This window comes from Amycolatopsis mongoliensis (assembly GCF_030285665.1).
In the GTDB taxonomy this organism is placed as follows: Bacteria; Actinomycetota; Actinomycetes; order Mycobacteriales; family Pseudonocardiaceae; genus Amycolatopsis; species Amycolatopsis mongoliensis.
In genome coordinates, this window is the sequence record NZ_CP127295.1 from 57,672 (window position 1) to 113,460 (window position 55,789).

Annotated in this window: 52 protein-coding genes and 1 pseudogene (1 of these 53 running past the window's edge); 29 read left to right on the top strand and 24 right to left on the bottom strand. The window is 72.3% G+C overall.

Annotated elements, in window-relative coordinates; translation table 11 throughout:
- The 5 genes from QRX60_RS00250 to QRX60_RS00270 form a co-directional block, all read left to right on the top strand.
- A protein-coding gene (locus QRX60_RS00250; protein WP_285998768.1) for a fatty acid desaturase family protein crosses the window boundary here: on the top strand, window positions 1-1,079 show its 3' portion. It extends 31 nt beyond the left edge of the window; the window shows 1,079 of its 1,110 coding nt (coding positions 32-1,110); its start codon lies beyond the left edge, outside the window; it ends in the stop codon at window positions 1,077-1,079.
- 7 nt (window positions 1,080-1,086) lie between these two features.
- Entirely contained in the window at window positions 1,087-1,287 is a 201-nt protein-coding gene (locus tag QRX60_RS00255; protein WP_285998769.1) for a hypothetical protein, read from the top strand.
- Window positions 1,288-1,391: 104 nt separating this feature from the next.
- Window positions 1,392-2,732 (top strand): sensor histidine kinase, encoded by a 1,341-nt coding sequence (locus tag QRX60_RS00260; protein WP_285998770.1) that lies wholly within the window; start codon window positions 1,392-1,394, stop codon window positions 2,730-2,732.
- Between the two features lie 38 nt (window positions 2,733-2,770).
- Window positions 2,771-3,415 carry a LuxR C-terminal-related transcriptional regulator gene (locus QRX60_RS00265; protein ID WP_285998771.1) on the top strand — a complete coding sequence of 215 codons (645 nt, stop codon included), beginning with the start codon at window positions 2,771-2,773 and terminating at the stop codon, window positions 3,413-3,415.
- A gap of 24 nt (window positions 3,416-3,439) precedes the next feature.
- Window positions 3,440-3,850, top strand: coding sequence for a secondary thiamine-phosphate synthase enzyme YjbQ (locus tag QRX60_RS00270; protein ID WP_285998772.1), 411 nt, complete (start codon window positions 3,440-3,442; stop codon window positions 3,848-3,850).
- Here QRX60_RS00270 and QRX60_RS00275 read toward each other — a convergent pair.
- Complete coding sequence (locus QRX60_RS00275) at window positions 3,788-4,804, bottom strand: YhgE/Pip domain-containing protein (protein ID WP_285998773.1); 1,017 nt, start codon at window positions 4,802-4,804, stop codon at window positions 3,788-3,790. The two genes, QRX60_RS00270 and QRX60_RS00275, sit on opposite strands and share 63 nt — an antisense overlap.
- A 105-nt stretch (window positions 4,805-4,909) precedes the next feature.
- On the opposite strand from QRX60_RS00275, the gene QRX60_RS00280 reads away from it, so the two are divergent.
- Complete coding sequence (locus QRX60_RS00280) at window positions 4,910-5,605, top strand: HAD family hydrolase (RefSeq protein ID WP_285998774.1); 696 nt, start codon at window positions 4,910-4,912, stop codon at window positions 5,603-5,605.
- A gap of 121 nt (window positions 5,606-5,726) precedes the next feature.
- Entirely contained in the window at window positions 5,727-7,841 is a 2,115-nt protein-coding gene (locus QRX60_RS00285) for a bifunctional lysylphosphatidylglycerol flippase/synthetase MprF (RefSeq protein WP_408630196.1), read from the top strand.
- A 1-nt stretch (window position 7,842) separates the two neighbouring features.
- On the opposite strand, the gene QRX60_RS00290 is transcribed toward QRX60_RS00285, so the two are convergent.
- On the bottom strand, window positions 7,843-8,772 hold the full coding sequence (locus tag QRX60_RS00290; protein ID WP_285998775.1) for a hypothetical protein: 930 nt from the start codon (window positions 8,770-8,772) through the stop codon (window positions 7,843-7,845).
- A complete protein-coding gene (locus QRX60_RS00295) occupies window positions 8,772-10,520 on the bottom strand; it encodes a proline--tRNA ligase (protein WP_285998776.1) in 1,749 nt (582 codons plus the stop codon). The genes QRX60_RS00290 and QRX60_RS00295 overlap by 1 nt, the downstream gene beginning before the upstream one ends.
- A 123-nt stretch (window positions 10,521-10,643) precedes the next feature.
- Between QRX60_RS00295 and QRX60_RS00300 the strand changes: the two genes are divergently transcribed.
- Together QRX60_RS00300 and QRX60_RS00305 are read left to right on the top strand one after the other, a co-directional pair.
- Window positions 10,644-10,985: a VOC family protein gene (locus QRX60_RS00300; RefSeq protein ID WP_285998777.1), complete on the top strand. Its 342-nt coding sequence runs from the start codon at window positions 10,644-10,646 to the stop codon at window positions 10,983-10,985.
- 102 nt (window positions 10,986-11,087) lie between these two features.
- Window positions 11,088-11,990, top strand: a complete 903-nt coding sequence (locus QRX60_RS00305; protein WP_285998778.1) for a 2-hydroxyacid dehydrogenase — start codon at window positions 11,088-11,090, stop codon at window positions 11,988-11,990.
- On the opposite strand, the gene QRX60_RS00310 is transcribed toward QRX60_RS00305, so the two are convergent.
- Window positions 11,971-12,936, bottom strand: coding sequence for a GNAT family N-acetyltransferase (locus QRX60_RS00310; protein ID WP_285998779.1), 966 nt, complete (start codon window positions 12,934-12,936; stop codon window positions 11,971-11,973). The genes QRX60_RS00305 and QRX60_RS00310 overlap by 20 nt on opposite strands.
- A gap of 55 nt (window positions 12,937-12,991) precedes the next feature.
- Here QRX60_RS00310 and yaaA point away from each other — a divergent pair, with 55 nt between their 5' ends.
- Complete coding sequence (yaaA, locus tag QRX60_RS00315) at window positions 12,992-13,738, top strand: peroxide stress protein YaaA (RefSeq protein WP_285998780.1); 747 nt, start codon at window positions 12,992-12,994, stop codon at window positions 13,736-13,738.
- Here the strand turns inward: yaaA and QRX60_RS00320 are convergent.
- Window positions 13,725-14,360, bottom strand: coding sequence for a GNAT family N-acetyltransferase (locus QRX60_RS00320; RefSeq protein WP_285998781.1), 636 nt, complete (start codon window positions 14,358-14,360; stop codon window positions 13,725-13,727). The two genes, yaaA and QRX60_RS00320, sit on opposite strands and share 14 nt — an antisense overlap.
- A 47-nt stretch (window positions 14,361-14,407) precedes the next feature.
- Window positions 14,408-15,478 (bottom strand): NAD(P)/FAD-dependent oxidoreductase, encoded by a 1,071-nt coding sequence (locus QRX60_RS00325; RefSeq protein ID WP_285998782.1) that lies wholly within the window; start codon window positions 15,476-15,478, stop codon window positions 14,408-14,410.
- Between the two features lie 84 nt (window positions 15,479-15,562).
- On the opposite strand from QRX60_RS00325, the gene QRX60_RS00330 reads away from it, so the two are divergent.
- The gene (locus QRX60_RS00330; protein ID WP_285998783.1) at window positions 15,563-16,117 is read left to right on the top strand and encodes a suppressor of fused domain protein; all 555 of its coding nucleotides are present in this window, start codon (window positions 15,563-15,565) and stop codon (window positions 16,115-16,117) included.
- Here the strand turns inward: QRX60_RS00330 and QRX60_RS00335 are convergent.
- Window positions 16,087-16,953, bottom strand: coding sequence for a LysR family transcriptional regulator (locus QRX60_RS00335; RefSeq protein ID WP_285998784.1), 867 nt, complete (start codon window positions 16,951-16,953; stop codon window positions 16,087-16,089). The two genes, QRX60_RS00330 and QRX60_RS00335, sit on opposite strands and share 31 nt — an antisense overlap.
- Window positions 16,954-17,035: 82 nt before the next feature.
- Between QRX60_RS00335 and QRX60_RS00340 the strand changes: the two genes are divergently transcribed.
- Entirely contained in the window at window positions 17,036-17,923 is an 888-nt protein-coding gene (locus tag QRX60_RS00340; protein WP_285998785.1) for an MBL fold metallo-hydrolase, read from the top strand.
- 94 nt (window positions 17,924-18,017) lie between these two features.
- On the opposite strand, the gene QRX60_RS00345 is transcribed toward QRX60_RS00340, so the two are convergent.
- Window positions 18,018-19,556 (bottom strand): phytoene desaturase family protein, encoded by a 1,539-nt coding sequence (locus tag QRX60_RS00345; protein ID WP_285998786.1) that lies wholly within the window; start codon window positions 19,554-19,556, stop codon window positions 18,018-18,020.
- Window positions 19,557-19,829: 273 nt separating this feature from the next.
- Between QRX60_RS00345 and QRX60_RS00350 the strand changes: the two genes are divergently transcribed.
- From QRX60_RS00350 to QRX60_RS00360, 3 genes are all read left to right on the top strand, one after another.
- Window positions 19,830-20,816, top strand: a complete 987-nt coding sequence (locus QRX60_RS00350) for a serine protein kinase RIO (RefSeq protein ID WP_285998787.1) — start codon at window positions 19,830-19,832, stop codon at window positions 20,814-20,816.
- A 326-nt stretch (window positions 20,817-21,142) separates the two neighbouring features.
- A complete protein-coding gene (locus QRX60_RS00355; protein ID WP_285998788.1) occupies window positions 21,143-22,735 on the top strand; it encodes a DEAD/DEAH box helicase in 1,593 nt (530 codons plus the stop codon).
- A 96-nt stretch (window positions 22,736-22,831) separates the two neighbouring features.
- Window positions 22,832-24,007, top strand: a complete 1,176-nt coding sequence (locus QRX60_RS00360) for an 8-amino-7-oxononanoate synthase (protein WP_285998789.1) — start codon at window positions 22,832-22,834, stop codon at window positions 24,005-24,007.
- A 130-nt stretch (window positions 24,008-24,137) separates the two neighbouring features.
- Here QRX60_RS00360 and QRX60_RS00365 read toward each other — a convergent pair whose 3' ends face one another.
- Window positions 24,138-24,572 (bottom strand): GNAT family N-acetyltransferase, encoded by a 435-nt coding sequence (locus QRX60_RS00365; RefSeq protein ID WP_285998790.1) that lies wholly within the window; start codon window positions 24,570-24,572, stop codon window positions 24,138-24,140.
- An 18-nt stretch (window positions 24,573-24,590) separates the two neighbouring features.
- Entirely contained in the window at window positions 24,591-25,406 is an 816-nt protein-coding gene (locus tag QRX60_RS00370; RefSeq protein ID WP_285998791.1) for a S1 family peptidase, read from the bottom strand.
- Window positions 25,407-25,587: 181 nt separating this feature from the next.
- Between QRX60_RS00370 and QRX60_RS00375 the strand changes: the two genes are divergently transcribed.
- Window positions 25,588-26,460, top strand: a complete 873-nt coding sequence (locus QRX60_RS00375) for a M15 family metallopeptidase (protein ID WP_285998792.1) — start codon at window positions 25,588-25,590, stop codon at window positions 26,458-26,460.
- 97 nt (window positions 26,461-26,557) lie between these two features.
- A pseudogene (locus tag QRX60_RS00380) lies at window positions 26,558-27,953 on the top strand (mycothione reductase).
- Between the two features lie 61 nt (window positions 27,954-28,014).
- On the opposite strand, the gene QRX60_RS00385 reads toward QRX60_RS00380, so the two are convergent.
- From QRX60_RS00385 to QRX60_RS00395, 3 genes are all read right to left on the bottom strand, one after another.
- On the bottom strand, window positions 28,015-29,820 hold the full coding sequence (locus tag QRX60_RS00385; RefSeq protein ID WP_285998793.1) for a proprotein convertase P-domain-containing protein: 1,806 nt from the start codon (window positions 29,818-29,820) through the stop codon (window positions 28,015-28,017).
- Between the two features lie 85 nt (window positions 29,821-29,905).
- Window positions 29,906-30,802 (bottom strand): XRE family transcriptional regulator, encoded by an 897-nt coding sequence (locus QRX60_RS00390; RefSeq protein WP_285998794.1) that lies wholly within the window; start codon window positions 30,800-30,802, stop codon window positions 29,906-29,908.
- A 52-nt stretch (window positions 30,803-30,854) separates the two neighbouring features.
- Window positions 30,855-32,072 (bottom strand): CynX/NimT family MFS transporter, encoded by a 1,218-nt coding sequence (locus QRX60_RS00395; protein WP_285998795.1) that lies wholly within the window; start codon window positions 32,070-32,072, stop codon window positions 30,855-30,857.
- A 49-nt stretch (window positions 32,073-32,121) separates the two neighbouring features.
- On the opposite strand from QRX60_RS00395, the gene QRX60_RS00400 reads away from it, so the two are divergent.
- From QRX60_RS00400 to QRX60_RS00420, 5 genes are all read left to right on the top strand, one after another.
- Entirely contained in the window at window positions 32,122-32,805 is a 684-nt protein-coding gene (locus tag QRX60_RS00400) for a FadR/GntR family transcriptional regulator (RefSeq protein WP_286003462.1), read from the top strand.
- 306 nt (window positions 32,806-33,111) lie between these two features.
- Window positions 33,112-33,603 carry a toxin-antitoxin system HicB family antitoxin gene (locus QRX60_RS00405; RefSeq protein WP_285998796.1) on the top strand — a complete coding sequence of 164 codons (492 nt, stop codon included), beginning with the start codon at window positions 33,112-33,114 and terminating at the stop codon, window positions 33,601-33,603.
- A 70-nt stretch (window positions 33,604-33,673) separates the two neighbouring features.
- Window positions 33,674-34,516 carry a DUF4097 family beta strand repeat-containing protein gene (locus tag QRX60_RS00410; protein WP_285998797.1) on the top strand — a complete coding sequence of 281 codons (843 nt, stop codon included), beginning with the start codon at window positions 33,674-33,676 and terminating at the stop codon, window positions 34,514-34,516.
- 27 nt (window positions 34,517-34,543) lie between these two features.
- A complete protein-coding gene (locus QRX60_RS00415) occupies window positions 34,544-35,500 on the top strand; it encodes an ATP-binding cassette domain-containing protein (protein WP_285998798.1) in 957 nt (318 codons plus the stop codon).
- On the top strand, window positions 35,500-36,303 hold the full coding sequence (locus QRX60_RS00420) for an ABC transporter permease (RefSeq protein WP_285998799.1): 804 nt from the start codon (window positions 35,500-35,502) through the stop codon (window positions 36,301-36,303). Before QRX60_RS00415 ends, QRX60_RS00420 begins: the two co-directional genes overlap by 1 nt.
- Window positions 36,304-36,356: 53 nt before the next feature.
- Here the strand turns inward: QRX60_RS00420 and map are convergent, their stop codons facing one another.
- The 3 genes from map to QRX60_RS00435 all read right to left on the bottom strand — a co-directional run bounded on the left by map (window position 36,357) and on the right by QRX60_RS00435 (window position 39,951).
- Window positions 36,357-37,214 (bottom strand): type I methionyl aminopeptidase, encoded by an 858-nt coding sequence (map, locus tag QRX60_RS00425; RefSeq protein WP_285998800.1) that lies wholly within the window; start codon window positions 37,212-37,214, stop codon window positions 36,357-36,359.
- A 23-nt stretch (window positions 37,215-37,237) separates the two neighbouring features.
- Window positions 37,238-39,034, bottom strand: a complete 1,797-nt coding sequence (locus tag QRX60_RS00430) for a penicillin-binding transpeptidase domain-containing protein (protein WP_285998801.1) — start codon at window positions 39,032-39,034, stop codon at window positions 37,238-37,240.
- Window positions 39,035-39,096: 62 nt separating this feature from the next.
- The gene (locus QRX60_RS00435; RefSeq protein WP_285998802.1) at window positions 39,097-39,951 is read right to left on the bottom strand and encodes a GNAT family N-acetyltransferase; all 855 of its coding nucleotides are present in this window, start codon (window positions 39,949-39,951) and stop codon (window positions 39,097-39,099) included.
- Between the two features lie 99 nt (window positions 39,952-40,050).
- Here QRX60_RS00435 and QRX60_RS00440 point away from each other — a divergent pair, with 99 nt between their 5' ends.
- Window positions 40,051-40,257, top strand: a complete 207-nt coding sequence (locus QRX60_RS00440) for a DUF4177 domain-containing protein (protein WP_285998803.1) — start codon at window positions 40,051-40,053, stop codon at window positions 40,255-40,257.
- Window positions 40,258-40,272: 15 nt separating this feature from the next.
- Here QRX60_RS00440 and QRX60_RS00445 read toward each other — a convergent pair whose 3' ends face one another.
- Together QRX60_RS00445 and QRX60_RS00450 are read right to left on the bottom strand one after the other, a co-directional pair.
- Window positions 40,273-40,665: a VOC family protein gene (locus tag QRX60_RS00445; RefSeq protein ID WP_285998804.1), complete on the bottom strand. Its 393-nt coding sequence runs from the start codon at window positions 40,663-40,665 to the stop codon at window positions 40,273-40,275.
- Window positions 40,655-41,467 (bottom strand): helix-turn-helix domain-containing protein, encoded by an 813-nt coding sequence (locus QRX60_RS00450; protein ID WP_285998805.1) that lies wholly within the window; start codon window positions 41,465-41,467, stop codon window positions 40,655-40,657. The genes QRX60_RS00445 and QRX60_RS00450 overlap by 11 nt, the downstream gene beginning before the upstream one ends.
- A gap of 82 nt (window positions 41,468-41,549) precedes the next feature.
- Between QRX60_RS00450 and QRX60_RS00455 the strand changes: the two genes are divergently transcribed.
- A complete protein-coding gene (locus tag QRX60_RS00455) occupies window positions 41,550-41,804 on the top strand; it encodes a hypothetical protein (protein WP_247062465.1) in 255 nt (84 codons plus the stop codon).
- Between the two features lie 76 nt (window positions 41,805-41,880).
- On the opposite strand, the gene ispG is transcribed toward QRX60_RS00455, so the two are convergent.
- The 3 genes from ispG to dxr all read right to left on the bottom strand — a co-directional run bounded on the left by ispG (window position 41,881) and on the right by dxr (window position 45,571).
- Window positions 41,881-43,032, bottom strand: a complete 1,152-nt coding sequence (ispG, locus tag QRX60_RS00460) for a flavodoxin-dependent (E)-4-hydroxy-3-methylbut-2-enyl-diphosphate synthase (RefSeq protein ID WP_285998806.1) — start codon at window positions 43,030-43,032, stop codon at window positions 41,881-41,883.
- 118 nt (window positions 43,033-43,150) lie between these two features.
- Window positions 43,151-44,365, bottom strand: a complete 1,215-nt coding sequence (locus tag QRX60_RS00465; RefSeq protein ID WP_285998807.1) for a M50 family metallopeptidase — start codon at window positions 44,363-44,365, stop codon at window positions 43,151-43,153.
- Window positions 44,366-44,368: 3 nt separating this feature from the next.
- Entirely contained in the window at window positions 44,369-45,571 is a 1,203-nt protein-coding gene (gene dxr, locus QRX60_RS00470; RefSeq protein WP_285998808.1) for a 1-deoxy-D-xylulose-5-phosphate reductoisomerase, read from the bottom strand.
- A gap of 94 nt (window positions 45,572-45,665) precedes the next feature.
- On the opposite strand from dxr, the gene QRX60_RS00475 reads away from it, so the two are divergent.
- The 3 genes from QRX60_RS00475 to QRX60_RS00485 all read left to right on the top strand — a co-directional run bounded on the left by QRX60_RS00475 (window position 45,666) and on the right by QRX60_RS00485 (window position 47,855).
- A complete protein-coding gene (locus QRX60_RS00475) occupies window positions 45,666-45,920 on the top strand; it encodes a DUF2631 domain-containing protein (protein WP_155545384.1) in 255 nt (84 codons plus the stop codon).
- 26 nt (window positions 45,921-45,946) lie between these two features.
- Window positions 45,947-46,606 (top strand): peptidylprolyl isomerase, encoded by a 660-nt coding sequence (locus tag QRX60_RS00480; RefSeq protein ID WP_285998809.1) that lies wholly within the window; start codon window positions 45,947-45,949, stop codon window positions 46,604-46,606.
- A gap of 163 nt (window positions 46,607-46,769) precedes the next feature.
- Complete coding sequence (locus QRX60_RS00485) at window positions 46,770-47,855, top strand: acyltransferase family protein (protein ID WP_285998810.1); 1,086 nt, start codon at window positions 46,770-46,772, stop codon at window positions 47,853-47,855.
- A gap of 56 nt (window positions 47,856-47,911) precedes the next feature.
- Here QRX60_RS00485 and QRX60_RS00490 read toward each other — a convergent pair whose 3' ends face one another.
- The gene (locus QRX60_RS00490; RefSeq protein WP_285998811.1) at window positions 47,912-49,681 is read right to left on the bottom strand and encodes an MFS transporter; all 1,770 of its coding nucleotides are present in this window, start codon (window positions 49,679-49,681) and stop codon (window positions 47,912-47,914) included.
- A 394-nt stretch (window positions 49,682-50,075) separates the two neighbouring features.
- On the bottom strand, window positions 50,076-51,521 hold the full coding sequence (gene pdxR, locus QRX60_RS00495) for a MocR-like pyridoxine biosynthesis transcription factor PdxR (RefSeq protein ID WP_285998812.1): 1,446 nt from the start codon (window positions 51,519-51,521) through the stop codon (window positions 50,076-50,078).
- 28 nt (window positions 51,522-51,549) lie between these two features.
- On the opposite strand from pdxR, the gene QRX60_RS00500 reads away from it, so the two are divergent.
- Together QRX60_RS00500 and QRX60_RS00505 are read left to right on the top strand one after the other, a co-directional pair.
- Window positions 51,550-52,347 (top strand): methyltransferase, encoded by a 798-nt coding sequence (locus QRX60_RS00500; protein ID WP_285998813.1) that lies wholly within the window; start codon window positions 51,550-51,552, stop codon window positions 52,345-52,347.
- Complete coding sequence (locus QRX60_RS00505) at window positions 52,344-52,580, top strand: hypothetical protein (RefSeq protein ID WP_285998814.1); 237 nt, start codon at window positions 52,344-52,346, stop codon at window positions 52,578-52,580. The genes QRX60_RS00500 and QRX60_RS00505 overlap by 4 nt, the downstream gene beginning before the upstream one ends.
- Here QRX60_RS00505 and QRX60_RS00510 read toward each other — a convergent pair.
- A complete protein-coding gene (locus QRX60_RS00510; RefSeq protein WP_285998815.1) occupies window positions 52,505-55,744 on the bottom strand; it encodes a tetratricopeptide repeat protein in 3,240 nt (1,079 codons plus the stop codon). The genes QRX60_RS00505 and QRX60_RS00510 overlap by 76 nt on opposite strands.
- Between the last annotated feature and the right edge of the window lie 45 nt (window positions 55,745-55,789).

Consider the following 55,789-nt stretch of genomic DNA (forward strand, 5'->3'; position numbering starts at 1 on the left):
AGCAGGTCGAAGAATTCGGGCGCGAGCTCGACGAGCTGCGGCAGCGGACCGTCGACGACCTCGGCCAGGAAGACGTCGACTACATCCACAACGTCATCAAGACGCAGCGCGGCCTGGAGGTCGCCGGGCGGGCGCTGCTGTTCGCCGGGTTCTTCCCGCCCGCGTGGCTCGCCGGCGTCGGCGCGCTGTCGCTGGCCAAGGTCCTCGACAACATGGAGATCGGCCACAACGTCATGCACGGCCAGTACGACTGGACGCGCGACCCGGCGCTGAGCTCGCAGCGCTTCGAGTGGGACAACGTGGCGCCCGCCGAGAACTGGCGGCACTCGCACAACTACATCCACCACACGTACACGAACATCCTCGACAAGGACCGCGACATCGGTTACGGCGTCCTGCGGATGGACCCCGCCCAGAAGTGGCACCCGTACTACCTGGGCAACCCGGCGTACGCGGCGCTGCTGGCGGTGTTCTTCCAGTGGGGCGTGATGCTGCACGACCTGGAGTTCGACCGGATCGTCAAGGGCGAGCGCAAGTGGTCGGACACCACCGAGGTCGTCCGGAAGATGGTCAAGAAGGCGTCCCGGCAGGTCGGCAAGGACTACGTGCTGTTCCCGCTGCTGACCGGCCCGCTCGCGCCGCTGACCTTCGCCGGCAACGCGACCGCGAACCTGGTCCGCAACCTGTGGTCGTTCTCGATCATCTTCTGCGGGCACTTCCCCGCCGAGGTCGAGAGCTTCACCGAGGAGGAGACCGAGAACGAGTCGCGCGGGCAGTGGTACCTGCGCCAGATCCTCGGCTCGGCGAACATCACCGGCGGCCCGCTGTTCCACATCATGAGCGGGAACCTGTCGCACCAGATCGAACACCACCTGTTCCCGGACATCCCGGCGCGCCGCTACCCGCAGATCGCCGGCGAGGTGCGCGCGATCTGCGAGAAGTACGGCCTGCCGTACCACACGGGCCCGCTGCACAAGCAGCTCTGGTCGGTGGCGAAGAAGCTCGTGAAGCTGGCTCTCCCGCGAACTTCGCCGGCGCCGACTACGGTGGGAGCCGACCGGCAGCTCCGAGCAGCGTGAGGGTGACATGGTGGGTCAGTTCGAACGGGACAAGGACACCCTGCAGGTGATCACCGAATCGGCCGCGACGCACGTCGGCAACATCGCGAGCATCATCACCGGTGCGATCCGCGACATCGCCCGCGAGACGGGCGACTGGCTGACCGACGTCATCGAGATGCGCGAAGCCGCGCAGAAGGCCCGGGAAGACGACCCGGACGCCCCCTGACCCAGGGCTCGTGAAGGCCACCTCGAGTTCCTCGAGGTGGCCTTCACCGCTTTCCCGGCGCCGGAGCCGGGCGCTTCCCCCGGGCCGGGTAGGGGGAAAACCGGATGGGCAGGACCCGTCATCGCGCCCAGACTGACACCGTGACCAGCCTCGACGTCCCTCGCCCCCACCTGCTGCGCCGGGTGTTCGGGCCGCTGGCCGCGCGCGACTTCTGGGCCGAATACGCCTGGCTGTGGCTCTCCGGCCCGCTGACCCTGTTCTCGCTGCTCAGTTTCCTCGTCGTGCTCGCGGTCGGCCTCGGGCTGACGCCCGTGCTGCTCGGGTTCCTCGTCCTCGCCGGCGCTGTCTTCTACGCCCGTGGCCTCGGCGCCCTGCACCGCGGCCTCGCCAAGGTCCTGCTCGGCGTCAGTGTGCCCGTCCCGCGCCGGCCCGAGCTCAAGCCCGGGCTGTGGGCCTGGGTGCGGGCGCGCGTCGGCGATCCGGCGGGCTGGCGCGCGGCCGGCTATCTGTTGCTGCGCCTCCCCCTGACCTTCGCCGCGCTGGTCGCGATGGTCAGCGCGACGCTCTACGCCCTGGCCGCGACCCCCTTCGCCTTCTTCTGGTTCCCGCTGGGCGAGCAGCACCTGCCGGTCTACGACATCTACGCCGACAACTGGGCGGGCGCGCTCGCCTGGTCGGCGTCCGGGCTGCTGGTGCTCGTGGCGCTCCCGTGGGTGACGCACGCCTTCGTCGCGCTCGACCGGCTGCTGGTCGTCGGCCTGCTCGGCACGCGGGAGCTCTCCGAACGCGTCCGCGACCTCGAAGCCAGCCGCGCCACCGCGGTCGAGGACGCCGCCCTGCGGCTCAGGCGCATCGAACGCGACCTGCACGACGGTGCGCAGGCCCAGCTCGTCGCCCTCGCCATGAAGCTCGGCTTGGCCAAGGACGAGCTCGAAGACCTCGACCTCCCCCAGGTCAAGGAGCTGGTGACCGCCGCACACACCAACGCGAAGCAGGCGCTGACCGAGCTGCGCGACCTCGCCCGCGGCATCCACCCCGCCGCCCTCGACGCGGGGCTCGACGTCGCGCTGGCCACCCTGGTCGCGACGTCCGGGATGGACGCGCGGGTCGCCGTCGACCTGCCGCGCCGCCCGCCGCCGTCGCTGGAGACGATCGTCTACTTCAGCGCTGCCGAGCTGCTCACCAACGCCGCGAAACACGGCGGGCCGACGATCTACGTCGCAGTCACCGAAGAGCGGGACGTCCTGTGGCTGCGGGTGCGCGACCGCGGCCGCGGGGGCGCCCGGCTCGTCCCCGGCGGCGGGCTGGCCGGGGTCGCCGAACGGCTGCGGACCGTCGACGGCGAGCTGACCGTCGCGAGCCCGCCGGGCGGTCCGACCGAAGTGACCGCGCGGGTACCCCTGCCTTCCGGGGGTCCGGGTGGCGGAGCCCCCGGCCCGGGGTGAAGCCCCGGATGTCACAGCTGCCCCGCTAGGGTCGCGACATGCGGATCGTCATCGCGGAGGACTCGACCATCCTGCGCCAGGGCCTCGTCGAGCTGCTGACCTTCCGCGGCCACGAGGTCGTCGCCGCGGTGAAGGACGCCGACGCGCTGCGGGCCGCCGTCGAGGGCAACTCCCCCGAAGTGTCCATTGTGGACATCCGGATGCCGCCGACGCACACGGACGAGGGCCTGCGGGCGGCGATCTCGCTGCGCCGCGAATCGCCGGGCCGCGCGATCCTGCTGTTCTCCCAGTACGTCGAGACGAAGTACGCGGCGCAGCTGCTGGCCGATCGCGCGGGCGGCGTCGGCTACCTGCTCAAGGACCGCGTCGCCGAGGTGTCGGACTTCCTCGACGCCCTGCGCCGCGTCGCGGACGGCGAGACGGTGCTCGACCCCGAGGTCGTCAGCCAGCTGTTCTCTGCGACGCGCCAGACCGACGCGCTCAGCGGGCTCACCCCGCGGGAGCGCGAGGTCCTGGGCCTGATGGCGGAAGGCCGGTCGAACTCCGCGATCGCGGCGAAGCTGTTCCTCTCGGCCGGGTCGGTCGAAAAGTACGTGACGTCGATCTTCGGCAAGCTCGGCCTGTCACCGTCCGAAGGGGACAACCGCCGGGTGCTGGCGGTGCTGCGCCACCTCGGCTCCTGACGGCCGGCGCCTAGGCTGGGATGCATGTACTCCACCGAGATCGAGGTCCGCACCGGCTCCCAAGCCGTCGTCCACGACCTCACCCACGAGGCAGAGTCGTTCCTGCGCGACGCGGACGCCACCGACGGGCTGCTGCACGTCTGGGTCCCGCACGCCACCGCCGGGCTGGCGGTCCTCGAGACCGGTGCCGGCAGCGACGAGGACCTGCTGACCGCGCTCGACGAGCTGCTCCCCCGCGACGGCCGCTGGCGGCACCGGCACGGGAGCCCGGGTCACGGCCGTGACCACGTGCTCCCGGCCCTGGTGCCGCCGTACGCGACGATCCCGGTGCTCGGCGGCGTCCTCGCGCTGGGGACCTGGCAGTCGATCTGCCTAGTGGACACCAACCTCGACAACCCGGTCCGCAAGGTGCGGTTCAGCCTCCTGGCGGGCTGACCGGCCGGGCCAGAGCACGAGGAGAAGCCCGGCGGCCAGCAGCGCGCCGAGTACCCAGGCGCCGGTCGTGACGTCGGGTGCGCCCGGCACGCCCTGGAGCAGGCTTCGCAGGCCCTCGGTCGAGAAGCGGAACGGCGTCCACGACCACAGCAGCGTGCGGTAGGCCGGGTTCAGCAGCTCCGGCACCTGGCCGGCGACCGCGGGCGCGACCAGGTAGAGCGGGCCGAGGACGGCCATCGCGCGCAGTCCGAGCAGGCGCAGCAGCCCCGCCTGCAGGGCCGCGAAGGCCGTCGCGGCGAGGAAGACGAACCCCAGGACGCCGGCGTCGAGCGGCAGCGTGGAGTCCCACAACGCGAAGAACCCGGCCACGGCCGCCGTCACCAGCGCACCGGCGCCGACGACCTGCAGGAACCGCGCGCCGGCGCCGACCGTGCGGCCGGTGCGCCTGGCCAGTTGCGTCAGCGCGAGACCCGCGACGAGCGCGCCGATCCAGGCCAGCGCGGACGCGGCCAGCGGCGCGGTCCGGCCGGCGACGCCTGCCGGGTGCAGCACCTCCTGCTTCGGGACGCCACCGAGCGCCGCCGCCCCGGCGGTGAGCGCCTGCTGCGCGACCTGGGTGCCGGCCGGGTTGACCGCCCCCGATGTCACCACGGTCGCGGCCGGTCCCGGCGCGAGTTCGAGCACGCCGTAGACCTTCTTGTCCTCCAGCAGCTGCCGCGCGTCGGCCGGGTTGGTGACGGTCCAAGCGAGCTGACCGCCGCCGTGCGCGGCGACGCGCTGCGCGATGCCCTGCAGCGGGCCCGGCGGGGCGGCGACCGCGACCGGGACGCCGTCCGGCGCGGCCGTGGCCTGTGCGCCGAAGGTGAGGAACCCGAGCACCACCGCCACCAGCGCGCCGGCCACGGCGGCGACCAGGGCGAGCGCCCCGGCGGGGCGCCGGACAGGACTGGTCATGACAGCCTCCAGCTATTCTTCGCGTGTTGAATTACTGGTCAAGGTACGACCGTGTCCACGGAAAGTCAACGCGTGTTGAATAGTGCCGCCGGTAACCTCGAACTCGTGACGAAGAAGCGGCTGGTGCTCTGGGACATCGACCACACGCTGGTGGACTTCGCCGGGCTGGGCGCGTCCTGGTACGCGGCCGCGTTCACCGCCGCGACCGGGGCGCCGTTGCGCGTGCACCCGGTCTTCGGCGGCCGCACCGAGCTGGCGACCACGACCGAACTGCTCGTCGAGAACGGCTTCGAACCCGTCCAGGACACGATCCGAGCGCTGTTCAAGGCCCTGGTCGCGGAGTCGGAACGCGCGGCGCACCGCTTCGCGGCGGAGGCCCGGGTGCTGCCGGGCGCGGCCGAGGCGCTCACCGCGTTCGCCGGGCGGGACGACGTCGTCCAGTCGCTCGTCACCGGGAACCTACCGGAGATCTCGCGGCACAAACTCGCCGCGTTCGACCTGCTCGAGCACCTCGACCTGGAGATCGGCGGCTACGGCACGCTGTCGGTGCACCGCCCGGACCTGGTCCCGCACGCGGTGGGACTGGCGGCGGCGAAGCACGGCACCCCGTTCGACGCCGACGCGGTCGTCGTCATCGGCGACACCCCGAACGACGTCAAAGCCGCCCTGGCCCACGGGGCGCTCTCGATCGCGGTGGCGACCGGGCTCTACAGCGCCGACGAACTGCGGGCCGCCGGCGCGCACGTCGTGCTGCCGGACCTCGCCGACACCGATGCCGTGAAAACCGCCGTGTTCAGCTGAAAGCCGTCTTCGTCGTCCTCGGGAGGGTGTCAACCCTCATTCGAAGGGAGGACCCCTTAGGGGTAAATCTCCTTCCTTCGCCTGATGTGGCCGGAGACGGCCGTTCGCCACACTTCCGGGCATGGCTGAAACAGCGTCGGCGGCCGGGCCCGCCGGAGGGGGACGCATCCGCGGCACGGTCGCGGTGCTCAGACAGCGCCTGCCGTTCACCAGCAGCGTGGTGCTCGCGATGCTCGTGCTGGCCGTCGCGTCGGGGGCGCTCTGGAACGCCGCCGAGGACCGCGCGGCCTACCCGTTCGTCGCCTACGGGCTGCCGTCGCTGGAGGCGGGCCGGTGGTGGACCATGCTCACCGGGCCGTTCTTCGCCGTCATCCCCTGGTTCTACCTCCCGATGGTCGGCAGCTTCGCGCTCTTCGCCGGCTTCGCCGAGTGGCAGCTGGGAACGCGGCGCGCGATGGCCGTGACCATCGGCGGCCAGTTCGTCTCGGTGCTCGTCGCGACGCAGTTCCTCGCGCTCTGCGGCAACTCCGGCTGGCTCTGGGCCGAGCGCATGGCGGGCAGCCTCGACGTCGGGTTCTCCGGCGGCGCGCTCGCCGCGGTCGCCGTCGCCAGCGCGACGCTGCGGCCGCCGTGGGCGCTGCGGCTGCGGGCCGGGCTCTGCGTGTACGCCGGGGTCGCGATCGTCTACGTCGGCACGCTGGCCGACCTCGTCCACTTCTTCGCGCTGCTGCTGGCGATCCCGCTCGGCAACCGGCTCGTCGGGTCGCGGCGGGGGCCGTCGGCGGGGCCGAACCTGCGGGAGTGGCGGCTGCTGACCGTCGCCGGCCTGCTGCTGCTCACCATCGCCGAGATCGTGATGTTCCTGGTGCCCGGCGAAGGCCCGTTCGGCTCCACCGAAGGGGTTTCGCTGTCGGCGCCGGAGCTGGCGGTCCTCGTGCTGCTCGTCGTGCCGATGCTCAACGGGCTGCGCAAGGGCGGCCGCGTCGCGTGGCGGTGGGCCGTCGCGCTGTCGGTCTTCGTCACCCTGCAGGGGCTCGCCGCGGCCACGGTCTACGGCCTGGCCGACCTCTTCGGGGCGGACTACGACACCACCGGCCTGCCGCTGTTCTTCGTGGACAATCTCTTGTGGACGGTCGAGCTGGGCGTGCTGATCGCCGCGCGGCACGCCTTCCGCGTCCCTTCCCGGCGACGGCTCCGGCGCCACGCGCAGGGTCCCGGGGCGGCGCTGGCCCGCACGCTGCTCGGGCGGCACGGCGGCAGCACGCTGTCGTGGATGACGACCTGGCCGCGCAACACGTACTTCGTCCGCGAGGACGGCCGGTCCTACCTCGCCTACCGCCGGCACGCGGGCGTCGCCGTCGCGCTGGGCGACCCGATCGCGCCGGACGGCACGGCGGCGGCCACGGTCACCGAGTTCACCGCGATGTGCGAGAACACCGGCCTGGTGCCGTGCGTGTTCTCGGCGACCGAGGCGACGGTCGCGGCGACGCGCGAGCAGGGCTGGCAGCACGTCCAGGTCGCCGAGGACAACGTGCTCGACCTGGAGGGGCTGGAGTTCCGCGGCAAGGCGTGGCAGGACGTCCGGTCGGCGCTGAACAAGGCCGCCAAGCAGGACATCGACTTCCGGCTGGTCCGCTTGGCCGACCAGCCGGAGCCCATCCTCGCCCAGGTCCGGGCGCTGTCGGAGGAGTGGATGTCGGGCAAGGGCATGCCGGAGATGGGGTTCACCCTCGGCGGCCTCGACGAGGCGATGGACCCGGCGACGCGGGTCGGCCTGGCGGTGGACGCCGAGGGCACGGTCCACGGCGTGACGTCGTGGCTGCCGGTCCACACGGGCGCGGGCAAGGTGGGCGGCTGGACGCTGGACGTCATGCGCCGCAGCCCCCACGGCTTCCGCCCGGTGATGGAGTTCCTGATCGCGTCGGCGTGCGTGCAGTTCCGCGCCGAGGGCGCGCGGTTCGTCTCGCTGTCGGGCGCGCCCCTGGCCCGGTCCGGCGACGACAGCCCGGCGCGCACGGTCGACCGGGCACTGGAGACGCTGGGCCGCGTGATGGAGCCGTACTACGGATTCCGTTCCCTGCACGCGTTCAAGGCGAAGTTCCAGCCCCGGCGCGTGCCGCTGTACCTGGCCTACCGCGACGAGGCGGACCTGCCGCGGATCGGGCTGGCGCTGAGCCGGGCGTACCTGCCGGACGTCCGGCTGCGGGAGCTGGCGAAGCTGGCGCGCAAGCGCTGAGTCACCGGCGCGTGGTGGGCGGCGGGGTGGTCGTGGTCCGCTCCGCCGCCGGCACGAACCGGTAGCTCTTGAGGATCCCCACCAGGTCTTCGCGGATCGTCGGCCCGGAGCGGTCGCTGTCGGCGTAGGCCACCACCACGCCCGAGGCGCCCCCGGAGCCGAAGCCCATCGCCGCGACCAGAGCGTGCTTCGCCCAGCACGGACCGGTCTCGGTCGGGACGACCTCCGCGACCACGATCCGCGCCGCGATCTTCGTGCCGTCGGCCTTCGTGACCTGCGCGTCCGTGCCCGCGTCCGGGGTCACCTGCGCGAGCGGGCCGTTGTCCGGGCTGAACGCGCTCACTCCGAGGTCGGTCACGGCCTTGCGCGCGGCCTCCCCGGCGTCGGCCACCGGCACGGTGGTGACCCCCGCGCCGCCGAGGTCGGCGTGCTCGCAGAAGTCCTCGCCCAGGAACGCGCTCGTGACCAGCCGGATCCCCGGCGCCGCGGCGGTCTTTTCCCAGCCGTGCAGCGTGCCGGGTTCGGGCTTCCAGGACGGCGGCACGTCATAGGCGTACGAACCGTCCCGGGCCGCGACGGACTGCCAGCCGCTCACGACGGCGGGGACGCTCACCCGCGGCGACGGCGTCTCGACCACGGGCGTCCGCGGCGCGGGTGTCGACGCGGGCCGGTGCGCCTTGCCGACGCCCAGCGCGTTCAGCACGCCCGCGATCAGCGCGATGAGCACGAGCCCGACCCACGGCGCCCGCCGCCACTTCAGCGGCTTCGGCGCCGGGCGGATCCGCTTCGGCTGCGCTCTCGGTGGTTCGGGCGAAGGTGAGGGCACAGGCGTCGGCGCGTCCGCGGGTTCGTAGCCGCCGAACCCGCGAAGCGCCGCGTTGTCCTCGTACCCCGGCGTCGTGTCGTCCGAGCGCCGGGAGAACAGCCCCATCAGGACCGGACGAGCTTGACCAGGTGCTCGACGACGGCGTCGACCGCGATCTCTTCGCGCTCGCCCGTCCGCCGGTCCTTGACCTCGACGACGCCGTTGGCCAGGCCACGCCCGACCACCAGGATGGTCGGCACGCCGACCAGCTCGGCGTCGGCGAACTTGACGCCCGGCGTCGCCTTGCGGTCGTCGAGGATGACCTCGATGCCCGCCGCGTCCAGCTCGGCGGCGATCTTCTCGGCGCCGGCCGCGACGGCCTCGTCCTTGCCCGCGATGACGATGTGCACGTCGAACGGCGACACCTCGCGCGGCCAGATGATGCCGAGGTCGTCGTGGTTCTGCTCGGCGAGCACGCCGACCAGCCGCGAGACGCCGACGCCGTAGGAGCCCATCGTGATCCGGATCGGCTTGGAGTCGGGGCCGAGCGCGTCGAGCTCGAACGCGTCCGCGTACTTGCGGCCCAGCTGGAAGATGTGCCCGATCTCGATGCCGCGCGCGGCGACCAGGGTGCCCTGGCCGTCCGGCGACGCGTCGCCCTCGCGGACCTCGGCGGCCTCGATGGTGCCGTCCGGGGTGAAGTCGCGGCCGGCCAGCAGGTCGACGACGTGGTGGTCGACCTTGTCGGCCCCGGTGACCCAGGCGGTGCCGGGCACGATCCGCGGGTCGGCGAGGTAGCGCACGCCGTTGTCCTGCAGCGCCTTCGGGCCGATGTAGCCCTTGACCAGGAACGGGTTCTTCGCGAAGTCGGCCTCGTCGAGCAGCGCGACCTCGGCGGGCTCCAGCGACGCTTCGAGGCGCTTCATGTCCACTTCGCGGTCACCGGGCAGCGCGACGCAGACCAGCTCCCACTCCTTCGCGCCGGGCTGACGCGTCTTGAGCATGACGTTCTTCAGCGTGTCCGCGGCGGTGAACTCGCGGCCGAGCCCGGCCGCGTTGAGGAAGTTCACCAGCGTCTCGATGGTCGGCGTGTTCGGCGTGTGGTGCACCTGCGCCTCGGGACGGCCTTCGATCGGCTGCGCGGGCGGCGCGGGCGTGACGACGGCTTCGACGTTCGCCGCGTAGCCCGACTCGGTGCTGCGGACGTAGGTGTCCTCACCCGTCTCGGCGACCGCGAGGAACTCCTCCGACGCCGAGCCGCCCATCGCGCCCGAGGTCGCCTTCACCACGACGTACTCGAGGCCGAGGCGGTCGAACAGCTTGGTGTAGGCGGCGCGGTGCGCCTGGTAGGAGCGCTCGAGGCCCTCGTCGTCGAGGTCGAAGGAGTACGAGTCCTTCATGACGAACTCGCGGCCGCGCAGGATGCCGGCGCGGGGACGCGCTTCGTCGCGGTACTTCGTCTGGATCTGGTACAGCGTGACCGGGTAGTCGCGGTAGGAGCTGAACTCGCCCTTGACGGTGAGGGTGAAGAGCTCTTCGTGCGTCGGGCCGAGGAGGTAGTCGGCGCCCTTGCGGTCCTTCAGGCGGAACAGGCTGTCGCCGTACTCGGTCCAGCGGCCGGTCGCCTCGTAGGGCTCCTTCGGCAGCAGCGCGGGGAACTGGATCTCCTGCGCGCCGATCGCGTTCATCTCGTCGCGCACGACGGCCTCGATGCGGCGCAGCACGCGCAGGCCCAGGGGCAGCCACGAGTACCCGCCCGGGGCGACCCGGCGGACGTAGCCGGCGCGCACCAGGAGCCGGTGGCTCGGCACCTCGGCGTCCGCCGGGTCCTCACGCAACGTGCGAAGGAACAACGACGAAGTCCTGGTGATCACTGCGGGTCTCCCTGCTCCGGGCGGGTGTGAAAGTCCCGCTCAGGGTAGTCAATCCCCCGGCCGTGACTCCAACGGGTTACTCGGCGGCCCGTTTTCGTCGGTGCCGGCCGCTAGCTTGGGGGCATGGCGATCCGCATGGGCATGATCACGATCGACTGCGCGGACCCGCGCGGTCTGGCGGAGTTCTGGACGGCCGCGCTGGGCACGACGGTCGACCGGGACTACGAAGGCGAGTTCCTCGTCCTGGCGCCGACGGAGGGCGGGCTCCCGCTGGGGCTGCAGCGGGTGCCGGAGCCGCGCGCCGGCAAGAACCGGGTGCACGTCGACTTCGGCGGGGACGACCGCGCGGCGGAGGTGAAACGACTGGTGGAGCTGGGCGCGAAGGAGGTGGCCGAGCACGAGGTGCCGGGCCTGGCCTGGACGGTGCTGACCGATCCGGAGGGCAACGTGTTCTGCGTGGGCTGACGCGAGGCAGTGCGTTTCCCACCGTGATGGCCCGGTCGCGCCGCGGATCCGGCCGGCGCCCGCGTTCTGCCGTGCTGTGCCCGCGGCGGGTAGAAAGACGGCATGAACGCTCGCGTGCTGCTGCCGTGGACCGACATCGAGGTACCGGAGGGACTCGGCGCCGCCTACTACGACGGGGTCGAGCCTCCCCCGGCCGGGCTGGACGACGTCGAGTTCTACGTGCTGCCCTACGACCGCGGGCCGGAGCCGCCGAAGCTCATCGGGGAGCTGCCGTCGCTGCGGGTGGTGCAGTCGCTGTCCGCCGGCGTCGAAACCCTCGTGCCGCTGCTGTCGGAAGGGGTGCTGCTGGCGAACGGGCGGGGGCTCCACGACCTGAGCGTCGCCGAGCACGCCCTCGCGCTGATCCACGCGGCGCAGCGCGACCTGCCGCGGTGGTTCGCGCAGCAGGCCCGCGGTGCATGGGTGCGCGAGCACACGCGGTCCCTCGCCGACAGCCGCGTCCTGCTGGTCGGCCACGGCTCGATCGGGCAGGCCATCGAACGCCAGCTCGTCGCCGCCGAGGCCGTCGTGACGCGAGTGGCGAGCCGCGCGCGGCCGGACGAGGACGTCCACGGCGTCGCCGAGCTGCCGAGCCTGCTTCCCGAGGCCGACATCGTGGTGCTGGTCCTCCCGGACACCCCCGCGACGCGCGGCCTGCTCGACGCGAAGGCCCTGGCCGCCCTCCCCGACGACGCCCTGGTGGTGAACGTCGGCCGCGGCACGGCGATCGACACGGACGCCCTCCTGGCGGAGACGCGCACCGGGCGCCTGCGCGCAGGCCTCGACGTCGTGGACCCGGAACCGCTGCCCGCAGACCATCCACTGTGGACGGTTCCGGGCGTGGTCATCACCCCGCACATCGCCGGCGGGTCGGCGTCGTTCTACCCCCGCGCGAAGAAGCTGGCGGCGGAGCAGCTGAAGCGGTACGCGCGGGGCGAGGAACTGCTCAACCTCGTGACGGGGTGAGCACGTAGACGTGCCATTCGTCGTCGACGCGATAACCGCACCGCTCGTAGACCCCCAGGGCGCGGTGCGCGTTGTCGACGTCGACGTTCAGCGCCGACCGGTCGAACCCCGCGGCCTTCGCCGCCGAAAGCGTGTGCCCCAGCAGCCCTGACGCGACACCGCGGCCACGCAGCGCCGCCCGCGTTCCCACCCAGGTGGCGTAGTGCTCGCGAATACCCGTCGCCTCGGCTTCGGACGCGTAGAAGTGGCTCAGCACGAACGCGAGGACCTTGTCGCCGTCGAGGACGAGGAACGACAGGTCCGGGCGGAAGTCCTTCGAGCCGGTGACCAGGTGGCGCCAGGCGTCGGGCTCGTAGACCGTGCTGCCCCAGTGGTCGGCGAAGGTGTCGTTGCGGGCGTCGAGCGCGGCGAGGTCGTACTTGAAGTCGAACGGGACCGCGGTGAAGCCCTCCGGCAGCGGCGGCTGCGGCGGCAGGTCCGCGAGGCCGACACGCATGTTCACCATCGTGCGCGCGTGCGTGTACCCGGCGCCGGCGAGGACGCCGGCGATCCAGCGCTCGTTCTGGTGCACGCCGTGGTGCAGCTCGATCGGCGCGCCCGGGAAGGTGCGCTCGTGGACCTCGCGGCTCGTCCGCGAAAACCACTCGACCAGGTGAGCGCCGACGGCGTCGGTCCGGTGCTCCGGGTGCACGACCGACTGGAGCCGGATCATGTGGACCGGGTTCGCGGCGTCGCGCCGGCGGATCAGGCCGTAGCCGACGAGCCGGTCGCCCGCCCAGGCGCCGACGGTCGCCCCGGCCAGGTCGATGTTGGGGCCCTCCAGCTCTTCGCGGAGATCTTCGTCGGTGAAGTGGTCACCCGTCCGGTCGACCTCTTCGGCCGCCGCGTAGAGCCGGGTCAGCGCGGGGACGTCGTCGAGGGTCAACGGGCGCCAGGTGAGGTCCATGGCGGGAGGCTAGGCCGGACGGCGGCGTCCGCGCACCCCGATTTACGCTCGGCGCGTGCTGGTGCTCCTTCCTCCCTCCGAGACCAAGGCCGACGGCGGCCGCGGCGGCCCTCTCGACCTCGGCGCGCTGTCGTTCCCCGAGCTGAACCCGGCGCGCGCGAAGCTCGCCGACGCGCTCGTCGAGCTGGCCCGTGACGTCCCGGCCAGCGTCTCGGCCCTGGGCCTCACCGAACGCCAAGCGGGGGAGGTCGCTCGCAATGCGGAGCTGCTGACGTCGCCGACGATGCCGGCGCTGCGCCGCTACACCGGCGTCCTGTACGACGCGCTGGACGTGAAGAGCTTCACGAAGGCGGGCCTGGAGAAGGCGCACCGGCGGCTGGCGGTGACGTCGTCGCTGTTCGGCGTGGTGTCGGCGACCGACCCGATTCCCGCGTACCGGCTGTCGGGCGGGAACTCGCTGCCGTCGCTCGGGACGGTCCGCGGGCACTGGAAGCCGGTGCTCGAACCGGTGCTGCAGCAGGTGGAGGGCCTGGTGGTGGACCTGCGCTCGGGCACGTACTCGGCGTTCGCGAAGCTGCGCCCGGACGCGGTGACGGTCCGCGTGGTGACGGAGAACGCCCGCGGCGAGCGCGTGACGGTCAGCCACTTCAACAAGGCGTACAAGGGCCGGCTGGCCCGCGAACTGGCCGTCACCCGGGCCGAACCGTCCACTGTGGACCAGCTGGTGAAGGTGATCACGAAGGCGGGCCTGGTGGTCGAACGCACCGGCGAGCACGCGCTGGAGCTGGTCACGGAGGGCTGACGGGCCGTTCGAAGAGGGCGCCGGAGGTGCGGTCTCCGGCGATCCGGACCAGCCGGAAGCCGTGGTTCCGGTAGTAGTCGTGCAGGCGGGTGTTGGTGGTCCAGGCGTCGAGCCGGACGGATCGCTTCCCGCGGCGGGCGGCTTCCGCGGCGGCCTGGTCGAGGAGCCAGGTCCCGATGCCCCGGCCGGCCAGGGCACGATCGACCGCGAGGTGGCTGAGGTAGAGCGCCGAGGCGGGGTCGTCGGCCGGACGCCAGAGCCCCTCGCCCGGGGCATCGCGCAGGGTCATGGTGGCGACCGGCGTCGGGATGTCGCGGGGACCTGACGCGGCCGGCCCGGACGCAGGCGAGCCGGCCGCCCCTGGCGCCGCGATTCCGCTCGGCGCAACCGGCGGCGCGCCGGCCTCAGCCGATCCTGCCCGGCCGGCCTGGCTCGGCACGCCAAGCTCGCCCGGCAAAGCCGGCGCGGTCGGGGCGGCCCGCATCTCCGCCACGCGGAGCGCACCGGTCCGCAAGTCCGGGCGCAGCTCGTCCGCGCGCCAGCGGGCTCCCTGCCACTGGTCGAGGCCCCGGCCGCCGAGCCAGGTGATCGCGCCGTCCAGGATCGCCAGCAGTTCCCGCACGTCCCCCTCCGTCGCCGGGCGGAGGCGATAGGTGCGGCGACAGGTGCTCAGAAGCGGTCCGGGGCGAACGGGGTCAGGTCGAAGCCCGGGTCCTCCCCCAGCGCGATCGACGCGACCAGCTTCCCCGCGAACGGCGCGTTCGTCAGCCCGCCCGCGCCGAAGCCCGTCGACACCGCCAGGCCCGGCCGGAGCAGACCCAGCACCGGCAGGCCGTCCGGCGTGCCCGGGCGGAAGCCGACCCGGGTCTCCGCCAGCGTCGCGTCCGCCAGGCCCGGTGCCACCGTCAGCGCGTTGGCCAGCACCTCGTGCTGGCCGGCCGCCGTCACGCGGTAGTCGAAGCCGGACTCCGCCTCGCGCGTCGCGCCCGCCACCACCCGGCCGCCGCCGAAGGCCAGGAGGTAGTGGCTCGTGCGCGGGAGGACCACCGGCCACGCCGACGTGTCCGTGTCCGGCAGGTCGAAGTGGCTGATCTGGCCGCGGTGCGGCGTCACCGGCAGGTCGATCCCCAGCGGCGCCAGCAGTTCCCGGCTCCACGCGCCGGCCGCGACCACGACGCTGTCCGCTTCCAGCGGGCCCGACGCGCTCGCGACCGTGCCGTCGGCCCGGAACGCGACCTCGCCTTCGACGAACTTCGCGCCCCGGCGCTCGGCGGCCGCCAACAGCGCCCGGCGCAGCTGGTGGCCATCGACGCGGCCGGCGCCGGACAGGTGCACCGCGCCCAGTTCGGGCGCCAGCGCGGGGAACAGTTCGCGCGCCTGCGCCGGGTCGAGCCGCCGGATCCCGCCGATCTCGGGCGCGTCCGCCGCCCGCGCGGTCAGCCGCTCGTGGGCCTCGGCCAGCTCGGTCTCGTCGGCCGACACGATCATGCCGCCGACGACCTCGAACGACGAATCCTCGAGCTCGGCCGTGAACTCGCGGTAGTACCGGCCGGCGGTCGACGCGAGCGGGTACAGCGCGTCTTCCCAGCGCGACGTCCACGGGCTGACGATCCCGGCGCCGGCTTCGGTGGCCGTCCCCGGCCGGGCCGCGTCCGCCACGACCACCTCCGCGCCCCGGCCCGCCAGGTGCCAGGCCGTTGCCGCGCCGCCGATTCCGCTTCCGATCACGAGCACTCGCATGTCCCCCACCCTGCCCGACGGTGCCGCGCCCGGGCCACCGGGATTGCCCCGCACGCCCGCCCGGCCGGCCGTATGCTGCGCGCCATGCCGAGCCGTGCCGAGCGGTATGTCGCCCATCTCGACACCCTGACCGGGAGCACCGAGCCCCGGCTGCAGCCGATCCCGTCGACCCACCCCGGGCTCGACGACGTCATCTCGTTCGTCTACGTCGACGAACCCGAACCGAGATACCTGACCGGCGCGACGTACGGCCTCTCGCTCGCCGATCACACCGAATGGCACGGCGTGAAACCGGAACTGTGGATCAGCGTCCGGTCCGACGACCCGGTCTGGGCGCTGGCCATCGGCTACCTCGCCGAGCAGCTGCGGGGCACCTGCCCGTTCGTCTACGGCGACACCATCGACTTCGGCGAGCCGATCGCCCCCGAGTCCGACATGACCGCTTTCGCCGTGTCGGCGCCCGCGGGCCTCGACGCGTACCAGTACACGCTGATCGACATCGGCGGCGCGCCGATCAGCGTCGCCGGCTGCTTCCCGGTGCACGACACCGAGCGGAAGTACATCCGCGAGCACGGCATCGACGCGTTCTGGCAGCTGGACTGGGACCTCTACGACGTCCGGCGCCCACCGGTCGTCTGATACGCGGCGGTCGCGAGCCGCACGAACGACCGGACCAGCGGGCCGGCGTCCTTCCAGGCGACGACCACCGGGTTCGGCGCCAGGTCGGTGAGCGGCACCACGGTCAGCTCGCCCGGCGGCCGGTGGCCGAGCGGCATCAGCCCGACGGTCCCGTTCCAGAGCACGGCCTGCAGGCATTCCTGGACGGCGCGCACCACCGGCCCCTCGCGCGGTTCGCCGCCGTGCCAGTACGACTGCCAGACCGGGTCGGTGCCGTCCGGGAACCGGAACCAGCGCCGGCCGGCCAGGTCGGCCAGCTCCAGGTGGTCGCGGCGGGCCAGCGGGTCGTCGGCGCGCAGCACCGCGCCCACCGGGTCGGTGCGCAGCCGGTGCACCGTCAGGCCGGTCTCGTCGAACGGTCCGCGGGTCAGCGCGACGTCGACCAGCCCGGCGCGCAGCCCGCACGTCGGGTCGGTCAGGTCCGTGTCGCGGACGCGGACCTCGACCTCCGGGTGCTGCCGGCGGTAGGCGTCGGCCAGCCGCGTCGCGTCCGGGTCGGCGCTGTCGGCGAGGAGGCCGACGGTGATCGTCGCGGCGCCGGCCGCGGCGGCCACGCGCACGCGCGCCCGGTCGGCCTGGTCGAGCAGGGCGCGTGCTTCGTCCAGCAGTGCCGCGCCGGCCGGGGTGAGCGTGACGCCCGCGGCCGAGCGCACCAGCAGGACAGCGCCGACGTCGGCTTCCAGCTGCTTGATCGCCCGGCTCAGCGGCGGCTGGCTCATGTGCAGCCGCACGGCGGCCCGGCCGAAGTGGAGTTCTTCGGCGACGGCCACGAAGTACCGCAGCGTGCGCAGCTCCATGACCGGCGACGATAGGCGCCCGGTATCGGCGCACCGAAACCGGTCTTGGACGCGGTCGGAGTCCCGGCGGTGGAATCGGGGCATGACCGACCTGACCGATCCCGCCGTGCGAGTGGCCGGTGCCCGGGAACTCGCCCCGGACCTGCTGGTGATCCCGAACGCCCGCGTCGACCTCGTGCCCAACATCGGAATCGTCGGCGGCACGGAGGCCGTCCTCGTCGTCGACACGGGCCTGGGCACCGCGAACGCCGCGGAGGTCCTCGCCTTCGCCGTCGAAGTCGCCAAGGGCCGCCGCCTGTACCTGACCACGACGCACTTCCACCCCGAACACGCCTACGGCGCGCAGGTCTTCGCCGGCGAAGCGACCTACCTGGTCAACCGCGCCCAGGCGGACGACCTCGCCACGAAGGGCGCGGGCTACCTCGAGATGTTCCGCGGCCTCGGCGAGGTGGTCGCCCGCCGGCTGGAGGGCGTCCGGGTGCCCGTTCCCGACGTCGTCCACGACGGCGTTCACGAACTCGACCTGGGCGGCCGAACGGTCCTGCTCCGGCCCACGGGACGGGGCCACACCGCCGGTGACCAGGTCGTCGAGGTGCCGGACGCCGGCGTGCTGTTCACCGGCGACCTGGCCGAGACCGGGCAGTTCGCGATCCTCCCGTGGTTCCCGCCGCACGACACGGACGTCACCGGCATCGGCTGGCTCGCCGTCCTGGACCGGCTGGCGCTCGGCGCGCCCCGGGTGGTGGTGCCCGGGCACGGAGAGGTCGGTGGCGTTTCGGTGCTCACCGACGTCCGCGACTACCTGCGCGAACTGCGGGACGAGACCTGGCGCCGCCGGGACTCGGGTCTCGGCGTGGCCGAGATCGCCGCCGAGGTCCGGGACCTGCTGGTCGGACGCCACCCGGAGTGGGCCGGACGCGAGTGGATCGAGCCCGGCGTCGGGTGCCTGTGCGCCGAGCACGACGCCTGACGGAGGCCGCCGGACGGGCCGCGGCCGGGCTCCCCCGGCGGTCCGTCCGGGCCCCGTGGGCGCCGGGTGCGCTCCGGTCGCCGGGAGTCGCTCCTCAGTCCGCTCGAACGCCCAGTACCGCCATCGCCGCGTTGTGGCCGGGAATGCCGCTGACACCACCTCCCCGCACCGCTCCCGCGCCGCAGAGCAGCACGCGTTCGTGGGTCGTCTCGACGCCCCACCTGCCCGCCTGCGCCGGGTCCGAGGCGAACGGCCAGGCCAGGTCCCGGTGGAAGATGTGCCCGGCCGGCAGGCCCAGCTCGGCCTCCAGGTCGAGCGGGGTCTTCGCCTCCACGCAGGGCTTTCCGCCCGGCCCGGTCAGCAGGCAGTCCTCGATCGGCTCGGCCAGCACGCTGTTCAGCGAAGCCAGCGTCGCGCGCAGCGCCGCTTCGCGCGCCTCGTCGTTGCGCCCTTCGAAGAGCCGGGCAGGCATGTGCAGGCCGAACAGCGTCAGGGTCTGCGCGCCGGCCGCGCGTTCGGCCGGGCCGAGGATCGACGGATCCGTCAGCGAGTGGCAGTAGATCTCGCACGGCGGCAGCGTGGGGATCTTCCCCGCCGCCGCCTCGCGATAGGCCGTCTCCAGCTGGGTGAACGTCTCGTTGACGTGGAACGTGCCGCCGAACGCCTCGGCCGGGTCGACGTGCGGGTCGCGCAGCTTCGGCAGCCGCGACAGCACCATGTTCACCTTCAGCTGCGCGCCTTCCGGCCGCTCCGGGGGCTCCTCGCCGAGCAGCCGCGCCAGGGCCGACGGCGCGACGTTCGCCAGGACGTGCCCGCCGCGCACGACGTGTTCGGCGTCGTCACGGCGGTAGCGCACCTCGCCGTCCGGGTCGATCGACAGCACCTCCGCGCCGGTCACGAGCCTCGCGCCCGCCCCGGCGGCCACCGCCGCGAGCGAGCCGGTCACCGCGCCCATGCCGCCGACCGGGACGTCCCAGTCGCCGGTGCCGTTGCCGATCACGTGGTAGAGCAGGCAGCGGTTCTGCCGCAGGTCGCCGTAATCCGCTCCGGCGAACGTGCCGATCAGCGCGTCGGTGAGCACGACGCCGCGGACCGTGTCGTCGCCGAACCACGACGTGAGCGTCTCGCCGATCGGCCGCTCGAACAGCAGTGACCACGTTTCGGCGTCACCGACGCGGTCGCGGAAGTCCACTTCGGACAGCAGTGGCTCGGTGAGGGTGCCGAAGACGCGTTCGGCGACACCGCCGGTCAGCTCATAGAACCGGCGCCACGCCGCGAAGTCCGATGTGGACCCGGTGACCGCGCGGAACGACGCCGCCGTCCGGCCGTCGTCCCCCGTGTCGACAAGGAGACCCGAGTCGCCCGTGGGCGTGTAGGACGACATCCGGCGCCGCTTCAGCCGCACGTCCAGGCCGAGGTCGGCCACGATCTTCTTCGGCAGCAGGCTGACCAGGTAGGAATAGCGCGAAAGCCGGACGTCGACCCCGTCGAACGCGCGGAACGACACGGCGGCGCCACCGGTCTCCCCGCGCCGTTCGAGCACGAGCACCGACCGGCCCGCCCGCGCCAGGTACGCGGCCGCCACCAGCCCGTTGTGGCCGCCGCCGACGACCACGACGTCGTAGGAATCCATCCGCTCCTCCTCGATCGGCTTGCCCGTTCATCGTGGCCACGCCCGTCCGCGGAATTCAAGGAAAGCGCACGAACGGTCCGTTCGCGCTATTCGGTTGCGCGCGCCCGGATCGGTCCGGCAAGCTGGAGCGCACCCGGCAGGGAGCCGGTGCGGAAGAGAGCGGGAGGTGCCTGTCGTGATGACTGTCCGGGCCCTTTCGCGCCCTCACCCACCCGCCCCCCGAGGCTGACCACGCGCCCGGTGGGGCATCCCTGACCAAGGAGAACCCCACCAGTGCGCCAGCACGACTTCGAAGACTCCGACCTGTTCGGCGAACGTCCGTCCCGCCGTCGCAAGCGGTCCGAGGACGACACCCCGCGGGCCCGCCGGGCCACGCGGTTCGACGACGAACCCGAACCCACCCGCAGCGGCCGGCTGACCGAAGGCGAACGCGTCCGGCTCGCCAAGCTCCGCGACGACGCCTACACCGAAAACCAGCTGCCGGACGGCGCCGACCGCTGGTCCACCTGGGACGACGCCGAGCACGGCCCGCTCCCCCGGCCGGACTGGGTCGTCACCGAGCTCGCCGCCGTCGACACCGACCTCGGCGTCCTCAAGACCGGCAAGGAGGCCGACGTCCACCTGCTGCGGCGCGGCCTGCCCGGCACCCCCGGCACGCTGCTCGCCGCGAAGCGCTACCGCAGCGACGAACACAAGCTGTTCCACCGCGACGCGGGCTACCTCGAAGGACGGCGGATGCGCCGCTCCCGGGAGACCCGGGCGATGGCGCAGCGCAGCGCGTTCGGCCGCAACCTGATCGCCGAACAGTGGACCGTCGCGGAGTTCGCCGCGTTGAGTCGCTTGTGGACGCTCGGCGCACCCGTGCCGTACCCGGTGCAGCGCAACGGCACCGAGCTGCTCCTCGAGTTCCTCGGCGAGGACGACGGGACGGCCGCACCCCGGCTGGCCCAGGTGCGCCCGGAGCCGGACGAGCTCGAGGACCTGTGGTTCCAGGCCACCGCGGCGCTCGAACTGCTCGCCTCGGAAGGGCTCGCGCACGGCGACCTCTCGGCGTACAACCTGCTGGTGCACCGCGGCCGGCTGGTGGTGATCGACCTGCCGCAGGTGGTCGACGTCGTCGCCAACCCCGGCGGCGTCGAGTTCCTCGCGCGGGACGTGCGCAACCTCGCCGGCTGGTTCCACGGCCGCGGGCTCGGGGAGCACGTCACGAACACCGATGAGCTGCTGGCGGAACTCGTTTCCGCCGCCGGGCTCGGGTGATTCCGCGGCGGCGTCGCGGATGTGGCACGGAACACGTCTGCGACGCCGCCCACAACCGGTTACCTCCATGCGGAGGACCAGGCCCCCCTCAGGTACTATCGATTCAGACCGCAACCGGCGGCGTGGATGAGTTGGTGTCCGTCGCCTCCAGAGCCACCGAATGGCTCGCGGTGATCCGCAACCCCCCAAGCGGCGCGCAGTGTCGGAAAAGCGCAAGACACAGTGTGCCGGGTCCGTCCCTGTGAACGCCCACGCACACCATCTTGCCCTGCCTGCGCGCGGGGAGCCCGGGCCTCCTTGTGACGAACCACGTCCGAGAGGCATTTGTGACAGTCACGTTCAACTCTGGTCCTTCCTCGACGTCCGCGCACGCGGGCCGTCCCGACCGTCGGCCGCGTCAGCGCCCCGCCGGTGGGGACACGCTGCGCGACGACGCGGTCGAGACGGTGGCGACCAGGACCTTCGCCGAGCTGGGCCTGCCGGAGCCGCTGCTCCGCGCGCTGGCCGAGGCCGGCATCACCAGCCCCTTCCCGATCCAGTCCGCGACCATCCCGGACGCCCTGGCCGGCCGCGACGTGCTGGGCCGCGCCCAGACCGGCTCCGGCAAGACCCTCGCCTTCGGCCTGGCCATGCTGGCCCGGCTCGCCGACGGCAAGGCCCGGCCGAAGCGCCCCCGCGCGCTGATCCTCGTCCCGACCCGCGAGCTGGCCATGCAGGTGGCCGACTCGCTGACCCCGCTGGCCAAGTCGCTCGGCCTGTGGTGCCGCACGGCCGTCGGCGGCATGGCCTTCGCCCGCCAGGCCGACGCGCTCTCCCGCGGCGTCGACCTGCTGATCGCCACCCCGGGGCGGCTGTCGGACCACGTCCGCCAGGGCACCGCGCACCTGGGCGACTGCAACTTCATCGCCCTCGACGAGGCCGACCAGATGGCCGACATGGGCTTCATGCCGCAGGTCCGCGAGATCATGGACCTCACCCCGCCGGGCGGGCAGCGGCTGCTGTTCTCGGCGACGCTCGACGGTGACGTCAACCGCCTCGTGCGGCAGTACCTGAGCGACCCGGTCACGCACTCGGTCGCGCCGTCGACCGCGAGCGTGACGACCATGGACCACCACGTGCTCCAGGTGTCGCACCAGGACAAGCAGGACATCATCACGCAGATCGGCGCCCGCGAGGGCCGCACGATCATGTTCGTCCGCACCAAGCACCACGTCGACCGCCTCACCGAGCGCCTGCGCGAGCAGGGCGTGAACGCGCAGGCCCTGCACGGCGGCAAGACGCAGGGGCAGCGCAACCGCGTCCTCGCCGACTTCAAGGAAGGCCACGCCCCGGTGCTGGTCGCCACGGACGTCGCCGCGCGCGGCATCCACGTCGACGACATCTCGCTGGTGCTGCACGTCGACCCGGCGGCCGACCACAAGGACTACCTCCACCGCGCGGGCCGCACGGCGCGCGCCGGGGCGTCCGGTGTCGTCGTCACGCTGGTCACCAACGACCAGCGCCGCATGGTCAAGCGGATGACCGACCGGGCCGGCGTCCGCGCCGAGTCCACGATGGTCCGCCCGGGTGACGAAGCACTGAACCGCATCACCGGTGCCCGCGAGCCCAGCGGCGAGCCGGTCATCGAGCGCCGGCGCGAGAACCCGCGTCGCGGCGGCGGCGGTGGCTTCCGCGGCGACCGCGGTTACGGCGGCGCGAGCCGCGGTGGCTACCGCGGCGACCGCAGCCAGGGCGAGCGCGGCGGCAGCAGCTACGGCGGCGACCGCGGTGACCGCGGTGGCGACCGTGGCGGTTACGGCCAGCGCTCCGGCGAGGGTCGCCCCGGCGGCTTCGGCGGCCGCGGCCGTCAGCCCCGCTCCGGCAACGGCGGCGGCTACGGCCGCCCGAGCCGTGGCCCGCGTCGCGGCTACGACAGCTGAGTTTCTCCCTGGAAGCCCCGGACCGCGGTCCGGGGCTTCCGGCGTTTCCGGGCCCGCTTCCCGGTCGCGCGGAGCCCGGGTGGGAGACTGCGGGACGTGACTACGCCGCCGACACTGCCGCCCGACGAGGTTTTCGACTGGCTCGACACCGAGGCGGAGAAGCGGGCGAACGCGGGGCTCGTGCGGCAGCTGCGGCCGCGTCCCGCCAAGGCGGACGAGCTGGACCTGGCCGGCAACGACTACCTCGGGCTGGCCCGTGACAAGCGCGTCGCCGGGGCTTCCGCGGCGGCCGCGCTGCGCTGGGGCGCCGGGTCGACCGGGTCACGGCTGGTCACCGGTTCGACCGAGCTGCACACCGAGCTGGAGCTGGAGCTCGCCCGGTTCTGCGGCGTGCAGGCGGCACTGGTGTTCTCGTCCGGGTTCACCGCGAACCTGGGCGCGGTGACGGCGCTGTCGGGGTCCGAGTCCGCGATCGTCACCGACAAGTACATCCACGCGTCGCTGATCGAGGGCTGCCGGCTCTCGCGGGCCGACGTCGCCGCGGTCGCGCACGCAACGCCGTCGGCAATCAAGAACGCGCTGGCGACCCGGCGGAAGCCGCGGGCGCTGGTGGTGACCGACTCGGTGTTCTCGGTCGACGGCGACCTCGCCCCGCTCGGCGAGCTGGCGGGGATCTGCCGCGAGCACGGCGCGGCGATGGTGGTCGACGACGCGCACGGGTTCGGCATCCTGGGCGACGGCGGCCGCGGCGCGGTCCACGCGGCCGGGCTGGCGGGCGCGCCCGACGTCGTCACGACGTTGACGCTGTCGAAGTCCCTCGGCGCTCAGGGCGGGGCGGTGCTGGGGCCGCGTCGGGTGATCAAGCACCTGATCGACACGGCTCGCAGCTTCATCTTCGACACCGCACTGGCGCCCGCGAGCGCCGCCGCCGCTTTGGCCGCGTTGCACGCGCTCAAGGAGGAGCCGGGGCTGGCGGAGAAGGTGCTGGAGAACGCGGGCAACCTGGCGATGTCGTTGCAGGCGGCCGGGTTGAAGGTGAGCCTGCCGGACGCCGCCGTGATCTCGGTTCAGGCGCCGTCCGCCGAGACGGCGGTGGCGTGGGCGGCGGCGTGCGCGGAGCAGGGCATCCGCGTCGGGTGCTTCCGGCCGCCGTCGGTGCCGGACGGCATTTCGCGGCTGCGGCTGACCGCACGGGCCGACCTCACGGAGTCCGATGTGGACCGCGCGGTGAAGGTGATCACGGCGACGGCTCCCCGCGGTGCGACCGCCTGAGCCGTACCCGGACGTTCGGCTCGCGTACCTGGAGGGTCGGCTCACGTGATTCCGGGCGGGACTCGCGTGATTGGGCGGGTATCTCGTGTGATCAGAGGGGCATCACGCGTGATTGGGGGGTCGACACGGGCTACTGCGGGAGGCGGCGCATGGTGATGTGCGGGATTCCGTCGTCGTCGACGTACTCCGCGCCTTCCGCGACGAAGCCGTAGCGCGCGTAGAAGCCTTGGACGTAGGTCTGGGCGTCCAGGACGTACTCGCCGGGGACCGTGAGGGCCGCGTCCATCAGCTGGGCCGCCAGGCCGCGGCCGCGGGCGGAGGCCGCCGTCACCACCCGGCCGATGCGGCGGACGCCGTCCGGGTCGAGGAGGACCCGCAGGTACGCCGTGACCCCGCCGTCGTCCTCGAACCACAGGTGGCGGGTGTCCGGCCGCAGGTCACGACCGTCCAGCTCGGGGTACGCCGCTTTCTGCTCCACCACGAACACGTCCACGCGCAGGCGGAGGATGTCGTGCAGCTGGGCGGCGGTCAGCTCGGGCCCGGTCGCGTCGTGCAGGGTCGGCATGCTCCCTGCTTATCACGCTCAGCCGAAGATGCGCGGCTTGGCCTGGGCCTCGATGTCGTCCGTGTACGCCGAGACGCGGGTGTAGACGCCCGGCTTGCCCGCCTTGCCGCAACCGTCACCGAACGACACGATCCCGATCAGCGTGTCGCCCACGACGAGCGGGCCGCCGGAGTCGCCCTGGCAGGCGTCGACGCCGCCCTCGGCGTACCCCGCGCAGACCATCGTCTTCTGGTCGTACACGGAGTAGTCGGAGCGGCAGGCGCTGTCCGACACCACCGGGACCTGGGCGCTGCGCAGGTAGTCGGAGCGGTCGCCGCCGTCGGCGACGCGGCCCCAGCCGAGCACCGTCGCTTGCGTGCCTTCGCGGTACGAAGCCGAGTCACCGTTGCCCGGCAGCTTCGCGGGCCGGTAGCCGAACTGGCCGCGGACGGTCATGACCGCGATGTCGTCGCCCTGCGTCGGGTCGGTGTAGCCCTTGCTGATCCAGACCTTCGACACGCTCAGGACGTCACCCTCGTCGGTGCGCTTGTCCTCCCGGCCGGCCACCACGCGGACGTCCTGCTTCGCGACCGCCTTGGCGCAGTGCGCCGCCGTCGCGACCGCCGTCGAGCTGACGATCACCGCGCCGCAGAACTGGTTCCCGCCCGAGTCGGTCAGGTACACCGCGTACGGGTGGTCCGAAAGGGACGCCTTGTCACCGCCCACGATCCGGGGCTGGTTGGCGGACGCCGGGTCCGCCGACGCCGTGCCGACCACGACCGGGACGGCCACCGCCGCGACCGCGAGGAGCGCGCCGCTCGCGAGCAGCAGGGATCGGCGGGACTTCACGGACATGGGACGTTCCCCCTCTTTCAAAAGCACGAGCAAGACCAGCACAAGACGAAGCACTCGGCACCCGGATGACTCCGGTGCGTGAACGAGCGGCGCTGAATACCCTAATCGGAGTGGGCCCGAAACGGTGTCACTGAAACGGGTGGACTCCGCGCTCACCGAACGCTTCTGTCAGGCTGGAGGAATGCGACGGACAGCGACGGCGGCCTGCGGGGCGGTCATGGCCCTCACACTGGCCGCCTGCACGTCGGAAGTCCCGCAAACCCCGCAGCCGGTGGCCGCGACGCCGTTCTCGACCGCGGTGGCCAAACCCCCCGCTCCGGTGACTTCGGCGCCACCGGCGACGTCGAGCGCGCCTGCCGTCACCTGGCAGGTGGGTGCCCGTCCGCTCCCCCTCCGCCCGGACGGGTTCGGCGAGATCGAGCCGACGCCACCCGAACTGGTGAACCGGGCACTTCCGACAAAAGACCTCTTGCCGCCGCCGGAGAACGACAGGTACCAGGCGACGGTCAGCGCCGTGTCCGCCGACGTCCTCGCGCGCAGCACCTGGCAGCCCGCCTGCCCGGTCAAGGCCGGCGACCTGCGCTACCTGACGATGTCGTTCTGGGGTTTCGACGGCCGCGCGCACACCGGGGAGATGCTGGTCAACGCGAAGGGCGCTGCCAGGATCACCCAGGTCTTCGGGCAGCTCTTCGCGGCGCGCTTCCCCCTGGAAGAGATGCGCGTGACCAGCCCCGAGGAGCTGACCGCGCCGCCGACCGGCGACGGCAACAACACCAGCGCGTTCGTCTGCCGCCCGGCGCGCGGACAGACGTCCTGGTCGGCGCACGCGTACGGGCTCGCGGTGGACGTCAACCCGTTCTGCAACCCCTACACCCAGGGCGACCTCGTGCTGCCCGAACTGGCTTCGGCCTACCTCGACCGGTCGCGTCGCCGACCGGGCATGGTCCTGGCCGGCGACGCGACCGTGCGCGCGTTCGCCGCGATCGGCTGGAGCTGGGGCGGCGCGTGGACCAGCCCGAAGGACCGGATGCACTTCACCGGCAACGGCCACTGACCACGTAATACGACGTTGAGCACAGGCGGGAACACCCGCCTCGCGCAGACGGTTGGCTAGGGTGAATCGACCGGACCCCAGCCCCGCGGAGGATGCAGTGCCCCACTACGACCTGGTGATCGTCGGGACGGGATCGGGGAACTCCATCCTCGGCCCCGATTTCGCCGGCAAGAAGACGGCGATCGTGGAGAAGGGCACCTTCGGCGGGACCTGCCTGAACGTCGGCTGCATTCCGACGAAGATGTTCGTGTACGCCGCCGACGTCGCGTACACGCCTTCGCACAGCGCGAAGTACGGCATCGACGAAGAGCTGAAGGGCGTGCGCTGGCGCGACATCCGCGACCGCATCTTCGGCCGGATCGACCCGATCGCCGCGGGTGGCGCGGAGTACCGCCGCAGCCACGAGGACAACAAGAACGTCGACGTCTACGAAGGCACCGGCCGCTTCACCGGGCACAAGGAGCTGCGCGTCAGCTTCCCCGACGGCCGCCCCGACGAGGTGCTGACGGCCGACAAGTTCGTGCTGGCCGCCGGCGGGCGCCCGGTCATCCCGGACATCCCGGGCCTGGAGGGTGTCGACTACTCCACGTCCGACACGGTCATGCGGCTCGACGAGCTGCCCGAGCGCATCGTCATCCTCGGCGGCGGGTACATCGCGGCCGAGTTCGCGCACGTCTTCGCGTCGTTCGGCGTGCAGGTCACGCTCGTCAACCGCTCGGCGAGGCTGCTGCGCGGGGAGGACGAGGACGTCAGCGCGCGTTTCACCGAACTGGCGTCGGAACGCTTCGACGTCCGCCTGGAGCGCAAGACCGTGCGCGCCCGCAAGACCGACACCGGCGTCGCGCTGGACCTCGAAGGCCCGCGGGGCGCCGAGACCGTCGAGGCCGACTTGCTGCTGATCGCCACCGGCCGGAAGCCGAACTCGGACCTGCTCGACGTCGCCGCCACCGGAGTGACCACAATGGACAGTGGGCACGTCGTCGTGGACGACTACCAGGAGACCGTGGTCGAGGGCATCTACGCGCTCGGCGACCTCTCCTCGCCGCACGAGCTGAAGCACGTCGCGAACCACGAAGCCCGGGTGGTGCAGCACAACCTGCTGCACCCGGACGAGCGGATCACCGCCGACCACCGGTTCGTGCCGCACGCGGTGTTCACCCACCCGCAGGTCGCGTCGGTCGGGCTCACCGAGCAGAAGGCTCGCGAGAAGGGCGTCTCCTGATGTGACGTCCAAGCAGGACTACGCCGGGATCGCGTACGGCTGGGCGATGGAGGACACCACGGGCTTCGCGAAGCTCCTGGCCGACCCGGCGACCGGGCAGCTGCTCGGCGCGCACATCATCGGGCCGCAGGCGTCGTCGGTGATCCAGCCGCTCATCCAGGCGATGAGTTTCGGCCTGAACGCGCACTCGATGGCGCGCGGGCAGTACTGGATCCACCCGGCGATGCCGGAGCTGGTCGAGAACGCCCTGCTCAACCTGCCGCTGGACTGACGTAGGTCCGTGAATGTCGCATTGAGGGACTTGAAGTCCCTCAATGCGACATTCACGGCTTTCAGAGGGTGATCGACCAGGTGTCCAGCGTGCCGGTGTCGCCGGGGCCGTAGTCGGTCACGCGCAGCTGCCACCGGCCGGCCGCCGGGGTCGCCGTCGCCGGCACGGTGAACGTCCGCGCACCACTCCACGGCGTGCACGTGCTGCCGCCGCTGTACTTGAGCGCGTACGCCTTGCCCTTCGGGTCCAGCAGCGTGATGCCGAGGTCTTCGGCGCACGTGTGGCGGATGGTCAGCGAGACGCCGATCGTGGTGGCCGCGCTGCCGGTGAGCGTCGAGGCGATCGGGCTGAACACCTGCTGGTAGTCACGGATGGCGTAGTCGGTGTCGTCGGTCAGCGTCCGGCCGCCACCACCGGCCTGAGTCCGTGCGGACACCGCCGCGCTCGCGGGTGAAGCGTTCCCGGCAGCGTCCTTCGCCTTGACCGTGAACGAGTACGCCGTGTCCGGGTTCAGTCCGGTGACCGTGGCGCTGGTCCCCGCGACGCTCGTGGCGAGGGCGGAGCCGTTGTAGACGTCGTAGCCGGTGACGCCGACGTCGTCGGTCGACGCGTCCCACGCGAGCGAGACGCTGTCCGACGTCGTGCCGGTGGACCGCGGGTTGCCGGGCGCGCTCGGCGCCGTCGTGTCCCCGGTACCGCCGCTGGTGACCAGGGTGAGCTGCCACTTGTTCAGCGCCTCGATGACCGGCTGGAACATCGACAGGTCACCGTCGCCCGGGTTCTGGACGCACTGCGCCGGGCCGCCGTCGTGCAGGCCGGTGGCCTTGTCGCCGAGCAGCCACCCGCCGCCCGAATCGCCGCCGAGGGAACACGCGGTCGTCCAGGTCAGGTCGTCGATGATCAGGCCCCCGCCGTAGTCGACGGACTTGTGCGTGTACTTGACCTCGCCGCACTGCCAGTGCGAGGTGTTGCCGGAGTGGCACACGCGGTCGCCGACCATCGCCTCGGCGGCGCCGGTGAGCGTGACCGCCGGCTGGCCCCAGGTGTTGACCGACGCCGAAAGGTTCCAGGCCGCCTCCGTCACCGCGACGACGCCCATGTCGCCTTCGCGGGCGTTGACGCTGTGCGTGCCGCCGACGTTCGACGTGCCGATCCTGTTCTGCTGTCCCGAAGCGCCGTACGCGGCCTGGTCGCGGTCGTTCGTGCAGTGACCGGCCGTCAGGAAGTGCTTGGCACCGCCGGAATCCGTCGCCGGGAAGCCGACCGAGCAGTTGGACTCGCTGCCCGGCCACCACGGGTTGCCGGTCTGGATCGTCCCCGACTGCTGCCGCGGCGACGTGGACGTCTCGGTGATCCGGACGCCGAGATCCTTGACGCGGGAAAGGAAACTGTCCGTCTCCGCGGTCTTCTTCGTCCGGTCGACGTTCACGCCGACCTCGTTGCCGCGGACGTCGACACCCCAGCCGTAGACGCCGGGGACGCCCTTGCCGACCAGCGCGCGGACGGCCGCGTCGGTGCGGTCCAGGTCGGCCTGGCTGCGGGCGACGACCCGGGCCGCGGCACCGGCCGCCCTGGCCTGGCCGGCGGCGCTCGACGAGGTGACGGCGACGGTCAGCTTCCCGGTCGTGGCGTCGAACCACTGCCCGGCCGACTGCTGCCGCACCGAAGCGGGCAGGGCGGCGGCCAGCCGGTGGGCGTCGTCCTGGGCGGTGAGCTGGGCGCGCGCCTGGTCCGCGGTGAGCCCGAAGGCGGCGGCCACGCCCGCCACCTCGGCGTCCGGGTGGGCCGGTGCCGCTTCGGCGGGCGCCAGGCCCAAGCCGAGCGCGGCCAAGGCGGCCACCCCCGTGACGGAAACGAATCTGCGCATCGGTTTCTCCTCGGATCGGCGAGTGGAGTGCGCAGACCGTAGAACGCGGGAAACACCGGATTGAAGATCCGGAAGTCCTTAACAGTTAACTGGCGGGCCAGTCCCATTCGAACCCGTACCGGCCCGGGCCGAAGTTCAGCGCGACCCCGTGCACCGCACCGGATTCCGGGACCACCTCGGTGCATTCGCCGGGCTCGGCGAATCGACGGCACACCGCCGGGACCGCCTCGGGCGAGAACCGGATTTCTAGCACGTATTCGCGGACCGGCAGCCGGAACTTGCGTTCGTAGTTCGTCGCGACCGGGTGCGGCGCGCGATTCACGAGCGTGTGCTCGGTGAGCACCGTTTCCCCGCGCAGGAGTGGCCGGGCGAAGAGCAGTTCGACCACGAGGAGGCCGTCCCCGGGCCGGTGCACACTGCGGCCCGCCCGGCACCCGCGCAGGCCCCGCAGCTCCGGCAGCGGCCGGTCGTGCTCGTCGAGGTGCAGGATCACCACCCAGCGGTCGGGGCCGTCGGCCTCGGCGCGCAGTACCTGCCGCGACCGGAACTCCAGCTCCTCACGGCCGGGGCCGACGAGGACCACGTCGTGCTGGCTGAGCCTGGTCAGCCGCTCGTCCCACCGGGTGTCCACATCGGACACGGCGGTGTCGATGCGCCGTTCGTCCGGCCAGAAGCGGCCGATCTCCGCGGGCGCGGACCGGCGCGCTCGCGGCGGCCCGAGCAGCGAGACGAGCGAACCCGCAGGCAGCTCGAGGACGGCTTCGAGCTCGCGGAGCCCGCGCACCGAATCACGCCGCTCAGGCCGGCTGCGGCCGGACTGCCAGTAGCTCAACGTCGCCGTCGTCACCGTGACACCGCGGGCCCGCAGGTGCTCGCGCAGCCGGTCCAGGCTCAGGCCGCGGGCGCGGATGGCCGCGCGCAGGGCGGCGTCGAACGGGCCCACGCGCAGCAGCGTCCCGAGGTCCGGCGACGGCACGGCCATCCGGTGATCTTAAGCCGCCGGCACCCGGACGAACGGCGTTAACAGTTAAGAATCAGACGAACCGGCGGCGGCCGGCGAGCGCGCCGAACACCATCTGGACCAGCAACAAGCCCAGCAGCATCGCCAGGGGCACCGACCAGCCGCCGGCGACGTCGTGCAGCAGGCCGAACAGGAACGGCCCCAGCGCGGCGAAGAGGTAGCCGAAGCCCTGCGCCATGCCGGACAGCCGGGCGGTGTCGGCTCCGGTCCGGGCGCGCAGCGCGATCACCGTCAGCGCGAGGGAGAACACGCTCATCCCGAGCCCGACCAGCAGGCTCCACAACAGCGGCGACCACGCCGGCGCGAGCATCAGCCCGGTCGTCCCGGCGAAGCCGAAGACGCCGAGGGTGACGATCCACCGGCCCTGGCCGCGCTGACGGGCGGCCATCGGCGCGACGACCAGGCTGATCGGCACGGCGATCAGCGAGACCAGGCCGAACAGCAGGCCCGCCTCGTCGCGCGGCACCCCGGCGTCCATCAGCACCTGCGGGAACCAGCCCATCGCGGCGTAGGCGTAGAAGGCCTGCAGGCCGAAGAAGACCGTGACGATCCAGGCGAGCCGGTTGCGCAGCAGCGACCGGCCGGCGTCGGCGGCGTCGGCGTGACGCGGTGCCCGGCCGGTCCCGCGGGCTGCGAGAATCCACGCCAGCAGCGCGACGACGGCCACCACCGCCCAGGAGCCCAGGGCCGGGCGCCAGCCGCCGAACGCGTCGCCGAGCTGCGGGGTCACCGCCGACCCCAGGGCGCCGCCGCCCTGCAGGGCCGCGGTGTAGACGCCGGTCATGACGCCGATGCGGGCCGGGAAGGAGTCCTTGATGACCACCGGGATGAGCACGTTGATCAGGGCGATCCCGGCGGTGGCGACGAGCGTCCCGCCGAGCACCACGGCCGGGCCGTCGAGCACGCGCAGCACGAGCCCGGCCGCGAGCGCGGTGAGGGCGATCGCGATGGCGGCGCCGATCCCGGCCCGGCGGGCCAGCAGCGGCGCGGCCAGCCCGGCACCGGCGAAGCAGAGCGTCGGCACCGTCGTGAGCACGCCCGCCCAGACCACGGAGGCGCCCAGGTCCGCGCGCATTTCGGCGAGCATGGGGCCGACCCCGGTGATGGCCGGGCGCAGGTTGAGGGCGGTGAGCACCACCGCGACCGCGAGCAGCGCGCCGGCGGTGACCACACCCGGCGTCCGGACCTCCACGGCGCCGTCCAGTTCGAGTTCACGGTTTCCGACGCGCATGACCGCTACTATCGCATACGTAGGATGATTGGATGAAGGGATGACTTCTGTGCCTCTGGCCACCACCCGGCGCACCGGCCTGGTCGACCAGGTCATCGAGCAGCTGCGGGCCGCGGTCGCGCAGGGCGACTGGCCCCTGGGCACGCGCATCCCCACCGAGGTCGAACTGGGCGAACAGCTCGGCGTCGGGCGCAACACCGTCCGCGAAGCCGTGCGCGCGCTCGCGCACACGGGCCTGCTCGAAGTGCGCCAAGGCGACGGCACGTACGTGCGCGCCACCAGCGAAGTGTCCGGCGCGATCCGCCGGCTCTGCGGCTCGGAGCTGCGCGAGGTGCTGCAGGTCCGGCGCACCCTCGAAGCCGAGGGCGCCCGGCTCGCCGCGCTGTCGCGCACCGAGGAGGAGGTCGCGGAGCTGTGGTCGCTGTTGGCCCGTCGCGAGACGGAGCTGCGCGAGCGGCGCTGGGAGGACTTCGCACACACGGATGCCGAGTTCCACACGGCCGTCGTCCGCGCCGGGCACAACGGGCTGCTCACCGAGCTCCACCGCGGGCTGACGGAGGTCATCACGGCGAGCGTCGCGGCGACGTCGAGCATCACGCCGGGTGTGCACCACGTGCCGGAGATCGGCCACGAAGGCCTCGCCGAAGCCATCGCCGAGCGCGATCCCGACCGCGCCGCCGCCGAGGCCTGCGGCTTCCTGGACGAGCTCCTGGAGCGCGTCGAACGCGCCTGACCGGCGCCCCCAATGTGGCCTTGGGTACGTCCCACGCACCCAAGGGGCCCTCCGGTGCGTTGAACGCACCGAAGGCCACATTGGGGCGCTTGCCCGGCCCCGGCTCGCTTGCGCCCCAATGCCACATTGGGTGCGTCCCACGCACCGAACGCCACATTGGGTGCGTCCCACGCACCCAATGCCACATTGGGGCGCTTGCCCCGCGCCGCACTGAGCTGCAGGTTCGTCGAATCTGGCACCGCTCTTGACCCTTAAGGGTGCCAATTCAGGGTTGTCGTGGTGCCACCGTGGTGCCACGGTAGTGCCATGGACCTGACGCCCTTCGTGGACGAACTCCGCCGGGAGCTCGCGGTCGCCGCCGAAGCGGCGGGCGAGGAAGCCGTCGCCCTCGCCGAGCGACTCACCGCGCCGCTCGAATCGGCGATCCGGCTCACCCTGCTCGACGCGCTCTCGGCCGCTGCCGACGAGATCACCCGCGACCTCGCCCCCGGCTCCGTCGAAGTACGCCTTCGCCGCCGTGAGGCCGAGTTCGCCGTTTCACTGCCCACCACACCCGAACCGGCGCCCGCGGAAGCGCCGCCGCCTCCGCCCGAGGCCGACGACGGCGCCGTCGCGCGGATCAACCTGCGGCTGCCCGAACAGCTCAAGCAGCGCGTCGAAGAAGCCGCCGGCCGGGACCGGATCTCCATCAACGCCTGGCTCGTCCGGGCCGCGAGCTCCGCGCTCGGTCCCGACCGCAGCCACACCACCCAGCGCCGGTCCGTCTTCGGCGAGAAGTACACCGGCTGGGTCCGGTAACTCCCACTCTTCTTCCTTCACGTCTCCGACCTGCGGAGACGCCACCCGAGCACCCCAGAAGGGCGCAGCCATGCCCGTTTTCCCCACTCCCGAGCCGATCACGGCCACGATCGACGTGAGCGTCGCCGACGTCCGGATCGTCGCCGGCGAGCGCGCGGACACCACCGTCGAGGTCACCCCGGCCGACCCGGGCGACAACGAGGACGTCAAGGCCGCGGCCCGGACCCGCGTCGAGTTCGCCCACGGCGAGCTGCTGGTCAAGGGCCCGAAGTACGTCACCAAGCTCTGGGGCAAGGCCGGTGCCCTGCACGTCACCGTCGAGCTGCCGGCCGGCTCGCGGGTCAACGCGACCTCTGCGATGGGCGACTTCCGCGTCAGCGGCCGCGTCGGGGACAGCCGGTTCAAGACGTCCGTCGGTGACATCCACCTCGACGAGTCCACCCGCCTCGAGGCGCACACGGCGACCGGCGACGTCACCGTCGAGCGGGCCAGCGGGCACGCCGAGATCGGCACCGGCTCCGGCGAGCTGCGGATCCGCGAGATCGACGGCACCGCGGTGCTGAAGAACTCCAACGGCGAGACCCGCGTCCACGAGGTCACCGGTGACGTGCGGGTCAACACCGCCAACGGCGACATCCTCGTCGACCTCGCCCACGCGGGCGTGCACGCCAAGACCGCGTCCGGTGACATCCGGGTCGGGGAGGTCGTGCGCGACCGGGTCGTGCTCGAAACCGCCGTCGGCGAGATCGAGGTCGGCATCCGCGAGGGCAGTGCCGCGTGGCTCGAGCTCAACTCCCTGACCGGCTCCGTGCGCAACACGCTCAGCGCCACCGACGGACCCGGCGGCAGCACCGAGACCGTCGAGGTCAAGGCCCACACCTACACCGGCGACATCGTCATCCGCCGCGCCTGAAGACTCCACGAACAAAGGGGAAGATCCATGTCAGACGCCATCGTGGCCGAGGGACTGGTCAAGAGGTACGGGAAGGTCACCGCGCTCGACGGAATGTCGCTGCGGGTACCGGAAGGCACGGTGCTCGGCGTGCTCGGGCCCAACGGCGCCGGGAAGACCACCACGGTCCAGATCCTCACGACGCTGCAGCAGCCGGACGAGGGCCACGCGACGGTCGCCGGGTTCGACGTCGTGAAGGACGCGCACGAGCTGCGTTCGCACATCGGCGCGTCGGGGCAGTACGCCGCCGTCGACCTCGAACTGACCGGGGCCGAAAACCTCGAGATGGTCGGCAGGCTGTACCACCTGGGCACCAAGCGCGCCAAGGCGCGCGGCCGGGAGCTGCTGGCCCGGTTCAGCCTGGGCGACGCCGCCGACCGCCCGGTCAAGGGCTACTCCGGCGGCATGCGGCGCCGGCTCGACCTGGCCGGCGCGCTGGTCGCCAACCCGCCGGTGCTGTTCCTCGACGAGCCCACGACCGGGCTCGACCCGCGGGCCCGCACCGAGCTGTGGGACGTCATCACCGAACTGGTCGCCGGCGGCACCACGCTGCTGCTCACCACCCAGTACCTCGAAGAGGCCGACCGGCTGGCCGACAGCATCGCCGTCGTCGACCACGGGCGCGTGATCGCCCGCGGCACCGCCGACGAGCTCAAGGACCTCGTCGGCGGCGAGCGGATCGAGCTGACCGTCGGCACGCACGACGACGTCGTCGTCGCGCAGCGAGCGCTGGCCCGGCTGGCCAGCGGCGAGCCGCAGGCCGAGGGCTTCCGGCTCACCGTGCCCGTGACCCACGGCGCGAAAGCGCTTACCGAAGCGCTGGCGCTGCTCGCCGTGGACGGTGTCGAAGTCCGTGACGTCGGCGTCCGCCGCCCCACCCTCGACGACGTTTTCCTGTCCCTCACCGGCCACGAGGTGGCCGAAACCGCGAAGGAGGCCGTGTGATGAACGCGGTGCAGATGGCCGTGACCGACGGCGCGACCGTCGCCAAGCGCAACTCGATCAAGATCTTCCGGTCGCTGGACCTGCTCGGGTCCCTCGTGTTCACGCCGGTGATGTTCGTGCTGCTCTTCGGGTACGTGTTCGGCAGCGTGATCGACATCCCCGGCTTGTCCTACCGCGAGTTCATGCTGCCGGGGATCTTCACCCTCGCGGTCGCGATGGGCGGCATCGTCACCGGCTACGGGCTGACCGACGACCTGCAGAAGGGCATCATCGACCGGTTCCGCTCCCTGCCCATGTCACCGGCCGCGGTGCTGATCGGGCGGACCACCGCCGACCTCATCCTCAGCACGGCGAGCCTGCTCATCATGGGCCTGGTCGGCCTGCTGGTCGGCTGGCGCATCCACACCGGCGTGCTGGAGGCGCTGGGCGGGATCGTCCTGCTGCTGGCGTTCTCCTACGCGCTGTCGTGGGTGATGGGCGCGCTCGGCCTGGCCGTGCGCAAGCCCGAGGTGTTCAACAACGTCTCGATGGTGGTCGTCTTCCCGCTGACGTTCCTGGCCAACACGTTCGTCGACAGCGGCCGGCTGCCCGGCCCGCTGCGGGCGATCGCGGACTGGAACCCGGTCTCGGCGGTCACCCAGGCGGCGCGGGAGCTGTTCGGCAACACGAGCGCGGCACTGCCGCCGCGCGACGTCTGGCCGATGCAGCACGCGGTCTTGGCTTCGGTGCTGTGGATCGCGGTGCTGCTGGCGGTCTTCGTGCCGCTTTCGGTGCGCTGCTACAAGAAGGCGACCAGCCACTGAAAAAGCTCGTGAGTGTTTAGGGCGGTTAGAACCGCCCTAAACACTCACGAGACTCACGGCAGGGTCAGGATCTCGCTGCCGTCGGCCGTCACCACGAGGGTGTGCTCGAACTGAGCCGTCCACTTCTTGTCCTTCGTGGTGACGGTCCAGTCGTCGGCCCAGATGTCGTAGTCGATGGTGCCGAGGGTGATCATCGGCTCGATCGTGAAGGTCATGCCCTCCTCGATCACCGTGTCGACGGAGGGCTCTTCGTAGTGCAGGACCGTCGGGGGCGTGTGGAACGCCGGGCCGACGCCGTGGCCGGTGAAGTCGCGGACCACGCCGTAGCCGAAGCGCTTCGCGTAGGCCTCGATGACCCGGCCGATGACGTTGAGCTGCCGGCCCGGCCGGACCGCCTTGATCGCCCGCATCGTCGCCTCGCGGGTGCGCTCCACCAGCAGGCGGGCCTCCTCGGAGACGTCGCCGGCCAGGAACGTCGCGTTCGTGTCGCCGTGGACGCCGCCGATGTAGGCCGTCACGTCGATGTTGCAGATGTCGCCGTCCTCGATCACCGTCGAATCCGGGATGCCGTGGCAGATGACCTCGTTGAGCGAGGTGCAGCACGACTTCGGGAACCGGCGGTAGCCCAGCGTCGAGGGGTAGGCGCGGTGGTCGAGCAGGAACTCGTGCACCACCTTGTCGATGTCGTCCGTGGTGGCACCCGGCTTGACCGCCTTGCCGCCCTCCTCCAGGGCCTGCGCCGCGATGCGGCTCGCGACCCGCATCGCCTCGATCACCTCGGGCGTGCGCACGCCGTTGCCGGTGTCCCGCTTCGGCGCCGGCTTGTCCACGTACTCGGGACGGGCGATGGAACTGGGGACGTCACGGCGCGGCGTCTGGACGCCGGGAACCAGCGGGGCACGAACGGACATGCCCCCACTTTACGACGGCCCGCTCAGCCGACCCCCGCCAGGAACCGGTGCGCGGCCTGCACCGCCGGTTTGGACGATCCGGCCTCGGTCAGCAGCACGGCGAACGCCAGGTCACCGCGGTATCCGACGAACCAGCCGTGCGAGCGGGAGCCGTCCCCGAACTGGGCGGTGCCGGTCTTGCCCGCGACGTCGGGGATGTCACGCAGGCCGGTCGCGGTCCCCGCCGTGACGACCTCGCGCATCATCGCGCGCAACGCGCCCAGGACGTCGTCCGACGGCGGGTCGCCGACGTTCTGCGTGGTCGCGGGCATGCCCTTGACGATCGACGGCGTCGGCACCTTCCCGGCCTGCACGGTGGCCGCGGCCAGCGCCATACCGAACGGGCTGGTCACCACCGTGCCCTGGCCGAAGCCGTTCTCCGCCCGCTGGACGGCCGAGTCGCTGGGCGGGACCGTGCCGGTCACCGTGGTCAGGCCGGGGACGACGAAGTCCGCGCCGATCCCGAACGAGCGGGCGGCGTCGGTGAGCGCCGTCGACGGCAGCCCGGCGGCGAGCCGGGCGAAGGTCGTGTTGCACGAGCGCGCGAACGCCGTCTTCAGCGGGACGCGCCCCAGGTCGAACCGGCCTTCGTTCGGGACGACGCGGTTCTCGATCGTCGTGGTGCCGGGGCAGTCGACGGGGCTGCCGGCCTCGACGTCACCGGCCGACAGCGCGGCCGCCGCCGTCACGATCTTGAACGTCGACCCGGGCGGGTAGCGCCCGGACAGGGCCAGTGAGCCCTCTTCGTCGGCGGCTTCGTTCTGCGCGACGGCCAGGATGTCCCCGCTCGACGGCTGGATCGCCACCAGCGCGCCCGGGTACTGCTCGGTGGCCAGGGCCTGCTCGGCGGCGGCCTGGATCCGCGCGCTGAGCGTGCTGGTGACCGCGGGCGACGGGCTCGGCGGCTCGGCCTTGAGCTCGGAGACCTCGCCGCCGGTGACGTCCCGGGTGACGATCCGCCAGCCCGCCGCCCCGGCCAGCTGCTGCTCGACCAGCGCGCGGATGCCGGGGAGGACCTGCTGCCCGGAGCCTCGGGTGACCGGCAGCAGCCGCTCCTGGCTGGCGAACCGGACGCCGGGCAGGTCGTAGATCACCGGTTTGACCCGCTGGTAGTCGCCGGCCCGCAGGGTGATCACCGGGTAGGCGTCGCCGGGCTTGGTCTTGTTCATCCCGTCGAGCACCGACCGGCCGGTGACCGACGGCTCGTACCGGTGCAGCGCCTTCGCAAGCGAGCCGGCGACGGCGCTCGCGTTGCCCGTCTTCTGCGGGTCGACGACCACCCCGATCACGGTCTGCGGGCGCATCAGCGGCACGCCGTCGCGGTCGAGGACCGGCGCGGTCTCGGGCAGCTGCGGCAGCAGGCCGAGGGTCTGGCCGACGGCCAGCTGCGGGTGCACGACCGTCGGCTGCCAGTGCACCTGCCAGCCGTTCTCGGCCGCGCGCAGCTGGGCGTCGGCGCGGTAGGTCCAGGTGCGGCCGTGCGGCAGGTGCCAGGTGAGCCGGTAGCCGGCGGTGACGGTGTCGCCGTTCGCCGGCTCCTTCACCTCTTCGTCGTCGACGTCCAGGGACTCTGGCTCGAGCACGCCGCGGACCTGGGACAGCACGGTCGTGGCCGCGTCCGGCGAATCGGTGTTCGCGGCCGCGGCGGCGACGTCCCCGGCCGCGACGGCGTCGAGGAAGGCGGAGAGGGCGTCCTCGGGACCGTCGCCCGAGCACCCGGCGGTGGTCGCGGCGGCGAGCAGCAGCACCGCGAGCGCACCGCGGCGTCGACGTGCACTCATGGCGGGATGATGCCTGGTCAGCAGGGGTGTCCCGGCCTCGAAACGCCGCCACGGAAGAGTGGCTAGAAGAGCACCGTCGCGTACTGGCCGACCTGCTGGAAGCCGATCTTGCGGTAGGCCGCGAGGGCGGGGGTGTTGAAGGCGTTGACGTAGAGGCTGGCGGTGCGGCCCAGGCCTTTCACGAGCCGGTTGACCACGGCGGCGGTGCCGGCGGTGCCCAGGCCGTCGCCCCGGCGTCCGGGGTGCACCCAGACGCCCTGGATCTGCCCGACCGTCGCCGACATCGCGCCGATCTCGGCCTTGAAGACGACCTCGCCGTTCTCGAACCGGGCGAACGCGCGCCCGGCGCCGATCAGCTCGGTGACGCGGGCGCGGTAGCTGGCGCCGCCGTCGCCGCTGCGCGGGTCGACGCCGACCTCCTCGATGAACATCGCGACGGCCGCGGGCAGGTACCGCTCGAGCTCGTCCGGCCGGACGGGGCGGACCAGCGGGTCGGCCGCGACCAGCGGCGTCGAGTCCAGGGCCATCAGCGGCTGGTCGTCGCGGACCTCGCGGGCCGGGCCCCACTCGTCGGAGAGCTCGTCCCAGAGGCCGATGACCTGCTCGGCCGGGCCGACGAGCGACGAGCAGGTTCGCTGGCGGCGTAGCGCGCGGTCGGCGAAGGAGCGCAACGCGGGCGCGTTGCCGCGCAAGGGGATCAGGTTGGGGCCGGAGAAGCACAGCCCTTGGAGCCGCCCGGCGCGGACCGGGCGGTTGTCGGCGGCCCAGAGCTCGCCACCGAGCCGCCACGGGTCGAGGCCCGCGGCCTCGACCCGGGCGCTGACCATGCAGCTGCCCACCGGGTCGGCGGCGAGCGCGGCACGGACCGCCGGATAGTCCCGATCATCGAGCAGCCGTGCACCTGCAAGCCGCAACACGGGGTCCAGGGTGCCAGATTCGGCGCCTGAACGGAACGCGAGGCCCCGGACACGGTGAGATGAACAGCCCGGGTCGCGGTTCGCGGGGAGAATGAGTGTATGCAGCGGTATACGTACAAGGTCGTAGAGGTCCGGGAGAAGCTCGTCGGGGGCAAGATGTCCGGCGGGAAGCTCGAGAAGCTGCTCAACGACCACGCCGCCGACGGCTGGCAGCTGAAGGCGATCACTTCGGCGGAGGTGAAGGGCCGTGTCGGGCCCGGCGGCGTGGACGGGTTGCTGGTCACCTTCGAGAAGCCGGTCGGCTGAGGCGCGGCCAGCCCCTCAGGGCGCGCCGCGGTAGGTGCCGAACGTCCAGGCGTTGCCCTCCGGGTCGCGCAGGCTGAACGTGTGCGAGCCGTAGTCCGTGTCGGTCAGCTCCGCGGTGATCTCCGCGCCCGCGGCCTTCGCCTTCGCGTGGATCTCGTCGACGTGGTCCGAAACCACGTACACCGCGCCGGTGCCGGGTTTCACGGCGTCGTGGACACCGTCCGGCGGGCGGACGCTGCCCAGCATCACCGCGCCGCCTTCGGGCCAGCGCAGCTCGGCGTGCGCGATCAGGTCGCCTTCGGGCACCACCAGCGTCTCGGTGAAGCCCAGGACGTCGACGAGGAAACGGACCGCCGCCGGGGCGTCGTCGTAACGCAGGGCGGGCCAGACGTTCGGTTCAGGAGTCATGCCCGCGAGTCTTGCCCGCCGCCACTCCCTCGTCTTGGAGGAACGGGAGCTCCTCGGCGATCCACGTCCCCGGCGTGCACCCGGCCAGCGCCCGCCACTCGTTGCTCAGGTGCGCCTGGTCGTAGTAGCCGCACTCGACGGCCAGCCCGGCCAGGTCCGAGCGCCCCTGCCGCAACAACCGCCCGGCCCGCTCGAACCGCAGTACCCGCGCCGCCTGCTTGGGCGCCAGGCCCAGCACCGCCCGGAACCGCTCACCCAGGTGACGGCGGCTCCAGCCGACCTCGTCCGCCAGGTCCGTGACGCGCACCCGGCCGTCCGCGCCCCGCATCCGGCGCCAGGCCTCCCCCAGCTCGGGCGGCGGCGCCACCGGATCGACCGCCCGCGCCGCCAGCACGTCGTCGAGCAGGGCGAACCGCTCGCCCCAGGTCGGCAGCTCCCGCAGCCGGTCCGGCAGCGAGCCCAGGCCGAACTCGGCCAGGTCGCACACCTCGCCGCTCAGCTCCGCCGCCGTGACCCCGAACAACGTCCGCACGCCCAGCGGGTCGAGCTCCAGCTGCAGCCCTTCCTGGCTGCGATCCTGCCGGATCAGCACCGCGCGCGTGTGCAGCCCGCCGACGAGCCCCTGCAGGCTGTGCCCGGCCATCCGGACCGGCCCCGCCAGGCTGATGACCAGCGTCACATGCCGGGACGGCAGACCTCGGTGCACGGGCAGCGTCACCTCGTCCTGCGCGTACCCGACATAGCGCGTGACCAGCGGCCGCACCACCGGGTGCGGCTGCCGGACGGCCCAGGTCACGCTCACGAATACCAGCGTAAACGTCACCACCGGCAGTTCGGGTTCTGCTAACACGGACAGTGCGTCCCCACCGCGGAAGGAACCCCCGATGACGATCCAGGAGCAGGCGCAGCAGCTGGAGCTGCTCGCCGACCAGGTGCCCACCGGCATCGCGCTCGCCACGAAGAGCGACCTCGAAGATCTGCAGGCACAGGTGATGGGCCTGCTCGGGGAGACGTCGACCGCGACCGCGATCCAGGGTTCGATCCAGCTGGCGTCGCAGCAGATCGACGAGGTCGCCGCCGCGCTGGAGAACGTCCGCCTGCAGATCCGCGACGCCGCCCAGCACCACCTGCAGGGCTGACCCCGACGGTCGTGAGTGATCAGGGCGGTTCTAACCGCCCTGATCACTCACGACCGGCTGCGGAAGAGCGCCTGGGTCAGCCGGCGGTGACGACCGGCTCGCCCTCGCCGAGGGACTCGCCCGCTTCTTCGGCGATGCGCATGGCCTCTTCGATCAGCGTCTCGACGATCGCGTGCTCGGGCACGGTCTTGATGACCTCGCCCTTCACGAAGATCTGGCCCTTGCCGTTGCCCGAAGCGACGCCGAGGTCGGCTTCGCGGGCCTCGCCCGGGCCGTTGACGACGCAGCCCATGACCGCGACGCGCAGCGGGATCTCCATGCCCTCGAGCCCGGCGGTGACCTGCTCGGCGAGCGTGTAGACGTCCACCTGCGCGCGCCCGCACGACGGGCACGACACGATCTCCAGCTTGCGCTGCTTCAGGTTCAGCGACTGCAGGATCTGGATGCCGACCTTGACCTCTTCGACCGGCGGCGCGGAGAGCGACACGCGGATCGTGTCGCCGATGCCCTGGCGCAGCAGCGCGCCGAACGCGACGGCCGACTTGATCGTGCCCTGGAACGCCGGGCCCGCCTCGGTGACGCCGAGGTGCAGCGGGTAGTCGCACTGCTCGGCGAGGATCTCGTAGGCGCGCACCATGACCACCGGGTCGTTGTGCTTGACCGAGATCTTGATGTCGTGGAAGTCGTGCTCGGCGAACAGCGACGCCTCCCACAGGGCCGACTCGGCGAGCGCCTCCGGCGTCGCCTTGCCGTACTTCTCGAGCAGGCGCTTGTCCAGCGAGCCCGCGTTGACGCCGATCCGGATCGGCGTGCCGTGGTCCTTCGCGGCCTGCGCGATCTCCTTGACCTGGTCGTCGAACTTCCGGATGTTGCCCGGGTTCACGCGCACCGCGGCGCAACCGGCCTCGATCGCGGCGAAGACGTACTTCGGCTGGAAGTGGATGTCGGCGATCACCGGGATCTGCGACTTCTTCGCGATGGCGGGCAGCGCCTCGGCGTCGTCGGCCGACGGGCACGCGACGCGGACGATGTCGCAGCCCGCGGCGGTCAGCTCGGCGATCTGCTGCAGGGTCGCGTTGACGTCGGAGGTGAGCGTCGTCGTCATCGACTGGACGGAGATCGGGTGGTCGCTGCCGACACCGACCGGGCCCACCTGGAGCTGGCGGGTCTTGCGGCGCTCGGACAGGACGGGCGGGGGCAGGGCAGGCATACCGAGTGCGACGGTCACGGCCTCCAGCGTACCTACCCCGACCGGGCCACCTTCACCATGTCAACCGTCACGGTGAGCAGCATTACGCCCCGTGCGACCCGCCACGGAGGGGCCGGAACCCCTCCGTGGCGGAGCACTACTGCAGACGAATCGGGTTGACGATGTCCGCCGTGACCGTGAGCAGGGTCACCGCGCCACCGATGAGCACCAGCACCATCGTGATCCCGGACAGCCTCGTGTAGTCGACGGGCCCGCCGGCCACCTTGCCCCGCCGGGCGCGGATCCAGTCGCGGACGCGCTCGTACCAGACCACCGCGATGTGCCCGCCGTCGAGCGGCAGCAGCGGCAGCAGGTTGAACACGCCGATGAAGAAGTTCAGGCTGGCCAGCAGGAAGAAGAACAGCACCCAGATGCCCCGCTCGACGGCCTCGCCGCCGATCCGGCTCGCGCCGACGACGCTGACCGGGGTGTTCGGGTCGCGCTCGCCGCCGAAGATCGCGGTGACGACGGCGGGGATGCGCTCCGGGAACTCGACGAGCCGCTGGGCCGTCTCGGAGAACATCGTGCCGGTGAAGCTGAACGTGGCGCCGACCGCGGCGACCGGGCCGTACTGCGTGGTGGCGGCCGGCAGCTGCGGCGAGGCGCCGATCATGCCGACCTCCTTGACGCCCGAGCTGCTCCAGCGCTGCACCTTCGGCACGTCGACGACGAGCGACAGGCGCTGGTCGCCGCGCTGGACGTCGAACTCCGTCGGGCCGCTGGTGGCCTGCACGGTGGCGAGCATCTCGTCCCAGGTCGCGATCGGCTTGCCGCCGATCGCGACGATCTTGTCACCGGCCCGCAGCCCGGCGGCCTGCGCGGGACGCGCGGCGCCCGGCGGGCAGGTGGGGTCCTGGGCCTGCTCCTTCGTCGTGGCCGAGCGGGCGCAGGAGGTCGAAGCCAGCACCGGCTCGGTCGTGGTGGGGCCGGCCAGGTTCGGCAGCCCCATCGTCACGGCCATCAGGTAGAGCACGACGAAGCCGAGGATGAAGTGCGTGATCGACCCGGCGGACATGACGACCGTGCGCTTCCAGGTCTTGAACCGCCACATCGCGCGGGGAGCCTCGTCCGGCGTCACCTCGTCGAGCGCTGTCATGCCGGCGATGTCGCAGAAGCCGCCGAGCGGGATCCACTTCAGGCCGTATTCGGTCTCCCCGCGACGCCAGGAGAACACCGTGGGCCCGAAGCCCACGAAGTACCGGCGGACCTTCATGCCGAAGGCCTTCGCGGTGACCATGTGGCCGGCCTCGTGCAGTGCGACGGAGACACAGATCCCCAGCGCGAAGAGCACCACACCGATGATGTAGGACACCCGCTACTTCCCCTCGATGATCGAACCGGCCCGCGCGCGAGCCCAGCGCTCGGCGGCGAGAACGTCGTCGACGTCGCGCGGTTCGCGACGCCACTCGTCGGCGGCTCCCACCACCTCGGAAACAGTGTCCACTATCGACGTGAAGCCGGTGTTCTGCGCCAGGAACGCCGCGACGAGCTCCTCGTTCGCGGCGTTGTACACCGCGGGCAGGCAGCCGCCCGCGGTGCCGCAGTGCCGGGCCAGCTCGACGGCCGGGAAGGCCTCGTCGTCCAGCGGCTCGAAAGTCCAGGTCGCGGCCTTGTCCCAGGTGCACGCGGGGGCGGCGTCGGGCACCCGGTCGGGCCAGTGCAGGGCGAGCGCGATCGGCAGCCGCATGTCGGGCGGGCTGGCCTGGGCGATCGTCGAGCCGTCGGTGAAGGTCACCATCGAGTGCACGATCGACTGCGGGTGCACGGTGACGTCGATCCGGTCGGGCTCGATGCCGAACAGCAGCGCCGCCTCGATCAGCTCCAGGCCCTTGTTGACCAGGGTGGCGGAGTTGATGGTGATCAGCGGGCCCATCGACCAGGTCGGGTGCGCCATCGCCTGCTCGACGGTGACGTCGGCCAGCTCGGCCCGCTTGCGGCCGCGGAACGGGCCGCCGGAGGCGGTGAGCACGAGCCGGGCGACTTCGTCCTGGCGGCCGGCGCGCAGGGCCTGCGCGATGGCGGAGTGCTCGGAGTCGACCGGCACGAGCTGCCCGGGCTTGGCCGCGGCGAGCACCAGCGGCCCGCCGGCGATGAGCGACTCCTTGTTGGCCAGCGCGAGGGTGGCGCCGGTGGCGAGCGCCCGCAGCGTCGGCTCGAGGCCGCGGGAGCCGGGCAGCGCGTTGAGGACGGTGTCGACGGGCACGGCGTCGATCAGCTCGGTGACCGCGTCGGAGCCCGCGAAGAGCCGCGGGAGCTTGAACTCGCCCTGCGAATAGCCGCGCTTCTGCGCTTCGGCGTACAGCGCGAGCTGCACGTCTTCGGCGGCGGTGGCCTTGGTCACGGCGACGGCCTCGACGCCGTGGGCGAGCGCCTGCGCGGCGAGCGCGGCCGGATCGGCGCCACCCGCCGCGATGCCGGCCACCCGGAAGAGGTGCGGGTTGCGGGCCGCGACGTCCAGGGCCTGCACGCCGATGGACCCGGTGGAGCCGAGCACGAGAACGCTTCGCGAGGTAGTCATCGCGAGTCATTGTCGCGCGGGGCGTCTCCGCGGCGCACCCGGAGGTGTGGGATCATCGGCGCGTCCGTGGTTCAAGGGTCTTGAGGAGTTCATCGTGGCAGGCAAGGCGGTCGAGAAGCGGCCCGAGGTCGACCCCCGCGACGAGCCGTCCGCGGCCTGGGGCTGGCACGGTTCGTTCCCGAAGGCCACCCGCATCGCCGGCTGGGTCAGCGCGATCATCCTGCTCGTGATGATCAAGGGCAACCACGAGAACAACACCGAGAACGTGTGGCTCGTCGGCCTCTCGCTGTTCCTGATCCTGCTGCTGGTGCTCGACATCCGTAAGCAGCGCACGGCCTGGCGCAAGTAGTTGGTGACCCGCTAACGTCGCGGGTCATGAAGCTGCGCTGGGGTTTGGCTCTCGTCGGTGTCCTGGGTGCGTTGCTGGTGGCGCCGGCTTCGGCTTCGGCAGCCCCGGTGGTCACGCGGTGCGAGTTCACCCCGACCCCCGACAACCCCGCGGCACGTCCCGTGGTGCGGCCGCTGCCGTTCGCTTTGACGCGCGGGACGGTCGACGTGACGTTCCGCTTCAACTACGGCCCGGTGACGGTGCGGCTGAACCGCGCCGGGGCGGCGCCGTGCGCGGTGCACAACATGGTTTCGCTCATCCTGCAGCGGTTCTACGACCGGTCGCAGTGCTGGCGGCTGTCCAACTCCGCTCGGCTCGGCGTTCTCCAGTGCGGGGACATCTACGAGGTCGAGAAGGGCGGACCGGGGTACAAGTTCCCCGATGAGGTTTCCGGTACCGAGACCTACCCGCGCGGGACCGTGGCGATGGGGAACCAGGGGCCGGGGACCAACGGGTCCGAGTTCTTCATCGTGCACTCGTTCGCGAACATCCCGGCGAACTACTCGGTGCTGGGCCGCGTGGTGCGCGGCATGGAGGCGCTGGACCACATGGTGGCCGACGGCATCATCCCGACCGACCCGAACGGCCCGCTGGACGGCGCACCGGCGCACCCGGTGAAGATCCAGCGGGCGTCGCTCGGCTGGTAGCCAATCGCTTCACGCCCCCACCCTCGGATGGCGCGGAGATCACGAGCGTGTTCACGCTCATGGACCACTACCAGCTTCGACGCCCGAATCGTCACCCCAAAGAGTGAATGGCCCGCTCGCCCAATTACATTGTGCGAGTCAGCAGCCTGAGGGGTCTCACTCGATGATGACGCACGACCAGTACCTGGCCACGCGCAGGTTCGCCGCCCTCGACGGGGTCCGGGCCATCGCCGCCGTGCTCGTCGTCTTCTTCCATTACGGGGGCCCCAACTGGGAGCGGGCCAACGGCTGGATCGGCGTCCACCTGTTCTTCGTGCTCTCCGGCTTCCTGATCACCACCCTGGCCCTGCGCGAGGAAGCCCGCGATGGCCGGATCTCGCTCGCAGAGTTCTACATCCGGCGGGTGTTCCGGATCCTCCCCGTCTACTACGTCGTCCTCGGGGTGGTCGTCGTCTTCGCCTACTTCCGGGGCATGGGCCTGCGGCACAGCGGGATCCTCGCCGCCCTTCCGTGGAACGCCGCCTTCCTCGGCGAGTTCCACCAGATGATCATGTTCGGCCAGGCCTGGACGCTCGGCGTCGAGCAGAAGTTCTACCTCGTCTGGCCGCTGCTCGCGTTCGGCCTCGGCGCGCTCGGCTTCGTGAAACGCCTGAGTCTCGCCGCCGGCCTCGTCGTGCTCATGTTCGCGCTGATCTCCTTCCTGCCTTATGCGACCTCGTACTCGCCGATCCTCATCGGCTGCGCGCTGGCGATCGTGCTGCACCACCGCAAGGGATTCGCCGCATTGCGCGTGTTCACGCACCCCGTCGCCGGGCTGGTGGTCGCCGCCGCACTGATCACGGTCCAGACCACATTCGGCGAGATCAGCGAGCTGCTCAGCGACGAACACGGTGTTGTCACCAGCACGGTCTACATCCTGCTCGCCGCGCTGCTGGTACCGTCGCTGGTCGCCGGCGGGCCGCTCGCCTGGGTCCTGTCCCTGCGGCCGATGCGGTTCATCGGGGAGCGGTCGTATTCGCTCTACCTCATGCAGGGCGTCATCGCGGTGGCGCTCGCGGGCGCGATCCCGCAGTTCGCCCCGCACCGGACGCTCACCGCGGTCGCCGTGACTTTCGTCGGGCTGCTGGCTGCCGATCTGCTCTACCGCTGGGTCGAGATCCCGATGATCGACGTCGGTCGCCGCATCATCGCGCGGCGCCGGGCCAAGAAGACGGAACCGGCGGAGGAGGTCGCGCTGGTCGCGGCCTGACTCCGGACGGGAAAGCCGGGTGCCGCGCAGTGCAGCACCCGGCTTCGAAACCACCGTCAGCGTTCGCTCGCCGGCGACACCAGTTCGCTCGGCCCGCCGCCGGACTCGCCGGCCACCGCGGCCAGCTCCTCGCCCACCGACTCGCGGTCCTTCGGGCGCGCGTCCTTCGTCAGCAACGACGCCACCGCGCCGATCAGGCAGACCGCGATCGCGAAGCCGAACGCCACCGCCAGGCCGGACTGGAACGGGCCCGAGATCAGGTTCGGGAAGAAGCTGCGGCCCGTCAGGAACGACGCCTGGTCCGGCGGCAGCGCCGTCAGCTGACCGCCCAGGAGCTGCTGGATCGGGTTGTAGCCCAGGAACGCCGCGAACAGCACCGCCACCGCCGGCAGGTGCGCCACCTGCGTGGCCGCCGCCTCGGGGACGCCGTGGGCGATCAGGCCGTCGTGCATCGTCGACGGGAGGCTGCTCGACAGGCCCGAGATGATCAGGCTGAAGAAGAAGCCGATCGACAGGACCATCGCCGCGTTCTGGAACGTCGTCATCATGCCCGCGCCGGAGCCGCGGGCGTCCGCCGGCAGGCTGTTCATCACCTCGGCGCGGTTGGGCGAGGAGAACATGCCCATGCCGATGCCGTTGATCAGCAGGATCGCCGCGAACGCCCAGTAGTCGAAGTTCACCGGCAGGATGATCAGCAGCAGGAACGTGATCGCCGTGATCAGCAGGCCGCTGGAGGCGAGCAGGCGGCTGCCGATCCGGTCGGCGAGGATGCCCGACGTCGGGGCGGCCAGCAGGAAGCCGACCGTCATCGGGAGCATGTAGATGCCCGCCCACAACGGCGTCTGCTCGAACGTGTAGCCGTGCTGCGGCAGCCAGATGCCCTGCAGCCAGATGATCAGGATGAACTGCAGGCCACCGCGCCCGAGCGACGCCGTCAGGTTCGCGATGTTGCCCCAGGTGAACGACCGGATCTTGAACAGCGACAGCCGGAACAGCGGGTTGTCGACCTTGGTCTCGATGATCACGAACGCGACCAGCACCGCGACGCCGCCGATCAGGCAGCTCAGGACCATCGGGCTGCCCCAGCCGGTCGGCGACGAGCCGTAGGGCTGGATGCCGTAGGTGATCCCGATCAGGACGGCGATCAGGCCGAGCGCGAAGGTGATGTTGCCCCACCAGTCCATCCGCGCGTGCTTGCGAACGCCGGTGTCGTGCAGCTTGAGGTACGCCCAGATCGTGCCGATCACGCCGAAGGGCACCGACACCAGGAAGATCAGGTTCCAGTCGACCGGCGCGAGCACGCCGCCGACGACCAGGCCGAGGAACGAGCCCGCGATGGCCGCGACGCCGTTCATGCCGAGCGCGAGGCCGCGCTGGTTGGCCGGGAAGGCGTCGGTGAGGATCGCCGAGGAGTTCGCCATCAGGAAGGCGCCGCCGACGCCCTGCACGATGCGCCAGCCGATCAGCCACAACGCGGCCGCGTCGCCGTCGAACCAGGTGACGGCCAGCATGATGGAGGAAACGGTGAAGACGGCGAAGCCGAGGTTGTACATCCTCGCGCGGCCGTACATGTCGCCGAGCCTGCCGAAGCTCACCACCAGCACCGCGGTGACCACGAGGAAGCCCATGATCATCCACAGCAGGTAGCTGGTGTTGGCCGGTTCGAGGGGGTTGATGCCGATGCCCTTGAAGATGTCGGGCAGCGCGATCAGCACGATCGAGGAGTTGATCGTGGCGATCAGCATGCCCAGCGTCGTGTTGGACAGCGCGATCCACTTGTACCGCGGCCCCAGTTCCGCGATCGAATACGTCCGGCGTTCCGCCACTGTGCAACCCTTCTGCTCGCAAAGTCCCTTAGCTAGGCTAAGCAACTTGCTTGCGTATGGCAACCAACTGGGCGATCCCCCTGCGAGAGCATGATCACACTCGCTTGACTGTCCTTTGTGGACCCTTTACTCGAACGGCCGGGGAGTGTGACGGCAGGGGCTCCTCGGCGGCCTGCCAGCGCCCCAATGTGGCCTTCGGTGCGTCTCACGCACCGAAGGCGGCCTTGGGTGCGTGAGACGCAACCAAGGCCGCCTTGGGGCGCTTGCGGTCTGGGGAAGTTCGCAGCGGGTGTGGACAACTCGGCCGCACGCGTCAGGGACTGTCGGTGCCTGCCGGTAACGGTGAAATCGGGGGTCCCCCTCACGGCCGGGCGGAGTCGGCGGCGGTCGGGTGTCAACGGACCAGGCGGCCGAGCAGCGCGACCCCCTCGGCGATCTCCGTCGACGTCCGGGCCGCGTACCCCAGCACCAGCCCCGGGCGCCCCGGGAGCTGCCGGTGCCACGACAACGGCTGGACCTTCACCCCCTCCGCCAGCGCGGCCGCCGCCAGCGCGACGTCGTCCAGGTCCGCGTCGAACGTGATCGTCAGGTGCAGGCCCGCCGCCGCGCCGTGGACGACCGCCGAGGGCAGGTCCGTCGCCAGTGACCGGATCATCGCGTCGCGGCGGCGGCGGTGCCGGGAGCGGACCACCCGCAGCTGACGCTCCAGCTCGCCCGTCTCCATCAACCGGGCCAGGACCAGCTGGGCCAGCACCGGGTTGCCCAGATCGGCGAACCGCTTCGCCGCCACCAGGTCGTCACGGAACCGCGCAGGCGCCAACAGCCAGCCGACGCGCAAAGCCGGCGCCAGCAGCTTCGACACACTGCCCGTGTACAGCACCTCCGGCAACATCGACCGGACCGCGGGCACCGGCGCGCGGTCGTAGCGGTGCTCCGCGTCGTAGTCGTCCTCCACGACGATGCCGCCCTCGGCCGCCCAGCGCATCAAGGCGCGGCGGCGCTCGCCGCCCAGGACCACGCCCATCGGGAACTGGTGGGCCGGGGTCAGCAGCACGGCCGGAGCGCGCAGGCCGGCGACCCGCAGGCCGTCTTCGTCCACCGGGACCGGTGGCGTCGCCAGGCCGCAGTGGTGCAGGTGCTGCCGAGCGCCCAGCGAGCTCGGGTCCTCCACGGCGACCTCGTCGATGCCGTGCTGCCGCAGCACCTCCCCCACCAGCGTCAACGCCTGCGCGACGCCGGCCACCACGATGATCCCGCCGGGGTCGACGCGGATGCCGCGGCTGCGCGCCAGCCAGTGCGACACCGCGAGCCGCATCGCCGGCGCGCCGCGGGGGTCGCCGTAGCCGAAATGGGACGGCTCCAGCTCGTCCAGCACCGCCCGTTCGGCCCGCAGCCACGCCGCGCGCGGGAACGCCGTCAGGTCCGGGACACCCGGGGTGAGGTCGATCCGGGCCGGGGCCGCGCGGACCGCGTCGAACACCTCGACGCCCGGCATCGACGTGATCACCTTCGACGGCGGCCGGATGTGCGCGGGCGCCGGCGGGAGCACCGGCGCAGCCACCACCACCGTGCCGGCCCGGCCGCGGCCCGCCGCGTGGCCGTCGTCGATCAGGCGCTGGTAGGCCTCGGTGACCACACCCCGCGACACGCGCAGCTCGGCGGCCAGGACCCGGGACGCGGGCAGCCGGCTCCCGACCGGGAGGCGGCCGTCGGCGACGGCGGCGCGCAGCTGCCCGGCGAGCCAGTCCGCGAGCCCGCCCGGCGGCGCCTCGCGGACGTCGAGCTGGAGGAAGTCCGAGCCTATGGACCCCTCAGAGAGCGACGTTTTGGCTCTGTCCATCGAGCCATTGTCGCAGCACGCTGGTCGTATGGACACCACTTACGTGCACGGATACACCGCACCCGAGGCCCGGCGCCTCGGCGACCAGGCCGACACCCTGGCCGGGCTGCTGCACGCCGGGACGGCCTATCCCGCCGGGAGCCGCGTGCTGGAGGTCGGCTGCGGCGTCGGCGCGCAGACCGTCCACCTCGTGGCCCGCAGCCCGGGCGCGCACCTGACCGCGGTCGACGTCTCCGAAGACTCCCTGGACCAAGCCAGGCGGAGAGTCCCGGGCGTCGAGTTCCGCCAGGCCGACCTCTTCGCCCTCGACGGCGAGTGGGACCACCTCTTCGTCTGCTTCGTGCTCGAACACCTGCCGGAGCCGGAGAAAGCGTTGGCACACCTGCAAACCCTGCTGCGGCCGGGCGGCACGATCACCGTCATCGAGGGCGACCACGGCTCGGCGTTCTTCCACCCGCGCAGCGAGCACGCCCAGGCGGCGATCGACTGCCTCGTGCGCCTGCAGGCCGACGCCGGTGGAGACGGGCTCCTCGGCCGGCGCCTCTACCCACTGCTCGCCGACGCCGGTTTCGACGACGTCAGGGTCGAACCGCGGACGGTCTACGCGGACGCGTCGAAGCCGGAGCTCGTCACCGGCTTCACCCGCGACACCTTCACCGCGATGGTCGAAGGCGTCGGCGAAACCGCTGTCGCGAACGGCCTCATCTGCGAGGCCGACTGGGCGCGCGGGATCCGCGACCTTTACCGCACCACCAGGGAATACGGAGCCTTCCACTACACGTTCTTCAAGGCAACAGCTCGCCGCACTCCGGGAGGAGCGTCATGATCATCGCCGTTCTCGCCGCCGTTGTCCTGCTCGCCTGGGCGCTCGACCACGCGTACCGCCGCCGTCCGTACCCGCGCAACCGCTTGGCGGGCAGCACGAACGTCTTCGACCGGGACGTCCAGCGGCTCGAAGGCGACCTGGTCGCCGACGAACGCCACTACCCGGCGGCCCGGTCCAAGGCCGCCAAGTGGTCCTTGACCCGGATCGCGCCGGGCACGCACTCCCCGGCGTAACAAGCCAGCGCGCGTTCCCAGTGCCCGCGCGCCGTTTCCGGCTCACCAAGTCCACAGTGGACTTCACCGAGCCCGCAGTAGGCCTTGCCCTGCTCGGGACGGCAGCCCGTTTCCTTCGCCACGGCCAGGGCTTCGCGGTGGTAGCCGAGCGCGTCCGAGGGCGCGCCCCGGGCCGCGGCCAGCGCGCCGAGACTGTTGAGCACCCGGGACTCCACGCCCCGGTCGCCGCATTCGCGGGCCAGGCCCAGCGCCTCCTCGAGGTGCTGGGCCGCCTCGTCGGGCCGGCCCTGCGCCAGCCGGACGTCTCCGAGGTGCTTGAGCGCGACGCTGCGGTTGGTCGGGCTTCCCGTCTCCTGCGCGATTTCCAGTGCCCGCTCGAGGTGCGCGGCGGCTTCGTCGTACCGGCCGCGCGCGTGCTCGACGTCGCCGAGGATGCCCAGCGCGTACCCCTCGCTGACCCGCACGCCCATGGCGCCGAAGTGCTCCAGCCCTTCCTCCAGTGCACGGACCGCTTCGTCGTGGCGCCCCAGAGCTGAGAGCGCGTCGCCCATGTTGACCAGCGCATACCCCTCGCTGGTGCGGTCGGCGGTGTCGCGGGCGAGGGCGTGCGCTTCCTCGAAATAGCCGATCGCTTCGCCGTACCGGCCGATGCCGCGGCAGGAACAGCCGAGCACCACCAGCACGAGGCCTTCGCTGGTGCGGTCGCCCGCCTTGCGGGCCAGTGACAGGGCTTCCGTCGAGTACGTGATCGCCTCGGCGAACCGGCCCAGCGCCCGGCAGACCAGGCCGAGGGTGTTGACCGCGTGGATCTCGGTGCGCTGGTCGCCGGTCTCGCGGGCGAGGACGAGCGCCTCCTCGAGGTACCGCCGCGCTTCCCGCGATCGGCCGACGCGCCAGTGGCCGAGCGCGATCAGGATGAGCGGCTCGGCTTCGGCCACCCGGTCGCCGGCGTCGCGGGCCAGCGCCGACGCGTGCGAGTGCAGCACCAGCGATTCCTCGTGGTAGCCGCCGACGTCCAGGTAGTGCCACAGGATCCCGGACAGCAGCCGGAGGTGGTCGGCCCACCCGTGCCGCGTCGCGTGCGCCGCGACGGCCAGGAGGTTGCGGCGCTCGGCTTCCAGCCACGCCGGCGCGTCGATGACCTTGATGTCCGGGTCGGGCACGTCCGGGCGCAGGTGCCGTTCCTGCGGCAGGACGGCGTCCATGGCCTGCGCGGCCGAGCGGACGTAGAAGTCGAACAGCCGCTGCTGCGCGTCGTGGCTCTCGGTCTCGTCCCGCGCCGCGAGCTCGGCGGCGTAGACGCGCAGCAGGTCGTGCTGCTGGACGCGGTCGTCGCCGGTCTCCTGCGCGAGGTGGGCGCGGACCAGGGTGCCGGTCAGCCGTTCCGCCTCCGGCAGGGGGACGCCGGCGAGCGCGGCGATCGCGGCGGGGGTCAGGTCGCGGCCCGGGTGCAGGCCGCAGAGCCGGAACACGCGCGCGGCGTCGGCCGCGAGGTGCCGGTAGGACCACGAGAAGACCGCGCGGACCGCGGTCAGCGGGTCGCCGCCGCCGTCGAGCAGGTCGAGCCGCCGGCGTTCGTCGGCCAGCTCGTCCGCGAGCGCGGCGAGCCGCTCCCCCGGCCGGCTCAGCGCCAGCTCGGCGACCAGCCGCAACGCCAGCGGCAGCCGGGCGGAGTACCCGATCAGCGCCTCGGCGGCGTCCGGCTCGTCGTCGACGCGCGCGCCGAGCAGCGTTCGCAGCAGGTCGAGGGCTTCGTCTTCGGTCAGCAGGTCCACGAGCACGCGGCGGGCGCCGTGCCGCGCGACCAGCCCGGGCAGCGCGTCGCGGCTGGTCACCAGGACCAGGCACGACGCCGAGCCGGGCAGCAGCGGGCGGACCTGCCCGACCGAGCCGGCGTTGTCCAGCAGCAGCACCATCCGCCGGCCGGTGAGCGCGGTGCGGAACTTCGCGGCCCGCTCCTCCTGCTCGGCGGGGATGTCCGCGCCGTCGACGCCGAGGGCGCGCAGGAACCCGGACAGCGCGTCGCCCGGCTCGACCGGCCGGACCGGGCCGTAGCCGTGCAGGTCGAGGTGGAGCTGGCCGTCCGGGAACTCGCCGAGGTGCCGCTGGGCCCAGTGGACGGCGAGGGCGGTCTTGCCGACCCCGCCGGTGCCGGACAGGACGGCGATCCGCGCGCCGGTCCCGTCGCCTTCGAGGAGGGCGTCCAGCTCGGCCAGCTGGTCGGTGCGGCCGCGGAAGCCGGCGACGTCGGCGGGCAGCTGGGCGGGGACGCGGGCCGGCGGCTCCGGGGCGGCGAAGTCCTGCCGCAGCACCTGCCGCTGGGCCGCGCGCAGCTCGGGGCCGGGTTCGATGCCCAGTTCGCCGTCCAGCCGCTGCCGGACCTCCTCGAACACCGCCAGCGCGGCGGCCTGCCGCCCGGACGCGGCGAGCACCTGCATGAGCCGGGCGTGCGCGGACTCGTTCAGCGGCTCCTCGGCGGTGAGCACGCGCAGCTGGACCGCCGCGTCCTCGGGGTCCGCGACCTCGGCGTACGCCATCACCGCCTTCGCGCGCTTCATCGCCAGGGCCAGCCGGGCGGGGTGCTGCCGGAGCCGTCCGACGTCGGCGAGCGCCGGGCCGCGCCAGAGCTCCAAGGCCTCGCGGTGGGCGCCTTCGGCCAAGAACGCTTCGAAACGCAGGAGGTCGAGGTCGTCCGCACCGGCGGACAGCCGGTAGCCGCCCTTGTCGGTGGCGATGAGGTCGGCGGGCCGCAGTGCCCGCCGCAGCCGCGCGACGTAGGTGTGCAGCAGGTCCAGGCACGACGGCGGCGGCTCGTCCCAGATGACGTCGACGAGGTCCTCGCGCCGGACGGTGTGGTTCGGCTGCACCGCCAGCATCGCGAGCAGCAGGCGCTGCTTCTCGGCGCCGATCTCGACCGGGGAATCCCCGCGCAGCACGGTGAGCGGGCCCAGGACGCCGATCCGCACCGGCTCCGGAGGTGCTTCGGCAAGCGCTTCCCGCAGCCGGCGTTCGGTCTCCGGCCGGGGCCGGCGGACGCTGCCGAGCTCGGCGTTGCGCACCGCGCGCAGGCTCAGCCCGGCGCGGCCGGCCAGCTGGGCCTGGGTGAGGCCGGCGAGCACGCGCCGCTCCCGCAGCCACCGGGCGAACGGCAGGCCATCGTCCACAGGCGTCCTCTCCCCGCGTGCCCCGCAGCGAACGTACCCCTCCAG

Excerpts from the sequence above, each read along its gene's own strand:
- QRX60_RS00255 (WP_285998769.1), top strand. The coding sequence starts at position 1,087 with ATGGTGGGTCAGTTCGAACGGGACAAGGACACCCTGCAGGTGATCACC.
- QRX60_RS00260 (WP_285998770.1), top strand. The coding sequence starts at position 1,392 with ATGGGCAGGACCCGTCATCGCGCCCAGACTGACACCGTGACCAGCCTC.
- QRX60_RS00265 (WP_285998771.1), top strand. The coding sequence starts at position 2,771 with ATGCGGATCGTCATCGCGGAGGACTCGACCATCCTGCGCCAGGGCCTC.
- QRX60_RS00270 (WP_285998772.1), top strand. The coding sequence starts at position 3,440 with ATGTACTCCACCGAGATCGAGGTCCGCACCGGCTCCCAAGCCGTCGTC.
- QRX60_RS00275 (WP_285998773.1), bottom strand. The coding sequence starts at position 4,804 with ATGACCAGTCCTGTCCGGCGCCCCGCCGGGGCGCTCGCCCTGGTCGCC.
- QRX60_RS00285 (WP_408630196.1), top strand. The coding sequence starts at position 5,727 with ATGGCTGAAACAGCGTCGGCGGCCGGGCCCGCCGGAGGGGGACGCATC.
- QRX60_RS00290 (WP_285998775.1), bottom strand. The coding sequence starts at position 8,772 with ATGGGGCTGTTCTCCCGGCGCTCGGACGACACGACGCCGGGGTACGAG.
- QRX60_RS00300 (WP_285998777.1), top strand. The coding sequence starts at position 10,644 with ATGGCGATCCGCATGGGCATGATCACGATCGACTGCGCGGACCCGCGC.
- QRX60_RS00305 (WP_285998778.1), top strand. The coding sequence starts at position 11,088 with ATGAACGCTCGCGTGCTGCTGCCGTGGACCGACATCGAGGTACCGGAG.
- QRX60_RS00310 (WP_285998779.1), bottom strand. The coding sequence starts at position 12,936 with ATGGACCTCACCTGGCGCCCGTTGACCCTCGACGACGTCCCCGCGCTG.
- QRX60_RS00325 (WP_285998782.1), bottom strand. The coding sequence starts at position 15,478 with ATGCGAGTGCTCGTGATCGGAAGCGGAATCGGCGGCGCGGCAACGGCC.
- QRX60_RS00330 (WP_285998783.1), top strand. The coding sequence starts at position 15,563 with ATGCCGAGCCGTGCCGAGCGGTATGTCGCCCATCTCGACACCCTGACC.
- QRX60_RS00335 (WP_285998784.1), bottom strand. The coding sequence starts at position 16,953 with ATGGAGCTGCGCACGCTGCGGTACTTCGTGGCCGTCGCCGAAGAACTC.
- QRX60_RS00340 (WP_285998785.1), top strand. The coding sequence starts at position 17,036 with ATGACCGACCTGACCGATCCCGCCGTGCGAGTGGCCGGTGCCCGGGAA.
- QRX60_RS00345 (WP_285998786.1), bottom strand. The coding sequence starts at position 19,556 with ATGGATTCCTACGACGTCGTGGTCGTCGGCGGCGGCCACAACGGGCTG.
- QRX60_RS00365 (WP_285998790.1), bottom strand. The coding sequence starts at position 24,572 with ATGCCGACCCTGCACGACGCGACCGGGCCCGAGCTGACCGCCGCCCAG.
- QRX60_RS00370 (WP_285998791.1), bottom strand. The coding sequence starts at position 25,406 with ATGTCCGTGAAGTCCCGCCGATCCCTGCTGCTCGCGAGCGGCGCGCTC.
- QRX60_RS00375 (WP_285998792.1), top strand. The coding sequence starts at position 25,588 with ATGCGACGGACAGCGACGGCGGCCTGCGGGGCGGTCATGGCCCTCACA.
- QRX60_RS00385 (WP_285998793.1), bottom strand. The coding sequence starts at position 29,820 with ATGCGCAGATTCGTTTCCGTCACGGGGGTGGCCGCCTTGGCCGCGCTC.
- QRX60_RS00390 (WP_285998794.1), bottom strand. The coding sequence starts at position 30,802 with ATGGCCGTGCCGTCGCCGGACCTCGGGACGCTGCTGCGCGTGGGCCCG.
- QRX60_RS00395 (WP_285998795.1), bottom strand. The coding sequence starts at position 32,072 with ATGCGCGTCGGAAACCGTGAACTCGAACTGGACGGCGCCGTGGAGGTC.
- QRX60_RS00405 (WP_285998796.1), top strand. The coding sequence starts at position 33,112 with ATGGACCTGACGCCCTTCGTGGACGAACTCCGCCGGGAGCTCGCGGTC.
- QRX60_RS00410 (WP_285998797.1), top strand. The coding sequence starts at position 33,674 with ATGCCCGTTTTCCCCACTCCCGAGCCGATCACGGCCACGATCGACGTG.
- QRX60_RS00415 (WP_285998798.1), top strand. The coding sequence starts at position 34,544 with ATGTCAGACGCCATCGTGGCCGAGGGACTGGTCAAGAGGTACGGGAAG.
- QRX60_RS00420 (WP_285998799.1), top strand. The coding sequence starts at position 35,500 with ATGAACGCGGTGCAGATGGCCGTGACCGACGGCGCGACCGTCGCCAAG.
- map (WP_285998800.1), bottom strand. The coding sequence starts at position 37,214 with ATGTCCGTTCGTGCCCCGCTGGTTCCCGGCGTCCAGACGCCGCGCCGT.
- QRX60_RS00430 (WP_285998801.1), bottom strand. The coding sequence starts at position 39,034 with ATGAGTGCACGTCGACGCCGCGGTGCGCTCGCGGTGCTGCTGCTCGCC.
- QRX60_RS00440 (WP_285998803.1), top strand. The coding sequence starts at position 40,051 with ATGCAGCGGTATACGTACAAGGTCGTAGAGGTCCGGGAGAAGCTCGTC.
- QRX60_RS00445 (WP_285998804.1), bottom strand. The coding sequence starts at position 40,665 with ATGACTCCTGAACCGAACGTCTGGCCCGCCCTGCGTTACGACGACGCC.
- QRX60_RS00455 (WP_247062465.1), top strand. The coding sequence starts at position 41,550 with ATGACGATCCAGGAGCAGGCGCAGCAGCTGGAGCTGCTCGCCGACCAG.
- dxr (WP_285998808.1), bottom strand. The coding sequence starts at position 45,571 with ATGACTACCTCGCGAAGCGTTCTCGTGCTCGGCTCCACCGGGTCCATC.
- QRX60_RS00480 (WP_285998809.1), top strand. The coding sequence starts at position 45,947 with ATGAAGCTGCGCTGGGGTTTGGCTCTCGTCGGTGTCCTGGGTGCGTTG.
- QRX60_RS00485 (WP_285998810.1), top strand. The coding sequence starts at position 46,770 with ATGATGACGCACGACCAGTACCTGGCCACGCGCAGGTTCGCCGCCCTC.
- pdxR (WP_285998812.1), bottom strand. The coding sequence starts at position 51,521 with ATGGACAGAGCCAAAACGTCGCTCTCTGAGGGGTCCATAGGCTCGGAC.
- QRX60_RS00500 (WP_285998813.1), top strand. The coding sequence starts at position 51,550 with ATGGACACCACTTACGTGCACGGATACACCGCACCCGAGGCCCGGCGC.
- QRX60_RS00505 (WP_285998814.1), top strand. The coding sequence starts at position 52,344 with ATGATCATCGCCGTTCTCGCCGCCGTTGTCCTGCTCGCCTGGGCGCTC.